Origin of the sequence: Erwinia sp. AnSW2-5 (assembly GCF_045107195.1) — a bacterium.
Classification (GTDB): domain Bacteria; phylum Pseudomonadota; class Gammaproteobacteria; order Enterobacterales; family Enterobacteriaceae; genus Erwinia.
The window spans coordinates 57,672-104,118 of sequence record NZ_JBJGXA010000039.1 but is presented as its reverse complement, the minus strand read 5'-3'; the positions used below and the strand labels follow the sequence as shown (position 1 = coordinate 104,118).

Sequence of the window (46,447 nt, the reverse complement as noted above, 5' to 3'; positions counted from 1 at the left end):
TCCGATCGCCCCGTAAAACAGGGGCAGCACCCTGCTCAACATCACGGGCGGACCGAAAAAGAAGGTCCGCCCCTACGCGTCCTGAGTTGTTTTCGGTTTGGGTGTTGACCTGGATTTTGACGTTGAGGCGGCATTCAGCAGCGCTTGCGAAGGTATCCACACAGTGGACGCAGCGCCTGCCGCAAAGCCCGGGTCCCCAGGGTGGGGGCGACTGCCCACCCTGGGTCGCTCAGCCCGCGCAGCGGGAAAGCGAAACGCCCTTGACGTTGACCTGGACAATCGTGTAGACCAGCGTCACTGGTCGACCGCTCGTCATGCAAGTCTTACTTTATGGGGATACCTCAGGGGTCGCCCCCAACGGATTTTACTCGACCTGACGAACCTCGACGCGAAGCTCTTTTGGGACTTCAAACACAATGTTCTCTTCGCGACCAATCAGCTCGATGGCATCGACGCCGCCCAGTGAGTTCAGCCGTTCGATCACCTGTTGCACCAGAATATCCGGTGCCGAAGCCCCTGCGGTAACGCCGACACATCCCACACCTCTGACCCACTCTTCCTGAATATCATCAGCGGAGTCGATCAGACGTGCCAGTTTGCCGGCTCGCTGTGCCAGCTCTGCCAGACGGTTTGAGTTCGAGGAGTTTTTCGAACCGACCACCAGCACCACATCAGCATCACGCGCCAGCGTTCGCACCGCTTCCTGACGGTTCGTGGTGGCGTAACAAATGTCGTCTTTACGCGGGCCGACAATTTTGGGGAATCGGGCACGCAGCGCATCGATCACTTCATAGGTGTCATCGACGGACAGCGTGGTTTGCGTCATAAAGCACAGGTTGTCTTCATCTTTAACCTGAAGCGTCCAGACATCCGCAGGCGCTTCCACCAGGTACATGCCCCCTTTCGGGTTGTTGTACTGGCCCATTGTCCCTTCTACTTCCGGGTGGCCCGCATGACCGATCAGGATCGCTTCCGTTCCTTTACGGCTGGCACGCGCCACTTCCATATGTACCTTGGTGACCAGCGGACAGGTAGCATCAAACAGCATGGTCAGGTCACGCGCTTTTGCTTCAGCACGAACGGCCTGAGACACGCCATGTGCAGAGAAGATCAGGATAGAACCATCCGGCACTTCACTGATCTCTTCAATAAAGATCGCACCGCGCTCGCGCAGGCTGTTAACCACATAACGGTTATGCACCACTTCATGCCGCACGTAGATAGGTGCGCCATACATCTCCAGCGCACGCTCCACAATGCTGATAGCGCGATCAACACCCGCGCAGAAACCGCGCGGGTTAGCCAACAGGATCTGCATTGCTCGTCTCCCGTACCGGATCAATCTCCAGCACTTCTACGTCAAAGTGAATGGTCTGCCCGGCCAGAGGGTGATTGAAATCAACGGTGATTGAGTCACCGGAGATTTCACGGATCACACCCGGCATCTCGTTACCATCCATGCCGCTGAACAGCATGATGGCACCAATTTCCGGTTCCCCGGCCTGCACAAAGTCACGGCGCGAAAAATACTGGATCAGGTCCGGGCTGATGCCGCCGAACGCATCATCTGCGTCCAGCGAAAAAGCACACGTCTCGCCCGCTTTCAGCCCGAGAAGATGGCTTTCCAGCCGTTCAGACAGGCTGCCATCGCCAAGGCAAAACAGTGCCGGTTTACCGTGGCTGCGCGTGGATTCCGCCGTGGAACCATCAGCCAGTTTCAAAGTGAAATGCACCAGCACTGCACTGTCACGCTGTACAGAATCGGTCATGCCTTACCCTTTATTCTTGGCCTGTTTGCCGTTCGGGCTAAGGAACCCTTCCAGCACGATCAGCGCGGCACCGATACAGATACCGCAGTCGGCAATATTAAACGTGGCGAAGTGCCAGTCACCGACATAGAAGTCGATGAAGTCCACCACAAAGCCATGATATGACCGGTCAAACAGGTTGCCCACTGCGCCACCGACAATCAGCGCATAGGCGATGTTATTCAGTTTATTGCTGGCGCTGGTGCGATACATCATTACCAGCAGCACCACGACGATGGCAATGGCAATACCGGCAAAGAACCAGCGCTGCCAGCCACCTTTATCAGCGAGGAAGCTGAACGCCGCGCCGTAGTTGTGCGCATAAAAGAAGTTAAAGTACGGCATCACTGGCATCGATTCGTGCAGCATCAGATTATTCATAATCCACTGCTTACTGGCGAAATCAATGACAATCACCACCAGCACCAGCCACAGCCAGCGCAATCCGGTTGAGAGAACAGGTTTGCTCATCATGCAAACTTACGCTGTTCGCCGCTGCCCGCGACGTTAGTGACACAACGGCCACACACATCAGCGTGTTCGGCGTTCTGGCCGATATCGCTAGTGTAATGCCAGCAGCGTGGACATTTCTCACCTTCTGCTTTCTGCAGGGCAATTTTCAGACCTTTTACCCCTTCGCTCTGCTGCGCATCGTCGGTCGCCTGTGCATAGTCAGCCACCTGAGCCCCTGAGGTCAGCAGCACAAAGCGCAGCTCTTCACCCAGGCTGGTCAGCTTCGCGGCCAGCTCGGCATCGGCATACAGCGTGACGCTGGCTTCCAGAGAACCACCGATACGCTTATCAGCACGCGCCTGCTCGATAACCTTGTTGACTTCACCACGGACTTTCAGCAGTTCAGCCCAGTAGCTGTCGTTCATTGGCTGGTTGTCTTCCAGGCTGAACAGCCCGTCGAACCACTCTTCGGTAAACACATACTGGCTGCGTTTGCCCGGCAGATAGCCCCAGATTTCATCAGCGGTGAAGGACATGATTGGCGCCATCCAACGTACCAGCGCTTCCACGATATACCACAGCGCGGTCTGGCAGCTACGACGCGCCAGGCCATCTGATTTCGCGGTGTACTGGCGGTCTTTGATGATATCCAGATAGAAGGAACCCATCTCAACCGAGCAGAACTGCATCAGACGCTGCACCACTTCATGGAAATCGTAGGCGTCATAAGACGCGACGATATCGTTCTGTGCAGCCAGCGCGCGGCCCACTGCCCAGCGGTCAACGATGACCATCTCTTCCGGTTTCACCAGATCGGTTTCTGGATTAAAACCAGCGAGGTTCGCCAGCAGGAAGCGTGCGGTGTTACGGATACGGCGATAGCTGTCGGCGGAACGCTTGAGGATTTCGTCAGAAACGGCAATTTCACCGGAGTAATCGGTCGATGCCACCCACAGACGCAGGATATCGGCGCCCAGCTTGTTCATCACGTCCTGCGGGCTGACGGTGTTGCCCAATGATTTGGACATCTTACGACCCTGACCATCAACGGTGAAGCCGTGCGTCAGTACCTGGCGGTACGGCGCTTTGCCTTTCATCGCGGTGGAGATCATCAGCGAGGACATAAACCAGCCACGGTGCTGATCCGAACCTTCCAGATACAAATCGGGTTCGTTGCCACCAAACTCAGGGCGTGCGTCGACGACTGAATAGCTGGTAGAGCCAGAATCGAACCACACATCGAGGGTATCCGGCACTTTAACGTAGTTGTCAGCATCAGCACCCATCAGGTCGCGGGCGTCGAGATCCCACCATGCCTGAATGCCGTCCTGCTCAACCAGCTTCGCTACCTTCTCCATCAGTTCCAGAGAATCCGGGTGCAGCTGCTCAGTGTCTTTGTGCACGAACAGCGCCATCGGTACGCCCCAGGTACGCTGACGGGAGATACACCAGTCAGGGCGGTTGGCCACCATCGACTCAATACGCGCCTGGCCCCAGTCAGGGATCCACTGCACGCCTTTAATCTCTTTCAGCGACTGCGCACGCAGGCCTTTCTGATCCATGCTGATAAACCACTGCGGAGTCGCACGGAAGATGATCGGCGTTTTGTGGCGCCAGCAGTGTGGGTAGCTGTGATGCAGTTTTTCAACATGCAGCAGAGCGCCCTTCTCGCGCAGCAGCTCAACGATCATATCGTTGGCTTTAAAGACGTTAACGCCATCCAGCGTCGGGTAAGTACCTGGCAGGAAGCTGCCGTCCGGGCCGACCGGGTTAGCCACTTCAATGCCGTACTTCTGACCGATCACAAAGTCGTCCGGGCCGTGGCCAGGCGCAGTATGAACCGCACCCGTACCGGCTTCCAGAGTCACGTGCTCACCCAGAACTACCGGGGAGGTGTGGCCGAGGAACGGATGCTGGAAGCCCATCAATTCAAGGTCAGCGCCTTTCGCTTCGCCCAGCACGGTCCATGCAGCCACGCCAACGCGCTTCATCACGCTCTCGACCATCTCTTTAGCGAGGATCAGGGCACGGCCCTCGATCTGCAGCAGCTGGTAGTCGAATTCAGGATGCAGGGAGATGGCACGGTTAGCCGGCATCGTCCACGGCGTAGTCGTCCAGATCACCAGAGCAATTGGGCCATCAACCTGGCTTGCGCCAAATTTCGCCTGCACGGCGTCTTTATCGACGGCATTGAACATCACATCGATAGACGGGGAGGTTTTGTCGTAATACTCAACTTCCGCTTCAGCCAGCGCAGAGCGGCAGTCCAGACACCAGTGCACCGGCTTTGCGCCCTTGTGCAGGTGACCGTTGCCGATGATCTTGCCCAGGGCACGGATGATGTTGGCTTCGGTTTTGAAGTTCATCGTCAGATACGGACGATCCCAGTCACCCAGCACACCCAGGCGGATAAAGTCGGCTTTCTGCCCTTCCACCTGCTCGGCGGCATATTTGCGGCAGGCAGCACGGAATTCAGATGCGCTGACTTTCTCGCCCGGCTTACCGATCATCTGCTCAACTTTATGCTCGATAGGCAGACCGTGGCAGTCCCAGCCTGGAACATACGGCGAATCATAGCCCGCCATGCCTTTCGACTTAACGATAATGTCTTTCAGAATCTTGTTAACTGAGTGACCAATATGAATGCTGCCGTTCGCGTAGGGAGGGCCATCATGCAGAATAAAGGTTTTTTTCCCTTTCTTGGCTTCGCGAATGATGCCGTACAGCTTGTCATCATACCAACGTTGCAGCATGCCCGGTTCGCGTTTGGCCAGATCGCCACGCATCGGGAACCCCGTTTCTGGCAAATTCAGGGTAGATTTATAGTCACTCATCAGATTCTCGGTTCCGTATGTCGGTTCTATGTAAACTTAAACCGATGTTTTCAGCCCAAAAAAAGTTCGGGCAGTCACCACATCGTTTGCAATTTGTTCTTTCAGTGCGTCGAGCGAGGCAAAACGCTGCTCGTTGCGTATTTTATCACGCAGCACCACTTCAATATGGCGCCCGTAAAGGTCGATGGAGACATCCAGCAAATGTACTTCCAGCTGCTGACGCAGCCCTGCAACGGTAGGTCGGGTGCCGATATTTGCCACCCCGGGTAACGGATGTGAATCCAGCCCTAAAACCTCCACGGCATACACCCCTTTGACTGGGGAGACCGTACGACGCAGCGGCAGGTTAGCCGTAGGGAAGCCAATGGTGCGGCCCAGCGCATCGCCATGCACTACACGGCCAGAAATGCTGAAAGGACGCCCCAGCAGGGCATTTGCCACCGACAGGTTATCTTCTGCCAGTGCCTGCCGAATCGCCGTGCTGCTGATGCGTTTTCCGTCATCACAGAATGTCTGGGTACTGATGACATCAAAGCCATATTCGACGCCCGCATTCTGTAATAACAGGAAATCACCCTGGCGACCAGCGCCAAAGCGGAAATCATCCCCCACCGCGAGGAACTCTACGCCCAGCTTATCGACCAGAAGATCGGCGACAAAACTCTGCGCTGTCTGGGCCGCGAAACGGCGATCGAAACGCACGCACAGCACGGCATCGACGCCGGCCTGTTCGAGGTAGCGCACTTTCTCCCGCAGGCGTGTCAGCCGTGCAGGGGCTTTTTCCGCCGCAAACAGTTCCAGCGGCTGAGGCTCAAACAGCATGACCATCACCGGCAAATTGCGCTGACGCCCTTCTTTGCACAGTTGCGCCAGCAGCGCCTGATGGCCTCGATGTACGCCATCGAAATTACCGATAGTCAGTACGCAGCCGCGATGCTGCTCTCTAAGGTTATGTATGCCGCGGATAAACTTCATGGCTGGCTCAAATTTGTGGAAATCGGGGGATTATACCTTGTACAGGCGTGAAGGTTAACCCACGAATACGGGCTTTCATGCTTTCTTCTCGCCATTTCGCTCTGTAGGGTACTGATCCGGCGCGGTATGATATTTTTCTTGTGAATAAGCTGTATTCGACTGAATGAAGCTGGTAGAATCTTGCGCCATCGAAACGTAATCAAGTGCCACTGTTTGACCGGCGCTTATTTGCACAAATCCATTGACAACCGAAGGCGAAAAGGGCATATTCCTCGGCCTTTGAATTGTCCTCATAGAACTATTTGGGAGTTGGACCTTGGCTAATATCAAATCAGCTAAGAAACGCGCCGTAACATCTGAGAACCGTCGCAAGCACAATGCTAGCCGTCGCTCAATGTTACGTACTTTCATCAAGAAAGTTTACGCGGCTATCGCTACTGGCGATAAAGCAGCTGCGCAGAATGCATTTAATGACATGCAACCAATTGTGGACCGTCAGGCAGCTAAAGGCCTGATCCACAAGAATAAAGCTGCACGTCATAAAGCAAATCTGGCTGCACAGATCAGCAAACTGGCTTAATGTCAGCTTGTTAATCAAGCTTTGATAAAGAAACCGCTCCGGCGGTTTTTTTATGCCTTTTTTTTGAGGGTACGCACAGAGAGCGGGTGCGACCTAAAAAAGGCCGCCCCTACCATTCCCTCGGTCACCGCGTCATTAATGCGATGATTGCGGGCGCAGTTTAACCCGCAGCAGAATATATCCCACCACAGCAGACAGTACAGACCCGGTGAGGATCCCCAGCTTGGCCAGCGTCACCATCTCTTCATGTGCAGCATCAAATGCCAGTGAAGCGATAAAAATAGACATGGTAAAGCCGATGCCACACAACAGACCGACAGCGGCAATATCCACCATTTTGGTGCCTTCCGGTAACGCAGCAATCTTCAGCTTCACCGACAGCCAGCAAATCAGCGTGATCCCCAACGGTTTACCCACCAACAGACCCAAAATAATCCCCAGAGGCACCATTGAGAAAAGCCCTTCTGGCGATACGCCCGTCAGCGAAACACCGGCATTAGCAAAGGCAAATAACGGCAGGATCAGCCAGCTCACCCACGGATGCAGACCGTGTGCCAGATCGATCGACGGCGAGTGTCCATCCTGTTTTTTCAGGGGAATAAACAGCCCCACAATCACCCCTGCCAGCGTGGCATGTACACCCGATTTCAGCACCGCCACCCACAGCACCATGCCCACCAGCAGGTAGACTGAGGTTTTACGCACGCCACACAGATTCAGCACCGCCAGTACCGTAATGGAGGCCGCAGCGACACCGAGCGAGGCCATCGACAAGTTGCTGGTGTAGAAGAAAGCGATAATAAGAATCGCACCAAGATCGTCGATAACAGCCAGTGCCATCAGGAACATTTTCAATGCAGGAGGCACCCGGCTACCCAGCAACGCCAGAATACCCAGTGCAAAAGCGATATCCGTCGCAGTCGGAATAGCCCATCCGTGGATGGCCAGCGCATCATTATGATTAAGACCCGCATAGATCAGTCCCGGGGCCAACATACCGCCTAAGGCCGCAATCAGCGGGAACATTGCGCGCTCCCGCCCCTTCAGCGACCCCATCATCAGTTCGCGTTTCACTTCAAGGCCGATCATCAGGAAAAACAGTGCCATCAATGCATCATTGATCCATAACAGCAGGTCTTTGTTGATATCCAGAGCGCCGAAGCGGAACTGCACCGGCATGGCCAGAATGGCCTGATAAGCCTGCTGAGTGCTGGTATTGTTGGCGAGGAACATGGCGACAGCAGCAGCGATAATCAGCACTACGCCGCCCGTAGCATCGTTCTTTAAAAGTTTTTTGAGAAAGAGGTTCATGACAGACTCCGCTGTTAATCTCAGTGAATAAGTTTCAGATGACCGACAGCATACGTGTTTAAGCCATTCGAAAAAAACAGTTTATTCCCGCATAAAACAGCGCTATTCACGATTCATTGAATTTATATCTCAAAGGGCTGCACATCCGTGCGAGATCCCTCGAACTCAGGGCGTAAAAAAAGCCGCCTGGGGCGGCTTTATCATCACATTGATACCCACACACAGGAACAGTGGATGGATTGGCAGAACCGGCTCCCTGACGCTCAGAGAGCCGATGCCTTTAGCGAGTCAGATCGTCAAAAAATTTCTTCACACCATCAAAGAAGCTTTTAGAACGCGGGCTGTTCTTCTCACCTGATGGACCGCCGAAGCTCTCTTCCAGTTCGCGTAACAGCGATTTCTGCTTATCACTCAGGCTGACAGGGGTTTCCACCACCACGCGGCATAACAGGTCACCCTGTGCACCACCGCGTACTGATTTCACACCTTTGCCGCGCATACGGAACAACTTGCCCGTCTGCGTTTCCGCAGGCACTTTCAACTTCACGCGGCCGTCCAGCGTTGGTACTTCAATCTCTCCGCCCAGCGCAGCCATCACAAAGTTGATCGGCACTTCGCAGTACAGATTGTTCTCTTCACGCTCAAAGATATTGTGCTTGCGCACCTGAACCTGAACATACAAATCGCCTGATGGCGCGCCGTGCTCACCCGCTTCCCCTTCGCCGGTCAGACGAATACGGTCACCGGTATCAACACCCGCTGGAATTTTCACCGACAGGGTTTTCGAACGCTCAACCCGGCCGTGACCGTGGCAAGCATTACACGGTTCTTTAATCACCGAGCCACGACCATGACAGGTCGGACAAGCCTGTTGCACGGTGAAGAAGCCCTGACGCATCTGCACCTGGCCAGCACCGTGACAGGTTGAACAGGTTTGCGGTTTGGTACCGACTTTCGCACCACTACCGTGGCAGACACCACACTCTTCCAATGTTGGAATGCGGATCTCTTTGGTCACGCCGCGTACCGCTTCTTCAAGCGACAGCTCCATGTTGTAGCGTAAATCAGCGCCGCGTGCAGCACGCTGCTGACGGCGGCCTCCGCCAAAGATATCGCCGAACACGTCGCCAAAGATATCACTGAAGTCAGCACCGCCACCGCCGCCGAAGCCGCCATGACCGCCACCGCCCATCCCACCCTGTTCAAAGGCTGCATGACCGTACTGATCATAAGCCGCACGTTTCTGCGCATCGGTCAGAATTTCGTAGGCTTCTTTAACCTCTTTAAACTGGTCTTCGGCACCTTCACCCTGGTTACGATCGGGGTGAAACTTCATTGCCAGGCGTTTATAAGCCTTTTTGATTTCACGCTCTTCCGCCGATTTGGAAACGCCTAAAACCTCGTAATAGTCTCTCTTCGCCATTGTTATTGATCCTACCCTTAACATGCATGCACGGGCGTAGGATTTCTCCGACGCCCGTGCTGGTAATCAATGGCGCATGACGCGCCACCCTGCCCGCTCAAGGGCGATTATTTTTTGTTGTCTTTCACTTCTTCAAATTCAGCGTCGACAACATCATCGTCTTTCTTCGCACCGTCAGTCGCATCTGCTGCGCCGCCAGCGGCCTGCTGCTGTTGAGCGAACTCCATCAGCTTGCTGGACACTTCCATCAGAGCCTGGATCTTGGCTTCAATTTCCGCTTTATCTTCGCCTTTCAGCGCCGTGTTCAGTTCGGTCAACGCGGCTTCGATAGGTGCTTTGTCATCCGCTGGCAGTTTATCGCCAGCTTCGTCCAACTGCTTACGCGTGCTGTGTGACAGCTGATCGCCCTGGTTGCGTACCTGAACCAGTTCTTCGAACTTACGGTCAGACTCAGCGTTAGCTTCCGCATCACGCACCATTTTTTCGATCTCTTCGTCGTTCAGACCGGAAGAGGCCTTGATGGTGATTTTCTGCTCTTTACCGCTGTTCTTGTCTTTCGCTGACACATGCAGAATACCATCGGCATCGATGTCGAAAGTGACTTCGATCTGAGGCATACCACGTGCTGCGCTCTGGATACCGTCGAGGTTGAACTGACCCAGAGATTTGTTATCCGCAGCGCGTTTACGCTCACCCTGCACAACATGGATGGTCACGGCAGACTGGTTGTCTTCGGCCGTAGAGAACACCTGGCTGTGTTTGGTTGGGATAGTGGTGTTCTTGGTAATCAGCGAAGTCATCACGCCGCCCATGGTTTCGATACCCAGCGACAGCGGGGTAACGTCCAGCAGCAGAACGTCTTTCACTTCACCCGCCAACACGCCACCCTGAACCGCTGCACCAACAGCAACAGCTTCATCCGGGTTCACGTCTTTACGTGGCTCTTTACCGAAGAACTCGGTCACTTTCGCCTGCACCATTGGCATACGTGTCTGGCCACCAACGAGGATGACATCGTTGATCTCAGAGACGGACAGACCGGCATCCTGCAGAGCCACTTTCAACGGCTCAATAGAACGAGCAACCAGATCTTCTACCAGTGATTCCAGCTTCGCACGGGTCACTTTGATGTTCAGGTGTTTAGGACCTGTTGCATCAGCAGTGATGTACGGCAGGTTCACGTCAGTCTGCTGTGCAGAAGACAGCTCGATCTTCGCTTTTTCTGCTGCTTCTTTCAGACGCTGCATAGCCAGTGGATCGTTGTGCAGATCGATGCCCTGATCTTTCTTAAACTCAGCCACCAGGTAGTTGATCATACGGCTGTCGAAGTCTTCACCACCCAGGTGGGTATCACCGTTGGTCGCCAGAACTTCAAAGGTTTTTTCGCCATCAACTTCATCGATTTCAATGATAGAGATATCGAAAGTACCACCACCCAGGTCATATACCGCGATAGTACGGTTACCCTGACCTTTATCCAGACCGTAGGCCAGAGCCGCTGCGGTTGGTTCGTTGATGATACGTTTTACTTCCAGACCAGCGATACGACCGGCATCTTTAGTTGCCTGACGCTGTGCATCGTTGAAGTATGCCGGTACAGTGATAACCGCTTCAGTCACTGGTTCACCCAGATAATCTTCAGCCGTTTTCTTCATTTTTTTCAGCACTTCTGCTGAGATCTGTGGCGGAGCCACGCGCTGACCTTTCACGTCCAGCCATGCGTCACCGTTGTCAGCGCCAACGATTTTAAATGGCATGATTTTCAGGTCACGCTGTACTTCTTCATCCTGGAAGCGGCGGCCAATCAGGCGCTTGATTGCAAACAGGGTATTCTGCGGGTTAGTCACGGCCTGACGTTTAGCAGGCTGACCTACCAGCGTTTCACCATCCTGGGTGTAAGCAATAATCGAAGGTGTTGTACGATCGCCTTCTGCATTCTCCAGTACACGCGCTTTGCCGCCATCCATGATAGCGACACAAGAGTTCGTTGTGCCCAGGTCAATACCAATAATCTTACCCATTTAAACATCTCCCACTTAAATTCAATTCAAATCAGCTTATGAACCATTAATGCGGGCATTTTTTACAGTTTCAACTGCTCGCCCTACGCTTTTTTTTCCAGGTCCGTAGCTTCGGATGCCAACTAAGATGGGGCCGGGCGACGCGGCATCAAGGGGGAGAGAGAAAAAAATTTTCACTTTGCCCTAATAAAGACAACGGGCCAGCCTAAGCTGACCCGTAAAACGCCATGTTTGCGCGTTATTGTGCGCTAATCTGCTTTAATAGTGCCTGCTGCCCGGCTTCACGACGCAGCCAGCAACCGACCAGAACACCCAACCCCGCGAGTGCCAGCACATAGTAAGCTGGCGCCATCGGCGACAACTTCAACATCAGCGTCAGCGCAATCGGCGTCAGACCGCCGAAAATGGCGTAGGCGATATTATAAGAGAAGGAGATACCGGTAAAACGCACCTCTGCCGGGAATGCGCTCACCATCACGAACGGCACCACGCCCACCACCCCCACGCACAGCCCGGCGACCGCATAGGCAATAAAGAGATATTCCGGCGACTGCGCAGCCACATGGAAAAATGCCCAACTGGAGACGGCCATTAACAGGCTTCCCACGATCAGAGTCGTCGCAGCACCAATGCGATCCACCAATGCCCCGGCAATAATACAGCCAAAAATCAGCATCACTGTTGCCAGGCTATTTGCCTGGAGCGTCAGCGCGGCAGGCAGGCCGTGTAATTTTTGCAGCAATGCCGGAGCCATCAGCAGCACCACGACAATACAGGCCGACAGCAGCCAGGTCAGCAGCATCGATACCACCACACCATGCGTATGACGCAGCACCACTGTTTTCAACGGCAGTTCAGCTGACAGTGTCTTACGCTGCTTCATCTGAATAAAAACCGGTGTTTCATGCAACCAGCGGCGCAGATACATCGCCAGCAGACCAAAGCCACCGCCCAGCAGGAAGGGAATACGCCAGCCGGTGTCAGCGATGGTTTGCGCACTCATCGTGGTGGTAATCAAGGTTGCCACCAGCGATCCCAGCAGAATCCCGAAGGTCAGCCCGGCGGTCAGCGTACCGCAGGCAAAACCAACGCGTTTTTCCGGTACATGCTCCGCCACAAAGACCCAGGCTCCCGGGACTTCGCCGCCAATCGCCGCACCCTGAAGCACACGCAGAATGAGCAGCATGACAGGAGCCGCAATACCAATGGAAGCATAAGTGGGCAGCAGCCCCATCGCTAACGTAGGCAGCGCCATCAGCAGGATGCTGAGGCTGAACATTTTCTTGCGCCCCTGGCTGTCGCCGAAGTGCGCCATAATCAGGCCACCCAGCGGACGGGCAAGATAACCGGCAGCAAAAATCGCAAAAGTCTGGAGCTGACGCAGCCAGTCAGGAATATCAGCGGGGAAGAACAGTTCGCCGATCACGCTGGCGAAAAAGACGAAGATAATAAAGTCGTAGAACTCCAGCGCGCCACCCAGCGCAGCCAGAGTTAACGTCTTGTAGTCCTGCCGGTTGAGGTGACGCGCATGATCATGGGACATAATTATTCACGAAAATCCAGAGTCAGAAGAAAACAGCATGGTTAGAAGTGTAAAGACGGCATTACTATACCGTCAATTTTCTGCCACAGCAGTGATGTCTGGATCTTATGCGTGAAAAAATCAATTTTTAGCTGTTTGTTTCGCGACGAGCGCTTTTAGGGCGAAATGCTGCTACGACCGTCGGGTCCGTCTCAATATAAGGCCCGTCCAGCAGTTGAATGCAGTAAGGCACGCTGGCGAAGATACCCTGCACCCTGGCATTGCCCTCATCATCCTTCAGACCTTCCAGGGTCTCCTTAATCGACTTGGGCTGCCCTGGCAGGTTAATCACCAGTGACTGTTTGCGGATCACCGCCATCTGACGTGACAGGATCGCTGTAGGCACGAAGTTAAGGCTAATCTGCCGCATCTGTTCACCAAAGCCCGGCATCTCACGGTCGGCAATCGCCAGCGTGGCATCCGGTGTGACATCACGCCGGGCCGGGCCGGTTCCCCCAGTGGTGAGCACCAGATGACAGAACAGCTCATCGACCAGCTCGCAAATCGCCTGCTCAATCATCGGCTGCTCATCAGGCACCAGACGTTTTTCAATTTCAAATGGCGTGGTTAACGCCTCAGACAGCCACGCCTCAAGGGCGGGTAATCCCTGATCCTGATAGATGCCATTCGCGGCGCGATCCGAAACGGAAATCAATCCAACGCGTAGTGTATTCATAGGGTTTTCGCTGTATGCAAAAGGGGAATAGAGGAAGGATAAACCATAGTAAAGCAGGATGTATAGCTCGAACAGGTGATTACTTTTTGCACACAAAAATATAAATATACATCCGCTACTTATTGATGAGTAAGCACGAATATATGAAGAGATATAGATAAAAAATATTAAAAAGAACAAAAAAAAGAAACAAAATAAAAACGTAAATTTAGCTTTTTCTGCAAATATCACAAACAAGATAAAAACCATAATAAAGGGGATGATACGACAATCACAAGGATACACATTGAATACATAAAAAAGCCATCATTACCTTAATAGCAAACAAAGCACAGGAATACGCCATAATAGAAATATTAGTGGGCGGGGTTTTATGCATTATTTTATCAGGAATTAAAAAAGATGGGAAAAGCAATCATCATCAGCAGCGTTATCAGTTTCGCTTGCGCCAGTTCATTAAGTTATGCCAGCACCAATATATCTGGCGGGACAATAAACTTTTCAGGTGCAGTAACGGACTCAACCTGTACGATCAATGGTAATAATTCAGAAAGTCTGTCTGTGGTACTTAACCCTATAACCACTCAGCAGGCAGGAACAACGGAAGGTCTTATTGATGCAGGGAAAAAATATTTTTCACTGGATTTTTCCAACTGTACTTCTGCACAGGCGGTGGCAGCAAATGACTCAGGAAACGCGCCCGCTTCAACGCTTAAAATGCAATTCTCTTCACCTAATACTATATCTAACGATGGTAAGTATCTTATCAACCAGGAAAACAACCTTCAGGGTAATCCGCGCAACGTCGGTATTGCTATCGTTCTCGAGGATAAAGAAACACAACCCATTCCTCTTCACCAGGAGCTGGATACACAGCTAGCGGGAAATACCGCAACACCCGAAGCGCTCAACTTTTATGCCAAATACTATAAAGTTGGCACATCGGCGGCTGAAGCAGGCACGGTCAAAACGATGGTGACCTATAGCATCTCTTATCTTTAGTTTTTCATAGCGAATGACGTTGAGCGATTGATTCATGAAAAGAATTTTACTTTTAGCAGTATTATTTCCTTGCCTCTGTAGTGCTAATGTAATTATTAGTGCAACCCGTTCTATCTATCCTTCTGACAAAAAAGAGATCTCGGTTCAATTGCTCAACGATGGCGACTCACCCTCACTGGTTCAGGCATGGATTGATGATGGTGAACCTGACTCAACACCGGAGACAGCAAAAGTTCCCTTTCTGCTAATGCCTCCGGTGGTCAAGGTGCCTGCGCACAGTGGGCAGCAATTGAGAGTCAAGTATATTGGCGGGAAACTGCCTTCCGATCGTGAGTCAGTTTTCTATCTGAATGTGCTGGACATTCCCCCGGTGCCAGAAAACCTCGAGGGGAAGAGCATCATGCAGTTGGCAATAAGATCACGTATAAAGCTTTTTTTCCGACCTGTTGGATTAAAAATATCACCGAAAGATATGATCGATAAGCTGACGCTAACCCGGGAAGGGAAAGGAATTACAGTCCATAATGCCAGCCCATATTACCTGACGCTATCATCCATCAGAATAAATAAAACAGACAACATTCTTAAGCAAGGTTTAATGATAGATCCTTTCTCCCAGAAGACAATAGAAAACACAAAATCATCATCAAGTGAAAACTCGGTCTCATTTATCTATATTAATGACTACGGTGCAAGTATCGAATCGCGAAAAAAAATCCAATAACAGCCAATGTACAATCTTAAAAAATATCATATATCGCCAAAAATACTTTTGGCATGCTCAGTATTTTTCCAGCAAAAGATTGCTTATGCTGTTACGTTCAACACTAATTTCCTGGCGGGTAAATCCGGCCATTCTGACTTATCACGATTCTATCAAAATAGTGATTTACCCTCTGGAAATTACGAAATTGATGTTTATGTTAATAGTGACTGGAAAGGTAAGTACAATGCAAAAGTCATCAGTAGCTTAAATGACATCAGAATTAAATCAAGGGAATTCACCCGAATGGGGTTATTAAAGACAGCGACAAAAGCTGAGGATAATAACGCCGAATTCATCAATGTTTATGCTTTATCGAATGGAATAAAAAGTACTTTTGACCCAGGTAAGATGAAACTGGACTTGAGCGTGCCACAGCAAGAGATGGATGCCAAATGGCGGGGTTATGTCGATCCTAAATTCTGGAGCGAAGGTGTGCCCGGTCTGACACTGTCCTACCAGGCAAACTATTATCACTCCACCTCACGTCATCAGCAGGATGAAGATAACGCTTATATTTCATTGAATTCTGGTCTTAATCTGTGGAACTGGCAGTTACGCGACAACAGCTCTTATAACTACTCGCACAACGGTAAATCAAGCTGGCAAAATAACACCCGCTATTTGCAGCGTAGTTTCAGTTCCATTGAGTCACAGATGCGCATGGGTGACAGCTACACACCTGCAGATCTCTTCGACTCCTATCGTTTTCGTGGCCTCAGTATAGGCACAGATATCCGTATGTTGCCTGACTCCATGCAGGGATTTGCCCCTGTTGTCCACGGTGTGGCGGAAACCAATGCGTTAGTTAAGATCTTCCAGAATGGTGTCCCGATCTATCAGCAAAACGTGGCGCCAGGTCCGTTTGCGATTAATGATATTTTACCGACAGGTTCCGGGGGGGATCTCAACGTTGAAGTCGACGAAGCTGGCGGCCGCGTTCAGCGTTTCACCGTGCCCTATTCGTCAGTTCCTGGCATGTTAAAACCGGGTGTGAACGTCTACAACATGACAATGGGCCAGGTGCGCATTCCCGATAACAGCTATCATCCCGATTTTATTCAGGCCACCTGGCGCCGGGGGATGTCAAATCTGCTGACAACCTACGCGGGGGGCATCTGGAGCAATCATTATCTTTCTGCCCTTGTGGGTACGGGTCTGAATTTACCCTTTGGGGCCGTGTCATTTGATATCACTCAGTCACACCAGTCGTCATACCGACATGTCGATAGCAGCAGTGGCCAGAGCTATCGGCTTGCTTACAGTAAGTACTTCGCCGACACAGGAACCAACTTCACGCTGGCAGCCTATCACTACTCAACCAGCGGATTTCTGACTATGGAAGATTCTGTCGAAATGGGAAGCCACGGAGGAAGCAATTCCCCTCTATACAACAACACCCTCAACCAGAAGAACACCTTCAACTTTAACGTGAATCAGAACCTGGGCGGCTCGGCAGGTTCTTTTTTTCTGTCTGGTGCGATAAGAAACTACTGGAGGGGAACACGTAACAGTAAGGAGTATCAAGTAGGCTATTCAAACACACTCGCTAACGTAACATTCAATCTGACGGCCAGCCGTACCCGGGATGATAACAACCGCGAAGAGATACGTTACTACCTGGGCTTCTCTATGCCCTTTACGCTCTTTAGCTCGCCAATGTACCTGTCAACCAACTCATCCTTTACTCAAAGTCATTACAACAACAGTGATATAGGATTGAGCGGCACCGCAGGTAATGCCAATCAGTGGAACTATAACGTTGATCTGGCTAACAGCCAGGGGGGAAATACCACCACCAATGCTAACGTCGGCTATCGTGCACCTGAGACAGCACTCAATGCTTCCTGGAGCCAGTCGTCCAACTTCAGTCAGGAAGGCCTGGGGTTAACAGGCAGTATGGTTGCCTGGCAGGGGGGCCTGCTGTTTGCTAATCAGGCTGGCAGCACATTTGCCATTATTGATGCACCTGGCGTGGCGAATGCTGTCGTCAATAGCGATGGAACTATCCGCACCAACCGTCAGGGCAAAGCATTAGTGCCGTATATGTCGCCTTACCGTAAAAACGCGATGACGATAGATACCACCAATCTTGGCGATGGCATACAACTGCTGGGTAACCGTAAGGATGTTGTCCCCTACTCCGATACCATCAACTATATAAAATTTGATACCGACCAGCGGAAAAGCTTCATTTTCTATGCGGTTGATCGTGCAGATGCTCCTCTCCCCTTCGGCACGCTGGTGACGGACAGTAAAAATAAAGAGATCGGTTATGTCGGGCAAGGCAGCGTCATATTTATACATAACAATACGTTAGCCGATAAGGTCATCGTCCACTTTTCCAATGAGAGTAATGGCACCTGTACCATTACCGACCCGAAAACCAACCTGGCCAATGATGTGAACCATTGTCTGTAAACAAGGAGGATGAAGATGCGTCTTCAAACCAGACACGGCGGAGGAATATGCCCTCTCATCGCTCTAAGCTTGCTGGCACTGTTTTTGCCATTCAGGATTTGGGCTAACTGCATACAAAAAACGCCTGTCACGGCAACGACGATGTTTTATGATGCCACCAGTTCATTAAACCTCACCGGGTATGCATCCGTATCCGGGCGTACAAACTACCCGGGGATGTTCAAATGTAGCGTACCCGCATGGGGAATTATTGGCGGTAAAAATACCGTCGATAGCTCCACGCCCTACAGTAATAATACGCTCTACCTGAAATTTCCGGGTAATGCTTACGTTAGTCTGAATGTCAGCAATCTCAATCCACAATCCACCCATCCTGCCGTCGGCACAAACGGCGGTGCGACAATCGATGCCAGTTTTACCGTTAATCTGGCACTGATGAAAACTACGCCGACGCAAAATGTGATGGTAGTCAACGGCGATACGGCGACCATCAATCCTATCGTGCTGGCTCAGGACAGCACTGGCCTCACCGTTCTGCAAAATATTACCAGGCTGATCGCTGACTTTGCCTATTTTATTTTTAACTGGCGCTGGCCCGCGCATGATTATGATATTTACTACAAGCCCTTACAGATAAAATTCGTCAAATACGTCACCACCTGCAGCTTTGATGATAAAAATAAAACCGTGATGCTGAATGACATCAGCATCAGCGCACTGGCCAGCGGAGCCACCAGCGGTAAAAAAGCATTCACGTTAAATTTCACCTGCTCAGACCTGTTAAATGGCGTGACCACGCGTAATCTGCTGGCATTCATGAGCAGCAGCAATTTGCTGGGATCGGACAATTCGACGCTGATTTCCTCAGCCGCAGGCAGCGCTGGAGGGGTAGGCATTCGGGTCGCGAAATCCAGTGACGATATCCCAATGAAATTTAGTCCTTCAGCCACCGCTCAGGGTGCCGCTACCCCGCTGTTTTCTTACATCTCCAATCAACCATTAGAGCAGAAACTGTCGATTCCGATGAATGCGTGGTACTACGTCTATGACCAAAAAGCACTTTCCAGTGGACCCGTCAGGACCACCGCGGTGGTGAATTTTGTTTATGACTAGCTGGCAACATTACGAATAGTTTCTTTACTGCTTACAGGGCCTGATTATGCTGCTGCAGGAACTCAGAATGGATAAAAGGTGATTGCTTTTCGCGCATAAAACAGATGAATATCCATGTATTGTTTATGGATAAACAAGCGAGGATGCATGTTCTGTTTATTTCAGGCGCAGGATGCCGGAAGGCGACTTTCTCCACGGGATTTTCAATTCGTTCAGACGCCCCGCGTGGCATTCGACCATGCCCGGATTCATTATGAAATGGATTATCGTCGCTATGCGAGGCAAGACGTTTCAGGCGATCTCCCGCAGCGGAAATCTGCCAATAACGATCGCTTCAACCCATCCAACAAGTATTCAGGCCATAGTGGCTACTATACCCAAAATAATTCGAGTTGCAGGAAGGCGGCAAGGGAAGGAATCCCGATGAGCTTACTCGAGTAAGTGATTCGGGTGACTGAGTGTAGCCAACGCACCTGCAACTTGAAGTATGACGGGTATATCCCATTTATGATGCCACCGAGCGTGACCTCGAAAGGGGTCGGATTATCGGCATTGATACTTCAGAACGCTGGGATCCTTTTTACCATCCATTCTATTTCGATGCAGAGAGCAATCTGGTTTATGGCGGTTCCAGGGATCTCCGCGACTCACCGTTCGAGCAGGCAGTCAGGAGAGCTTATGAACAGTGTCTGAAACGTTATCACGGCAAAAAACCCGCTCCCACTCTTAAAAAGCATTATATCGGTGACTCCGGCCAGCAAGCCCCGCCGGGGAAAATGCTCAACAGCAAAGCAGCCGGGCGACTGCTGGCCGCCGGTGGCATATATAATGGGAATGTCGCTGGATTCAGGAAGACCGCAGAGCAGCTGGGGGGCGATGCGGTTAAGGGATATGACCAGGTACTGAACGAAAAAACGTCAGGTTCAATGATCGCAGCTGCGTCTGTCCTTTTAGCTAAAACGGCCCGTAACCCTCTAACACGAGAGGAATTAAACAGCCACCCAATTAATAATAAAGATATTTCTAGAAACATTCCTTCTAAAATATTTTTAAGCGAATCAGCAGCGTCTCCTAATAGGAACGGGCTGACTGATGCAGGGAGAGCTTTACAAAAGCATGGTGGGAGGGAAGGTTCTGCATATTCATACTCTAGTCAAAAATCCGCTATCTTAAACCAAGAGGGGCAAGCTATAGTGAATGAAATACTAAGCAATACAAATAGTAAAATTGAATACAGAGTTATTTATGAGAATAAGAAAAAAATTACTGTGGTAGAAGTTACCGCCCCTGACGGTCGGGCACTCAGATATAATGCTGATGGAACTAAATTGATTGGCTTACGAGAGCCTCCGACGAAATAATGAGGGATAGATAATGTTAGAGTACAGTGTAGGTAGTTCTATGGATAGGGATGATCTGTATGCTGAATTATCATTTAATAGCATTCAGTGGGGAGAAATCTCATTGTCTGAGGACAAGAAATCCGTAAATATTATTATTTACCCCAATAATAATGATGTTCTTGAGTTCAACTATGATGAGTTTTTACATCTTGTTGAGAAAGCAAAAAACCATCTTCTCAAGCTGGAACCATTAGCTGAATAAATAACCCTGTAGAGCAAAAAGAAAAACAGTGGCCGGTTTTCCGGCCACGCGATCAATTACAGCAGGTCAGCAATCATCTTATCGAGTTTGCCCTGGTCGATGGCAAAGTTACGGATGCCTTCAGCCAGTTTCTGTACTGCCATTGGATCCTGGTTGTGCTGCCACAGGAACTCAGATTCGGTCATTTTAGCTGGACGCGCTTTCACTTCGCCGCTGTAGGCCAGCTTACGCTCAACGCTACCTTCAGTCTCAGCCAGCTCTTTCAGCAGGCCTGGAGAGATAGTCAGACGGTCACAACCGGCCAGCTCAATGATCTCGCCGACGTTACGGAAGCTCGCGCCCATCACCACGGTTTCGTAACCGTGCTGTTTGTAGTATTCGTAGATTTCGGTCACCGACACCACGCCTGGATCTTCGTTTGGCGCGTACTCTTTTTTGTCGGTATTGGCTTTGTACCAGTCAAGAATACGGCCAACAAACGGTGAAATCAGGAACACGCCCGCTTCCGCACAAGAACGCGCCTGCGCGAAGGAGAACAGCAGCGTCAGGTTACAGTTGATGCCTTCTTTTTCCAGCTGTTCAGCGGCACGGATACCCTGCCAGGTTGAAGCCAGTTTGATCAGGATGCGGTCGTTGCTGATGCCGGCATCGTTATACAGTTTGATCAGGCTACGTGCTTTCGCGATGCTGCCTTCGGTGTCATAAGACAGGCGCGCATCCACTTCGGTAGAGATACGGCCAGGGACCAGTTTCAGGATCTCCAGACCGATGTTCACAGCCAGCTTATCGGCAGCGTAAGACACCTGCTCTTCTTTGTTGCTGGTCTGCTCACGCGCCCATACCACAGCTTCGTCGATCAGCTTACGGTATTCAGGGATCTGGGCAGCGCTAAGGATCAGAGAAGGGTTGGTGGTTGCATCTTGCGGTTTGTAGAGTTTCATCGCCGCGATGTCGCCAGTATCAGCAACAACGGTAGTGACTTGACGCAGGGAAGATAATTTGTCCGTCATAGTTGTCATTCTCATCAAAGTTGATTTGTCAGGGTGTTGAAAATGTCTGCCCCGGATGATAGCACGCGTACCTCACCATGCAAGGGCCGTAAATCATCACGCCACAACCGGATAAATCTGCCGTCAAAAAGCCCTTTTTTCTCTGTGGATTGTCCGGTCATCATCGGTCACCAATGGCAGCGATTCGTCACCCGACCTCACTTTTTTGCTACAGTAGGCGCTGATTCTGTTTCTGATAATGAAATACAAGGACGCGAGCATGTTAATGGTAATTTCTCCGGCTAAAACGCTGGACTTTGAAAGCCCGCTGGCGACAAAACGTTACACCCAGCCCGCGCTTCTGGAAGAGTCGCAAAAGCTGATTGCCGTGGCGCGTCAGCTCTCTCCGGCAGATATCGGCTCACTGATGCATATCAGTGACAAACTGGCCGTACTGAACGCCGAGCGCTTCAATGACTGGCAGCCTGATTTCACACCGGACAATGCCCGCCAGGCGATTCTGGCGTTTAAAGGGGATGTGTATACCGGATTACAGGCTGAGACCTTTAGCGAGGCCGCGTTTGATTTTGCCCAGCAGCATCTGCGTATGCTCTCCGGTCTGTATGGCCTGCTGCGCCCGCTGGACCTGATGCAGGCTTATCGTCTGGAAATGGGGATTAAACTGGCCAACCCGGCAGGCAAAGATCTCTACAGCTTCTGGGGCGATAAGCTGACCCACGCGCTGAATGCCGCACTGGCAGAGCAAGGAGATTCAGTGCTGATTAACCTCGCTTCCGATGAATACTTCAAAGCCGTGAAGCCGAAGCTGCTGGATGGCGAGATCGTCAAACCGGTGTTCCTCGATGAAAAGAACGGCAAGTTTAAGGTGATCAGCTTCTATGCGAAAAAGGCACGCGGACTGATGAGTCGTTACATCATTGAAAATGAGCTGACAAAGCCTGAACAGCTGAAGAAGTTTGATGTGGACGGATATGCTTTTGACGCGGATGCGAGTCAAGGGAATGAGCTGGTGTTTAAGCGTCACGAGTAAGAGCCAGGCACGCCTGACCCAGGGCGAGGTACGTCGGATCCAGGGCGAGGCATGCCTCGCCCCTACGAGCCTTATTTCTTCAGCAAGAACTCACGCAGCTCAGCGAACTCGCCTTTCATATTGTGCGACAGCAGCGGCAGATCCGCGCGCTCGGCCAGTGCTTCCGGTAAAGGCAGCTTCTGATCAAGGATCGCTTCCACGCTCTCTTTAAATTTCGCCGGATGCGCCGTTCCGAGGAACAGACCAAACTCACCGTCCTGCAGCTGATCGCGCAGCAGACGATAAGCGATCGCCGCATGAGGCTCAGACAGGTAACCAAGATCCGCCAGTTCGCGCAGGGTAGCTTTGGTGGTTTCGTCATCAACCGCACCGTAGCCCAGATCCTGCAAGCGCCAGATTTTACGGCGGAAGATCTCTTCCACACGCGGCCAGTTATTCGGCTGGCTAACATCCATCGCATTCGACAAGGTGGCAACCGTCACGTTCGGCGTCCATTCACCATTGACGAGGAAACGGGGCACAGTGTCATTAGCATTGGTGGCAGCAATAAAACGCTTCACTGGCAGGCCAAGTGACTTCGCCAGCAGGCCAGCCGTCAGGTCGCCAAAGTTGCCGCTTGGCACAGAGATCACCAGCTGATTCCGTTTTTCCTGCGGCAGCTGCGCTACGGCTTCAAAGTAGTAGCAGATCTGCGCCAGCAGGCGGCTGATGTTAATGGAGTTTGCTGAGTTGAGGCCAATGGCCTTTTTCAGCTCTTCATCGTCAAATGCCTGTTTAACCAGTGACTGGCAGGCATCGAAATCCCCGTCAATCGCGATGGTCTGAATATTGCCGCCCAGGGTACAGAACAGCTTCTCCTGCAACGGGCTGATTTTGCCCTGAGGATACAGGATCACCACTCGCACGTTTTCCATGCCATAGAAGGCATGAGCCACGGCCGCGCCGGTATCGCCCGAGGTCGCCGTCAGGATGGTGATTTTCTCATCCGCGCCGCTGACATAAGAGAGCATCTGCGCCATAAAACGGCCGCCGAAGTCTTTGAACGCCAGCGTTGGGCCGTGGAACAGCTCCAGCACGGCGATATCATCAGTGACGTCTACAACCGGGGCCGGGAAGGTGAACGCCGTTTTCAGGCGCTCATGCAGCTGATGCGCATCGATCTCATCGCCGATAAACGCCGACAGAATTTTGCTGCTACGGGTCACGAAATCCATTTCCAACATCGCATCGATGTCGGTCAGTTCGAATTCAGGTAATTCCAGTGGAAAGAACAGGCCCTGCTGTTTACCCAACCCCTGCTTCACCGCCTGGGCGAAGCTGACCTGCTCGTTGTGATCCTTAAGATTATACAGTTTCATGCGTTATCCCAGTTTGCGTGCGCCTGCCGTGTCTAAACGGCAAATATGGACGAAGCCTTCATCATTTTGCAGATAGTGCTGGCGGAGCCAGTCTGCCATACGTTGTGCGGTATCCAGCTGATTGCACACGGCAAACAGCGTTGGGCCGGAGCCAGAAATACCGCAGGCCAGTGCGCCAATATCCGCAGCGGCCTGGCGGGCTTCACTGAAGCCCGGTAACAATTTGGTGCGGTACGGTTCCGCAATCACGTCCTGCATCAGTTTGGCGGCCAGCAAAGGCTGCTGCGTGTGGCAGGCGTGAATAAAGCCGCCGAGATAGCGACCGTGCCGGATAATATCCTCTTTACGATACTGCGCAGGCAGGATCGCACGGGCTTCGGCAGTGGAAACTTTAATCCCCGGGTACGCCATCACCCACAGCCAGTCATCAAAGCCTGGCACTTCCTGGCTGATAATACCGTTCTCTTCCAGCATCAACTGCATGCCGCCAAGGAAGCAAGGGGCCACATTGTCATAATGTACACTGCCGGAGATACGCCCTTCCAGCTCGCCCATCAGCGCCAGCAGTTGCGTGTCATTTAGCGGCTTACCGCAGTGTTCGTTCATCGCCATCAGACCGGCAACCACCGAGCACGCGCTGGAGCCGAGGCCGGAGCCAATCGGCATGTTCTTTTCCAGCGTCATCTTCACCGGCACGCGTTTGCCAACCGCTTCACAGAAACGGTCCCAGCACTGATAAACGATATTGTCTTGCGGGTTTGCCGGCAGCTTGCTGACAAAACTCCCTTCATTATGCAGACTGAATTCGTCAGCCGCTTCCACGGTCACGCAGTCGCCCAGCAGGGTGCCATCAACCGGCGACACCGCAGCCCCGAGAACGTCAAAACCAACGCTGACGTTGCCAATTGAGGCAGGGGCATGAATTTTAACCATGATTAAACTCCCAACTTCCACGACAGAGTACGTAACAGATCGGCAAACACGCCCGCCGCGGTCACATCATTACCGGCACCATAACCGCGCAGCACCAGCGGGATTGGCTGATAATAGCGGCTGTAGAACGCCAGCGCATTCTCACCATTTTTCACTTTATACAGCGGGTCGTTACCGTCGACAGCATCGATTTTCACTTTACACGCCCCGCCCTCTTCAATCGCACCCACGAAGCGTAATACTTTACCCGCCTCACGGGCGCTGGCAACGCGTGCGGCAAAATCCGCATCCAGTTCAGGCAGACGTGCCATAAACGTTTCCACATCCGCAATCGCCGTCAGCTCGGACGGTAATACGGCTTCAATGTCGATATCGCTCAGCTCCAGCTGATAACCCGCTTCACGCGCAAGGATCAGCAGCTTACGTGCCACGTCCAGCCCGGAAAGGTCTTCACGCGGATCAGGCTCAGTAAAGCCCATCTCACGCGCCATATTGGTCGCCTCGGACAGCGATACGCCTTCATCCAGCTTGCCGAAGATAAACGACAGTGAACCGGAAAGAATACCGGAGAAACTAATCAGCTCATCCCCGGCGTTTAGCAGGTTTTGCAGGTTCTCGATCACCGGTAAACCGGCCCCGACGTTGGTATCATAGAGGAACTTACGGCGTGATTTTGCCGCCACTGCACGCATCTGCTGGTAATAGTGATACGACGAGGTATTGGCCTTTTTGTTCGGCGTTACCACGTGGAAACCGTCAGCCAGGAAATCGGCATACTGGTCGGCAACCTTCTGGCTTGAGGTACAGTCAACGATCACCGGGTTCAGCAGATGATACTCTTTCACCAGACGATTCAGACGACCCAGATCAAACGGCTCTTTCGCCGCTTTCAGCTGATCCTGCCAGTTCTCCAGCGGGATGCCGTGTACGTTGGTCAGCAATGCGCGGGAGTTGGCGATGCCACACACGCGCAGGTCAATGTGCTTGTTCTTCAGCCAGGTCTGCTGGCGATGCAGCTGCTCGATCAATGCTGCACCCACGCCGCCAACGCCGATGACAAAAACTTCAATCACCTGGTCAGTGGCAAACAGCATCTGATGCACCACGCGTACGCCGGTGGTGGCTTCGTTGTTATCCACCACGACGGAGATCGAACGCTCTGATGATCCCTGGGCAATCGCCACAATATTGATGTTCGCGCGCGCCAGTGCAGAGAAGAACTTCGCGGAGATACCCCGCAATGTGCGCATGCCGTCACCCACGACGGAGATCACGGCCAGATGCTCCATCACGTCCAGCGGCTCCAGCAGGCCATCTTTCAGTTCCAGATGGAATTCATCTTCCAGCACGCGGCGCGCACGCGCCAGGTCGTTCTGTGACACACAGAAACTGATGCTGTATTCCGAAGAGGACTGGGTGATTAACACCACCGAGATGCCGCTGCGTGACATGGCGGCAAACACACGCGCTGCCATACCGACCATGCCTTTCATTCCCGGACCGGAAACGTTAAACATCGCCATATTGTTCAGGTTGGTGATGCCTTTCACCGGGTTATCTTCATCGCTACCATCGCCACCAATCAGGGTGCCGGGTGCCTGCGGGTTGGCGGTATTTTTAATCAGGCAGGGGATCTGGAACTGAGCAATCGGGGCAATGGTGCGCGGATGAAGGACTTTCGCACCGAAGTAGGAAAGCTCCATTGCTTCCTGATAGGACATCGACTTCAGCAGTCGCGCATCTGGCACCTGGCGCGGGTCGCAGGTATAGACACCATCAACATCGGTCCAGATTTCACAACAGTCGGCGCGCAGGCAGGCAGCCAGCACGGCTGCTGAATAGTCAGAACCGTTACGGCCCAATACCACCAGCTCACCGCGTTCATTTCCGGCAGTGAAGCCTGCCATCAGCACCATATTGTCTGCCGGGATCTGACTGGCAGCAATACGGCGGGTAGATTCAGGAATATCCACAGTGGATTCGAGATAATGACCAACAGCCAGCAGCTGTTCCACCGGGTTAATCACGCTAACGCCATAACCGCGCGCCTGTAACAGCGCTTCCATAATGGCGATAGAGAGCTTTTCACCCCGGCAGATAATGGCTGCATTGACGCTATCCGGGCACTGTCCCAGCAGTGCAATACCGTGCAATACCTGCTTGAGCTGAGCGAACTCCTGATCAACCACGCCTTTAAGCTTGTCAAAAGCAAAGCCCGGCTGAGACTCGGCCAGCCCCTGCAACAGCTCGGCGAAGATGCGCTCGGCGTCACTGATGTTAGGCAACGCATCCTGGCCACTGATGGTTTTTTCAATCATCGCCACCAGGTGATTGGTAATCTTCGCTGGCGCGGACAATACGGTAGCTACCTGTCCCTGCTTTGCATTACTTTCCAGAATGTCAGCCACACGCAGAAAACGTTCCGCATTGGCTACCGAGGTTCCACCGAATTTCAGCACTCGCATGTTCAAGCTCTCCTGAATTTTTGCCGAAAAAAAAGCCCGCACTGTTTAGGTGCGGGCTTTTTTTTAATTTTTCCTGTATGCGTCAGCCCGCACCGTTACCTGTGGTAATGGTGGTGGTAATAATGATTGTGTTAATCAGGCTGTTTTTACGCATTGAGATTTATCTTTTATCTGTCTGTTAAATCTGTCGGCTTTCAGAATTAAAGCAAAGTGCCAGCCAAGTCAATTTTTTTATCAAATGGCCTCCTTTTTCCTGCGATGTCGTCAGGCCCTTTTCGTCATCGTGGCCGATCTGTTCTGTTACGCCAGGAAAAAATGGCAGTAAATCGCACTAATTACTCCCCCTTATCCAGCGTTTTTATCTACAGCTTTTTTTCTATGTCATGCAGCAGCCGATGCAGCATGGCGGTATCGCGCTGCTGAAGCAGACCGATGCGTTGCTGCAACCAGTCTGCCAACTTTTCATCCCCGGCGACGTCGAGCCGCTGCAACAGGGAGTGAGCACGCTGGCGCAACGCCGCGAGTTGTTCAACATCCGCAGCAGCTTGTTTCTGCGCGCTCACCTGGCGTAATGCCGAAAGCTGGTAGCAATAGACCATCACCGCCTGCCCCAGATTGAGTGACGGATAATCACCCGCCATCGGAATACCCGTCAGCAGATCGACCTGCTCCAGCTCTTCATTCGTTAAACCACTGTCTTCACGCCCAAAGACCATTGCCACACTGCCTGTCCACTGCTGTTTCTCTTCCAGTACCTGCTGCACCTCCTGCGGCGTGGCGTAGTAACGGAATTTCGCGCGCGAACGTGCGGTGGTGGCGATACTGAAATCAATATCAGCTAACGCGGCCTCAAGTGACGTCCAGTGGCTGGCATTATCCAGAATTTCACCCGCCCCGTGCGCGACGCGTCTCGCTGCCGGGTCAAGATGCACCTGGCTGTCAACAATACGTAGCTCGCTAAATCCCATGGTTTTCATGGCACGGGCCGCCGCACCGACATTTTCAGCACGTGCAGGAGAGACAAGGATAAAAGGAAAACGCATAACCACCTTCAATTAAAGAGAGAAATTCACAATGTTGATGATGCCTTCCCGACAGTGGGAAAAAAAAATCAGCAATATTTAACATCGTATCAACATTATTAACGGACTGTTTTAAATCGCCGTAATCGAATGATAAACCTATTTTTTCTTGATAAACCATAGAAAAACGAGCTTCAATACAATAACATCTATGTTATCAACTAATTAACACTTATTAAGGTGTGGCGTAACCCGTCTGTTAACCTTTTGCAGTGAATAGCGTATTTTAGGTTGTATATGTAAGCTAACCTGCCAATCTGGGAAGGGTTTTTCACAAAAGTGTTAACGTGCTACAATTGGTTTGATATAAGTCAACTAAGCGTTGTTTTATTGCGTGATGGTTGTTGCCGGTGCTGTTATGTTGCTGTTAATACAGTTAGGATATACGCCGTTTTGACACTGCCGGGGCATGCAGGATACATCCTAATGGCTGCGCAAAACCCAAAAGCCATTAAGGGTTGGCCACGTTGTTGACGGTACATGGATTGTGTATCAAGAACATCATTCTGTACTGCTGTTGTTTTGCTTCTGGCTCTGAACTCCAGGTGTTGCCAGCGCCAACAGCCGTATGTCCTGTTTTCGATTTTGTTGGCAATTTTAGGTAGCGAACACATGCAGACCCCGCACATACTTATCGTTGAAGACGAATTAGTTACTCGTAATACGCTCAAAAGTATTTTTGAAGCCGAAGGCTACATGGTTTATGAAGCTACAGACGGCGCTGAAATGCACCAGATACTGACGGAAAATGACGTTAATCTGGTTATTATGGACATCAACCTGCCAGGCAAAAATGGCCTGTTGCTGGCACGTGAACTGCGTGAGCAGGCAAACGTGGCACTGATGTTCCTCACCGGCCGTGATAACGAGGTCGATAAGATCCTCGGTCTTGAAATTGGCGCCGATGACTACATAACCAAACCGTTTAATCCGCGTGAACTGACCATTCGCGCACGCAACCTGCTGTCCCGCACAATGAATCTGGCCGCGGTCAGCGAAGAGCGCAAACTGGTTGAATCCTACCGCTTTAACGGCTGGGAACTGGATATCAACAGTCGTTCACTGGTCAGCCCTCAGGGCGAACAGTATAAGCTGCCGCGCAGCGAATTCCGCGCCATGCTGCACTTCTGTGAAAACCCTGGCAAGATTCAGACCCGTGCCGATCTGCTGAAGAAAATGACCGGGCGCGAACTGAAGCCACACGATCGTACCGTCGACGTGACCATTCGCCGCATCCGTAAGCATTTTGAATCCACACCAGATACACCAGAAATCATCGCCACTATCCACGGCGAAGGTTACCGCTTCTGCGGCGATCTGCAGGATTAATGTTTGTAGGGTCGACTATTTTTTCCGGTCGACCCATGCATTCTGCTATTGATGACCCCAGGGGATAATCGGCACCGCACTCAGCGCATTTTTCGGCGAACCGTCGACGACCTTATCGGAATAACTCAAATAAATTAACGCATTACGATTTTTGTCGTAGAAACGTACGACCTGGAGTTTTTTGAACACCAGCGATGTCCGTTTACGGAAAACCACGTCACCTTCCGCTGTACCCTGCTTAATCTTCTCACTGAGCTCTACAGGCCCCACCTGCTGACAGGAGATGGCCGCATCCGATGTATCCTCTGCCAACCCTAAGCCACCTTTTATTCCTCCCATTTTCGCCCGGCTCAGATAACAGGTGACATTTTTCACATCAGGATCGTCAAAGGCTTCCACCACGATCTTGTGATCGGGGCCGAACATCTTAAATACCGTATCGACAGAACCGACCTGTTCTGCACAAAGTGTGCCGGAAAACAGCACCATTGAAGTGACTACTAACACTTTTTTAATTGTCATGACGTGACCATTTCAAAGAAAATAGATGACATTGTAAAGTACATGAGCAACAGTTCATGCCTTTACGATTTATCACGCGATGCGGTTTATATCAGCGCGGATATGAGTACATTTTTTTTAGTTAGAGCCTAAAAATTAGCTGTTAATGCTATTGTTCGTCGACTTTGCTTACCTTGCACCAATTCTGAGTAACATGAGGACGATTTATGGACCAAGCCGGTATCATTCGAGATTTGCTTGTCTGGCTGGAGAGCCACCTGGACCAACCTTTATCACTGGATAATGTCGCGGCGAAGGCAGGTTATTCAAAATGGCATCTGCAAAGAATGTTCAAAGACGTCACAAGTCACGCGATTGGCGCTTATATTCGTGCCCGTCGCTTGTCGAAAGCTGCCGTAGCATTACGTTTGACGAGTCGCCCGATTCTCGATATTGCTTTGCAATATCGCTTTGATTCTCAACAAACTTTCACCAGAGCCTTTAAGAAACAGTTTGCCCAGACGCCAGCCTGGTATCGACGGTCATCAGACTGGAATGCCTATGGACTGCGCCCGCCGATCCGTCTCGATGACGTCAGATTACCCGAACCGACCTGGGTAAGTCTGCCGGAAATCGTGCTGATTGGGCAAACCCAGTCTTATACCTGCACACTGGAGCAGATTTCGCGCTTCCGTGATGAGATGCGTATGCATTTCTGGCGCCAGTTCCTGACGGAGACGGATACCGTTCCACCAGTGCTGTATGGTCTTCACCAGTCGCGCCCCAGCATGGAAAAAGACGATGAGCAGGAGATTTTGTACACCACTGCCGTCACCGCTGATGCAATTCCAAGCCAGTTGCATTCGACTCAAACCGTCGTGCTGGAAGGGGGGGATTATGTACAGTTCACCTATGAAGGTCCGCGCACCGGACTTCAGAACTTTGTCTTACAGATTTACGGCACCTGTATGCCAACACTGAATCTGACACGTCGCCACGGTCAGGACATTGAGCGCTTCTATACCCACGGCGGTAAGAAACGTCCTGAGCCTCCTGTCGACATTCACTGTGAATATCTGATCCCGATACGACGTCAGTCGTAATCACCGGGTAAAACAGAAAGGGCCGATAATATCGGCCCTTTTTCATGGTTAGCGCTGGAGTTCGTCGAGGGAGGTATCCTCAAGATGTGCAATATCTCCGGCTGTCTCCACCACCCAGCCAGAAGCCAGCCAGGCGCTCTGTTGGTGATCCACGCGGGAAATGGAGCAATTCCGCAGGCGCAGGCGACGTTCCGCATTGGCCGGTAAACCGAGGATAGTACTGAGCAGTACTCCCAGCGCCATACCGTGGCTGACAATCAGTGGGCGGCTGCCTTCAGGCAATGCCAGACAAGCATCCAACGCCTGATGCATTCGCTGCGCCATTTCGCTCATCGACTCACCCTGCGGGATGCGACCGTTCTCCGTGCCATCCACCAGTGTCTTACGCCAGCCCTCCTCTTCTGCGCTCAGTGAATCCAGCAGGCGCTCTTCCAGCACCCCCATATTCAGTTCACGCAAACGCGGATCGAGCACCACTGCGCAGCCACATGCATCGGCAATGATCTCAGCGGTACGGCGGGTACGCCCCAGATCGCTGGCAATGACATGAGTAATACCCAGCTTTTTGACTCGCTCTCCTACCTGATGAGCCTGCTGCTCTCCTTTCTCAGTCAGCGCGCTGTCTGACTGCCCCTGAATGCGACGTGCCGCATTCCATAGCGTTTCTCCGTGGCGAACAAGATAGACCTGTAACATGCTATTTTCCGTTATACTGCGACAAATTTGCGTAGAGGGTTCAAACAATTATGTACCATGTTGTCGCTGCTACCATCAATCCAGCCAAAATTAAGGCAATTTCTCAAGCGTTCAGCGATATCTTCGGGGAAGGATCCTGCCATATTGAGGGTGTCGAGGTCGACAGCGGCGTTGCTGCGCAACCGATCACAAACACAGAAACGCGAACTGGCGCACGTCAGCGCGTGATGAATGCCCGCCAGGTAAGACCGGAAGCCAATTTTTGGGTGGCTATTGAAGCCGGTATTGAAGACAACACCGCCTTCGCCTGGATGGTAGTGGAAAATCACAAACTACGCGGCGAATCCCGTTCCGCCAGCTTCACACTGCCTGCCATCGTGATGAAAGGCATCCATGAAGGGCGTGAACTGGGCGAAGAGATGGCACGCCTGACCGGTGTTAACGATATCAAATATAAAGGCGGAGCGATTGGCGCCTTTACAGCCGGCCGACTGACGCGTACCAGCGTTTATCACCAGGCGCTCATCCTCGCACTGTGCCCGTTCCATAACGACATCTATCAGCGCAAAGACGACGAACAAAACTCAGACCTTGTCTGATCCGCTGAGGAGCTGTGTCTCCAGCCATGTTTTCAGTGCTGGAGGCGCACTTTTCAGACTGTTTGAGCCGCGCGTAATCGTCGCAATCCCGGCCCCCAACTCATTTTTCAGCTCACGCTGGCTCATTGTCCCGCGCATCAGCTCTTCCACAATACGCAGTCGGGTGCCCAGCGCCTCACGTTCGTCCGGCGTCAGCATCAGTTGTAATAGCGGAAGGTGCAGCTCGCCCTGATAGGCACGTTGCAGCAGCGTAACAAAACGCAGCCAGTCTTCGCTCGCCGGGTCAGTCGTGATGGGAACAGGAGTTGGGTTGGTCATGATATTCCGCCATACTATTTAACTAGTACAGTAGCATAGCATCATCGCCGTCATACTTGAAGCTACAGCGGTGTTGGCTGCGCACATTCGCCCGGGTCACTGACTACAGTAAGCTCGCCGGGACTCATGTACTTGCCGCCTTGCTGTAACTTCAAGTATTCATGCGATGGGAAAGTTTAGTAACGCTGCTGCCACTCGTTGTCGGCAAACAGTTTATCGGACTGGTTAAGGAAGTAGCGGTAGTAGGCATCATAAGCCAGCACGTTCTTCACATAACCGCGGGTTTCCGAGAAGGGAATGGTTTCGATAAATGCCACCGCATCCAGTTTCCCTGCGCTGTTACCCTGCCAGGTGCGCACCCGCGACGGCCCGGCGTTATACGCGGCCGAGGCAAAAATGCGGTTCTGACCGAACTGCTGGTAAACCGACTCCAGATACTGCGTACCAATCTGGATATTGGTTTCTGCATCCAGCAGCTGGCTGCTGTTGCTGTAGCCCGGAATGCTGAATTTGGTCACCGTGTGCTGCGCCGTAGCAGGCATCACCTGCATCAGACCGGACGCGCCGACCGGGGAGCGCGCTTTCGGGTTCCACGCACTCTCCTGGCGGGCAATCGCCATCGCATAGCTGATCGGGATGCTCTTACCGCTGATATTGCGTTCAAACTGCGGCTGCCACGCCAGCGGGAAACGCTCCTGCAGGCTGTTCCACAGTTTCCCGGTAATCGTTGCCTGCACGCTGAGATCCCACCAGTTTTGCTGACGTGCATAGCTGGCCAGCATCTGCTGCTGCGAGGTGGTGCGGCTGGAGACCAGATAGCTCCACTCGCTGCGCGCCAGATTATCCATTCCCCAGTACATCAGTTCACGCACACGGGCAATTTCCGGGCCGCTGGTCAGGCGGCTATCCACCGCCGGGGCTTTATCCACCTGCAAGGGATACTCCACTCCCAGCTTCTGAGCAGCCACCATCGGATAGAAACCGCGTTCGCTCATCAGCTTACGCAGAATGCCTTCCGCCTCTTCTTTACGCCCCTGCTCAATCAGCAAGTCAGCCTGCCAGTACTGCCATTCATCTTTTGCCTTGTCTTCGACCGGCAGACGCGCAATCCAGGTATTCATACCACGACGATCGTTGTTACCCAGCGCCATACGTACCCGCCGCTCAATCAGCGAGGTCGAATCACTGCGCATCACCACATCGTCGCGCCAGCGGGCCTGCTCACTGGTCGCCTCATTGCCCATCAGACGCCACGCGACCGCATCCTTCAGTTCCTGCGTCTGCTGCTCGTCCATTTTTTGCAGCTGCACCAGCCCAGGTATCAGCTGGCGCGCACGCTCCACATCCGTGCGCGCCAGGCTGGCAAACGCAATTGCCGTGGCCTGGCGGGTAAAGTCAGTGGCCCCGACGTTACGTGCAAAGTTCTCTACCGTGCCGGGATTGTTCTGCAAATCCATCACTGCATTGGCAATGGTCTGGTAATCCTGAGGGAGCTGCTTCGCCAGGAAATTGACCAGATTGGTGTTACCTGCTTTCATTGCCAGGCGAATGCGTTCCAGCGTGGTAATCGGATTCTGCTGCCCGGCCATTTGCCAGGCGCTAAACAACTTATCGCAGGTGCCCGGCAGGGAGCTGCCCGTCAGCCAGATAGATTTCGCCCCTTCCCATGCCACCTGCTCTTGCCCGGTGGCCCATTTGGCGTAGTACCAGTTACAGCGAGCTGCCACCGGCTTAGGCGCATCAGGGCTGAAAACCAGCAGCCCGCGCCAGTCTTCACGCCGGGCCAGCTCATTCACAAAGCGCGATGAGAGCGACCGCACGGGCGGCAGCGTTGGATAACGCTGAATAAAGTCTTTCACCGTCAGCCCGGTTTCCTGATCCAGGCTCTGCGCCAGCTGGCGATACTCCAGATAGGGATAGAGCGGATAGTCACGCAGCGTGGGCATCAACTGACCCACGACATCCATCTGTTTATTATCCCACGCCTGCTTGATTTGCAGATAACGGGTACGCTGTTCATCCAATGAGTCTGCTCGGGCACTGCCAGTTACTGCGGTTAAACAGGCTGCCACTACCCACCACTGCCACTTGTCCACCATGACTTTCCCCACGTTATTGCCTCGTCTTATCCTGAACCGTGAAATATTCCCCCTTCATGCTAACCAGGAGCAGCCCGTCATGCCATGTACTCAACAAATATTTACGGAATACCCGGCTCACAGAGGAGCTGTAGGGGTCGATCATCTTTTCCGATCGACCCGTTTTTTCCGATCGCCTCTGCCCCACCATTGTACAAACCCTGCTCGCTGACTGTGCACCCGCTGCGCCCCACTCCACATAAAACCTTTAAAATCAACACAATAAAATCTGGCACGCGGTTTGCTCTGTTGAACTCCATCTTGTATACCAGATGGAATTCAACTTATGGCTTTTACCAAAGGGTTTACGTTACAGGACTGGCAGCACCACTATCAGCAGCATCCACAGGACGTTCTGTCCACGCTGGATGCCCTGCTGGCGGATCTCTCCACCGACGATAACGCCTGGCTGTACCTCGCCACGCCGGCCCAACTGCGTGCTCAGGTCGAACCGTTGCTGGCAGCCTGGCAGCAGGACCCGGCATCGCTGCCGCTGTTTGGCGTCCCCTTTGCGGTAAAAGACAATATTGATATTGCGGGCTGGCCAACCAGCGCGGCCTGCCCGGCCTTTACCTATACGGCTGAAAGCGATGCCGTTGCTGCCGCCAACCTGAAAGGCAAAGGCGCGATTGTTATTGGCAAAACCAACCTTGACCAGTATGCCACCGGGCTGGTCGGCACCCGTTCGCCGTTCGGCGCGGTCTGCAACACCTTTAATCCTGAGTATGTCAGCGGCGGCTCCAGCTCCGGCTCGGCCTCCGTCACCTCGCGCGGTCTGGTCTGCTTCGCCCTCGGCACCGATACCGCGGGTTCCGGGCGCGTTCCGGCCGGGTTTAACAATATCGTCGGTCTGAAGCCAACCAAAGGCTGGCTCTCTGCCACCGGCGTGGTCCCCGCCTGCCGCCTGAACGATACCATCTCCGTCTTTGCGCTGACGGTGGAAGATGCCTTCCTCGCAGCCAGCTGTGCCGCAGGCTACGACAGCCTGGATGCTTATTCCCGCGCCAATCCTGGCCTCGCCCCGGCGGCGCTGCCTGCCGCACCACGGTTTGCCATCCCTGCCAGCCCGGAGTTCTTTGGCGATACGCAGGCACAGGCGGCCTGGGAAACGGCCTGCACCGACCTGATTGCGGCAGGAGCCAGCTTACAGCCCATCGACTTTACCCCGTTCTCACAGCTGGCTGAGCAGCTCTATTACGGTCCCTGGGTCGCGGAGCGCACCGTTGCGGTGGGTGACATGCTGGACCGCCCGGAAGAGATGGACCCGGTGGTGTACGGCATTGTCGCCAGTGGCAACAACTACAGCGCCGTGGACGCCTACAAAGCAGAATATCTGCGGGCCGAACTGACGCGCCAGATCCAGCAAACCCTCAGCCAGTTCGATGCGCTGGTGGTGCCCACTTCGCCGACCATTCACACGCTGGCAGAGATGAAGCAGGAGCCGGTGCGCTTCAACTCGCAGTTTGGCACCTACACCAACTTCACTAACCTCGCCGACCTGGCCGCCCTGGCGCTTCCGGCACCGTTCCGTGCCGATGGCCTGCCTGCCGGGATCACCCTGATCGCCCCGGCCTGGTATGACCGCGCGCTGGCGACTTTTGGCACCCGCTGGCAACAGCAGCAGGCCCTGAGCCTGGGCGCCACCGGCAAACCTCAGCCCGCTCCTGCCTCCCTGCCCGCGTCACCGCTGCACGTGCGCGTGGCCGTGGTCGGTGCGCACCTGACCGGGATGCCGCTCAACCACCAGCTCACCCGCCGCGATGCGGTGCTGGTGGAAGAGACGCACACCGCCGCCAGCTACCGCCTGTACGCGCTGGCGAACACCGTCCCCGCCAAACCGGGGCTGGTGAAAGACGCGACGGGGGCCGCCATCATCGTCGAACTGTGGGATATCCCACTGGCACGCTTTGGCGAATTCGTGGCGGAGATCCCCGCTCCGCTGGGGATTGGCACGCTGGAGCTGGCCGACGGCCGCAGTGTGAAAGGGTTTATCTGTGAGCCTGCCGCCCTGGCGCAGGCTACCGACATCACCGAATTTGGCGGCTGGCGCCGCTGGCTGACCCGCGAGGCACCTTCACATGTTTAATACCGTTCTGATCGCTAACCGCGGCGAAATCGCCTGTCGCGCCATCCGTACTCTGAAACGACTGGGCATCACCAGCGTGGCGGTTTACTCCGACGCCGACAAAAACGCGCAGCATGTCAAAGATGCCGATATCGCTCTCGCCCTCGGCGGCGATAAAGCCAGCGACAGCTACCTGGTCATCGATAAAATCCTCAGCGCCGCGCGCGAGAGCGGCGCGCAGGCCATCTGGCCTGGCTACGGATTCCTGTCAGAAAGCCTGCCGTTTGCCGCTGCCTGCGAAGCCGCCGGCGTCGTCTTTATCGGCCCGACGGCCCACCAAATCGGTGAATTTGGCCTCAAACACCGCGCCCGTGAACTGGCCGCAGCGGCAGGCGTGCCGATGACACCGGGTACCCCCTTACTCGATTCACTGGAAGAGGCATTAAGTGCCGCAGGCCGGATCGGCTACCCGGTGATGCTGAAAAGCACCGCAGGCGGCGGCGGGATTGGCCTGACGCGCTGTGCCGACGAAGCCACGCTGGTTTCCGCCTGGGAGAGCGTACGCCGCCTCGGCGAGCAGTTCTTCAGCGATGCCGGGGTGTTCCTGGAGCGCTGTATCGACCAGGCGCGCCATGTGGAAGTGCAAATCTTCGGTGATGGTCAGGGCAAGGTGGTGGCGCTGGGCGAGCGCGACTGTTCGCTGCAACGCCGCAACCAGAAAGTGGTGGAAGAGACCCCGGCACCTAACCTGCCTGCCGCCACCCGCGCCGCCCTGCTCGACTCCGCGGTGAAACTCGGTGAACTGGTCAACTACCGCAGCGCGGGCACCGTGGAATATATCTACGACGCCGCACGCGATGAGTTCTTCTTCCTCGAAGTGAATACCCGTTTACAGGTAGAACATCCGGTCACCGAGTGCGTCACCGGGCTGGATCTGGTGGAGTGCATGTTACTGGTCGCCGCCGGAGAGCAGCCGGACTGGGCGCGTATGGCGCAGGTTCCACAGGGTGCCTCCATCGAAGTGCGTATTTACGCCGAAGATCCGCTGAAAAACTTCCAGCCCAGCCCAGGCGTGCTGACCGAAGTCTGCTTCCCGGAAGAGGTACGCGTCGATAGCGGGATCAGCACCGGCACAGAAGTCTCCGCATTCTACGATCCGATGATCGCCAAGCTGATCGTTCATGGGAAAAACCGTGCGGATGCGCTGGAAAAAATGCAGACGGCGCTGAATGAAACCCGTCTGCACGGCATCGCCACCAACCTTGATTACCTGCGCCAGATTGTCGCCACCGACGCGTTCCGCAGCGGCCAGGTGTGGACGCGCCTGCTCGACAGCTTCACCCCGCATTCTCCCGTGGTGGAAGTGCTGCAGCCCGGCACCTGGAGCAGCATTCAGGACTATCCGGGCCGCCTTGGTTACTGGGATATCGGCGTGCCGCCGTCCGGTCCGATGGATGATTATGCCTTCCGCCTCGCCAACCGCATTGTGGGTAATGCGGAAGAAGCCGCCGGGCTGGAATTTACCCTGCAAGGGCCGACCCTGCGTTTTCACAGCGATGCGCTGATTGCGCTGACCGGGGCCGCCTGTCCGGCCACGCTGGATGGCGAAGCGGTGGCGTACTGGCAGCCGCTGGCAGTGAAAGCCGGACAGACTCTGACGCTGGGCCGCGCTCAACAGGGCTGCCGCACCTACCTTGCAGTGCGCAACGGCTTTGACGTACCGGAATATCTCGGCAGCCGTTCCACCTTTGCCCTGGGGCAGTTTGGCGGTCACGCCGGGCGCACCCTGCGCGTGGCCGATATGCTGGCGATCTCACAGCCCGCGCTCGCCGCCTGCACCACGCCAGCGCCAGTCAGCGAACCCGCCGCCTTGCCTGTCGCCGCGCAGCCGGTATACGGTGATGAATGGCGCATCGGCGTTCTGTACGGCCCGCACGGTGCCCCGGATTTCTTTACCCAGCAGTCCATCGATGAATTTTTTGCCAGCGAGTGGCAGGTACATTACAACTCCAACCGCCTCGGCGTACGTCTGGTAGGGCCGAAACCAGGCTGGACCCGCGCCAACGGCGGTGAAGCCGGACTGCACCCCTCCAACGTTCATGACTGTGAATATGCCATTGGTGCCGTTAACTTTACCGGCGATTTCCCGGTGATCCTCACCCGTGACGGGCCGAGCCTCGGCGGGTTTGTCTGCCCGGTGACCATCGCTAAAGCGGAACTGTGGAAAGTCGGCCAGGTGAAGCCCGGCGACCGCATTCGTTTTCATCCGATCGGCTTCGAGGAAGCCCACGCGCTGGAAGTGGCGCAGACGCACAGCGTGACGCGTCTCAACGCCCTGCATGCCCCGGAATTTGCCGTGCCTTCGTTGGCCGAAACCGTTCACGGCCCGGCAACGGTACTGGCCGCCATCAAAGCCACCCGCACCACGCCGACTGCCATTTATCGTCAGGCCGGGGATAACTACATCCTGCTGGAGTACGGCGACAACGTGCTGGATCTGGCGCTGCGTCTGCGCGTCCATCTGCTGATGACCGCCCTGCATGAGAGCGGCCAGCCGGGCGTGGAGGAGCTGTCGCCGGGCGTGCGCTCGCTGCAAATCCGCTATGACAGTCAGATCCTCAGCCAGAAACAGCTGATGACCCTGCTGCTGCAGCTGGAGAAAAATCTTGGCGATGTCACGCGCATGACCGTGCCGTCACGCATCGTCCACCTGCCAATGGCCTTTGAAGACAGCGCCACCCTCGGTGCCGTAGAGCGCTATGCCGAAACCGTGCGCGCCAGCGCCCCCTGGCTACCGAATAACGTCGATTTTATCCAGCGCATTAACGGACTCAGCAGCCGCGAAGAGGTCAGCCAGACGCTGTTTGATGCCAGCTACCTGATCCTCGGTCTGGGCGATGTCTATCTCGGCGCGCCTTGTGCGGTGCCGATCGACCCGCGCCACCGCCTGCTCAGTTCGAAATACAACCCGGCACGTACCTTCACCGCGGAAGGCACCGTCGGCATTGGCGGCATGTACATGTGCATTTACGGCATGGACTCCCCCGGCGGTTACCAGCTGGTGGGCCGCACGCTGCCTATCTGGAACAAATTCCTGAAAAACGACCAGTTCGCGGCGAACGAACCCTGGCTGCTGCACTTCTTTGACCAGGTGCGTTTCTACCCGGTGAGCGAAGCTGAACTCGACGTGCTGCGCGATGACTTCCGTGAAGGCCGCGCCACCGTTCGCATTGAGCAGTCGGTGTTTGATTTTGCCGAACATACGCAGTTCCTCAGCGATCACGCTGCCTCTATCGCTGACTTCCGCCAGAAGCAGGCCAGCGCCTTTGATGCCGAAGTGGCGCTGTGGGCGCAGGAAGACGAAGGCGCGCCGCTGACCAGCGAAGAGACGCTGCTGCCGCCGGAAGAAGATGACGGCGCGTTGCAGGTCAGCGCCGATATGAACGGCAATATCTGGAAAGTGCTGGTGCAGCCCGGTGATGAGGTGGAAGCCGGTCAGCCGCTGATCATCGTTGAGGCGATGAAAATGGAGCTGGCGATCAACGCCCCGCAGGCCGGGCGCGTTAAACGTATCGGCTGCCAGCCAGGCCGTCCGGTCAGCCCCGGCGATGCCCTGCTGTGGCTGGAATAAACATGGAGAGCAAACGCAGTAAAGATCGGCCGGAAGCGCTGGCCGATCGCGTCTATCACCAGCTGAAAAACGACATCTTTGATTTTCGTCTGATGCCGGGTGACCGCTTCAGTGAAAGCGAAGTTGCAGAACGCATGGAAGTCAGCCGCACCCCGGTACGCCAGGCGCTGTTTCGGCTTGAGCGCGAGGGCTACGTCGAAGTGTGGTTCCGGAGTGGCTGGCAGGTGCGTCAGTTCGACTTCGAATATTTTGAAGAGCTGTACGACCTGCGCACCGTGCTGGAGTGCGAGGCGGTAAAACGCCTGTGCCGACTGCCTGCGGATGACTGTGCGACGCTGCTGACGCGTCTGACCTGTTTCTGGATCGATGAACCGCGGCTGGAGGATGGCATTGCCGTTTCGCTGCACGATGAAGCCTTCCATATCGCGCTGGTTGCGGCGGCAGGCAACAGCGAAATTGCCCGTATCCACAGTGAATTAACCGAGAAAATCCGCATTATCCGCCGTCTCGATTTCACCCGCGAAGACCGGATCAGCGCGACCTATAACGAACACGCACGCATCCTGCGCGCGGTATTGCATCAGCACAGTGAGGAGGCCCAGCGCATTCTGACCGACCATATTGCCGTCAGTCGCGCCGAAGTCAGGAAAATCACCATTCATATGCTCCAGCAGGCAAGGTTACACACCGTTTCATCCAACTAATCTTTCAATACATTTAGGGGTTTACTGATGAAGAGACGTTCACTGCTTAAGGCCTTCGCGCTTTCTGCCACCGTAGTCAGCATGGGATTGTCCTGGAGCGCTCAGGCCGCCGATACCATCAAAGTGGGCATCATGTCCTCGCTGTCCGGTACGATGGCGATTTCTGAAACACCGCTGAAAGACGTGGCGCTGATGACCATTGAAGAGATCAATGCCAAAGGCGGCGTGCTGGGTAAAAAGCTGGAACCGGTGGTGGTTGACCCGGCCTCCAACTGGCCGCTGTTTGCGGAAAAAGCCCGCCAGCTGCTGACGCAGGACAAAGCCGCCGTGGTGTTTGGCTGCTGGACTTCGGTTTCACGCAAATCCGTGCTGCCGGTGTTTGAGGAACTGAACGGGCTGCTGTTCTACCCGGTACAGTATGAAGGCGAAGAGATGTCACCGAATGTCTTCTACACCGGCGCAGCACCGAATCAGCAGGCTATTCCGGCGGTGGAATACCTGATGAGCGAAGACGGTGGCAGCGCTAAACGCTTCTTCCTGCTCGGCACCGACTATGTGTATCCGCGTACCACCAATAAAATCCTGCGCGCCTTCCTGCACACGAAAGGCGTGAAAGACAGCGACATCGAAGAGGTCTACACGCCGTTTGGCTACAGCGATTACCAGACCATTGTCACCAATATCAAAAAGTTCTCAGCCGGTGGCAAAACGGCGGTGGTCTCCACCATCAACGGCGACTCCAACGTGCCCTTCTATAAAGAGCTGGCGAACCAGGGCCTGAAAGCCACCGATGTTCCGGTGGTGGCCTTCTCTGTCGGTGAAGAAGAGCTGCGCGGCATCGACACCAAACCTCTGGTCGGTAACCTGGCAGCGTGGAACTACTTCGAATCCGTTGATAACCCAACCAATGCCAAGTTCGTGGCGGCTTACCGTGCTTATGCCAAAGCGCACAAACTGCCGAACGCCGATACCGTTGTCACCAACGACCCGATGGAAGCCACCTATGTCGGCATCCATATGTGGGCGCAGGCGGTAGAGAAAGCCGGCACCACCGATGTGGATAAAGTGCGTGCGGCGATGGCCGGACAGACCTTTGCCGCGCCGGATGGCTTTACCCTGACGATGGACCAGACCAACCACCACCTGCACAAGCCGGTGATGATTGGCGAAATCGAAGATAACGGTCAGTTCAACGTCGTCTGGCAGACCGATAAACCGGTGCGCGCCCAGCCGTGGAGCCCGTATATCGCCGGTAACGACAAGAAACCGGATCACCCGGTGAAAACCAGCAATTAATCCCGCTGTAGGGGTCGGGCATGCCCGATCCCTACGCCGAATAATATTGTAGGGGTCGGGCATGCCCGACCCGTTATTTCTCCGGAGCCATCATGATGCGATTCCTGCTGTTACTGCTGTTCAGCCTGCCGCTTCTGGCCCAGGCCGGGCCGGCCGCCGATTTCGCCGCCGCCAGCCGCAGCGATCAACTGACACTCTTACAGCAGTGGGCCGCCGCACCGAATGCCAACCGCCTGCCGCTGTTGCAGGCCCTGCACAGCGAAAACGTGGTGCTGGATGAGCACAAACAGCCCTTTAGCCGAATCAAAGACCAGCTGGTGCCGCTGGAAGGCAATGCGGCACCGGTGGGTGAAACCAAAAAACTGTTTATGAACAACCGACTGCGCGTGATGATTGCCTCTGCGCTGGCCGCACACCAGCTGGTCAGCCCGATTATCCCCATCCGTCTGCACGCCGCACGCGCACTGCAAAATGAAGCCAATATCGACCAGCTGCCGCTGCTGAAACAGCGCCTGGCCGCCGAAGAAGATTCGGCCGTTCATGGGGTGCTGGCCCAGGCCGTTGCCGGATTGCAGCTGGCGGATCCTAACCCGCTGGTGCGCCTGGAAGCGGTAAAACTGCTGGGCGAAACCAGCGATCCACAAACGCAGGCCAGCCTGGAACACCTGCTGCAACCGCAGAATGAGGCCGATGCCCGCGTGCGTGCGGCAGCAGCCGACAGCCTGAAGCAGATCCGTTATCGCCTGCTGCCCGGCGATATTCTGGGCCAGGCCTTTACCGGTTTGTCGCTGGGTTCGGTGCTGCTGCTGGCGGCCCTCGGGCTGGCGATCACCTACGGTCTGCTGGGCGTGATTAATATGGCCCACGGCGAAATGCTGATGATCGGCGCGTATGCCACCTGGATCGTGCAGAACCTGTTCCAGCGCTTTGCGCCGGAGTGGCTGGCCTTTTATCCGCTGCTGGCGCTGCCGGTCGCCTTCTTTATCACTGCCGCTATTGGCATGGCGCTGGAGCGCACCATCATCCGTCATCTGTACGGCCGCCCGCTGGAAACCCTGCTCGCCACCTGGGGCATCAGCCTGATGCTGATCCAGCTGGTGCGCATCCTGTTTGGCGCGCAAAACCTCGAAGTGGCGAATCCGCCGTGGCTGTCCGGTGGCTTACAGGTGCTGCCTAACCTCGTGCTGCCGTACAACCGCCTGGCGGTGATCCTGTTTGTCATCGGCGTGCTGGTGCTGACCTGGCTGCTGCTGAATAAAACCCGCCTCGGTATGAACGTGCGTGCGGTGACGCAAAACCGGGCAATGGCCGACTGCTGCGGCGTGCCAACCGGGCGCGTCGATATGCTGGCCTTTGGTCTCGGTTCCGGCATTGCCGGGCTGGGCGGCGTAGCGTTGTCGCAACTGGGCAATGTCGGCCCGGAGCTGGGCCAGGGTTACATCATCGACTCCTTCCTGGTGGTGGTAACCGGCGGCGTTGGCCAGCTGGCGGGCACGGTGGTGGCCGCACTTGGCCTCGGCATCCTGAACAAAGTGCTGGAGCCGCAGATCGGCGCGGTGCTCGGTAAGATCCTGATCCTGGTGTTGATCGTGCTGTTTATTCAGAAACGACCGCAGGGACTGTTCGCCTTTAAAGGGAGGGTGATTGACTGATGACACAACCCATGACGCTGACCCTGGCCCGCAAAGCCCCACGCCTGACGGCCGTGCTGGGCGCAGCAGCGCTGCTGCTCTTGCTGCTGCTGCCGTTTCTCGCGCTGCTGCCCGCCGACAACCCGCTGTTTATCTCGACTTACACCCTGACGCTGGTGGGGAAAATCCTCTGCTACGCCATTGTGGCGGTGGCGCTGGACCTGGTGTGGGGTTACGCCGGGCTGTTATCCCTCGGCCACGGACTGTTCTTCGCCCTCGGCGGCTACGCGATGGGCATGTACCTGATGCGCCAGGCTTCCGGCGAGGGGCTGCCTGCGTTTATGTCGTTCCTCTCCTGGACCGAGATGCCGTGGTTCTGGGCGGGTACACAGCATTTCGCCTGGGCGCTGTGCCTGATTGTACTGGTGCCGGGCCTGCTGGCGCTGGTGTTTGGCTGGTTCGCCTTCCGTTCAAAAATCAAAGGCGTCTACTTCTCGATCATGACCCAGGCGCTGACCTATGCCGGGATGCTGCTGTTCTTCCGTAATGAAACCGGCTTTGGCGGTAACAACGGTTTTACCGGCTTCACCACCCTGCTCGGCTTCCCGGTGACGGCAACCGGCACGCGCATCGGGCTTTTTGTGGCCACGGTGCTGCTGCTGGCGGCCAGTCTGGCGGTAGGCCTGCTGCTGGCCCGCAGCAAGTTTGGCCGGGTGCTGACGGCAGTGCGCGATGCAGAAAACCGCCTGATGTTCTGCGGCTACGATCCCCGGGGCTTTAAGCTGTTTGTCTGGACGCTGTCTGCGGTGCTGTGCGGGCTGGCCGGGGCGCTGTATGTGCCGCAGGTGGGCATTATCAACCCCGGAGAAATGTCGCCCACCAACTCGATTGAGGCGGCTATCTGGGTCGCGCTCGGCGGGCGCGGCACGCTGATTGGTCCGCTGCTTGGTGCAGGGATCGTCAACGGCGCAAAAAGCTGGTTCACCGTTGCGTTCCCCGAATACTGGCTGTTTTTCTTAGGCCTGATGTTTATCCTCGTCACGCTGTTCCTGCCGCGTGGCGTGATTGGCCTGCTGCGCAGGAGGAAACATGACTGAGCACCTGTTTACCCAGCCCCACCGCGCCGATCGTCACCGCGAACAGACCGATCCGGTCTTACAGCTGGAGAACATCAACGTCTCGTTTGACGGCTTTAAAGCGCTGACCGATCTCTCCTTACAGATTGGCGTGGGCGAACTGCGCTGCGTGATCGGCCCGAACGGCGCGGGGAAAACCACGCTGATGGATGTGATCACCGGCAAAACCCGTCCCGATAATGGCCGGGTGATCTACGACCAGAGCATCGACCTGACCACCCTTTCCCCGGTGGAGATCGCCCGCATCGGTATTGGCCGGAAATTCCAGAAACCGACGGTGTTTGAAGCGCTGACGGTGTTTGAAAACCTGGAAATTGCGTTAAAAACCGATAAATCGGTCTGGGCCAGCCTGCGCGCCAGACTCAACGGTGAACAACAGGATCGCATCACTGAGGTACTGAAACTGCTGCGCCTCGGCAGTGAACGCCAGCGCCTGGCGGGCCTGCTGTCGCACGGGCAAAAACAGTTTCTCGAAATTGGCATGCTGCTGGTGCAGGACCCGCATCTGCTGCTGCTGGATGAACCGGCTGCCGGGATGACCGATGCGGAAACCGACTATACCGCCGAACTGTTCCGTACCCTGGCTGGCAAGCATTCGCTGATGGTGGTGGAACACGATATGGGCTTTGTCGAAACCATTGCGGACCATGTCACGGTCCTGCATCAGGGCCAGGTGCTGGCAGAAGGATCGCTGCGCGACGTGCAGGCAAACGATCAGGTCATTGAAGTCTATCTGGGGCGATAAATATGTTACAGGTCTCTGAACTCCATCAATATTACGGCGGCAGTCATATTCTGCGCGGGCTGTCATTTGAAACAAAACCCGGCGAGATCACCTGCCTGCTGGGGCGTAAC

39 protein-coding genes and 1 other annotated feature (1 of these 40 running past the window's edge) are annotated in these 46,447 nt (G+C 54.3%); of the genes, 19 read left to right on the top strand and 20 right to left on the bottom strand.

Translation table 11 applies throughout. The features are described 5' to 3' along the window. Positions 1 to 364 precede the first annotated feature (364 nt). The 5 genes from ispH to ribF are packed head-to-tail and all read right to left on the bottom strand — an operon-like array spanning position 365 to position 6,070. Entirely contained in the window at positions 365 to 1,318 is a 954-nt protein-coding gene (ispH, locus tag ACFL9S_RS21875) for a 4-hydroxy-3-methylbut-2-enyl diphosphate reductase (protein WP_405263970.1), read from the bottom strand. After that, on the bottom strand, positions 1,299 to 1,769 hold the full coding sequence (gene fkpB / locus ACFL9S_RS21870; RefSeq protein ID WP_405263969.1) for an FKBP-type peptidyl-prolyl cis-trans isomerase: 471 nt from the start codon (positions 1,767 to 1,769) through the stop codon (positions 1,299 to 1,301). The genes ispH and fkpB overlap by 20 nt, the downstream gene beginning before the upstream one ends. A 3-nt stretch (positions 1,770 to 1,772) precedes the next feature. Beyond that, the gene (lspA, locus tag ACFL9S_RS21865; RefSeq protein ID WP_200641902.1) at positions 1,773 to 2,279 is read right to left on the bottom strand and encodes a signal peptidase II; all 507 of its coding nucleotides are present in this window, start codon (positions 2,277 to 2,279) and stop codon (positions 1,773 to 1,775) included. Then, the gene (gene ileS / locus ACFL9S_RS21860) at positions 2,279 to 5,095 is read right to left on the bottom strand and encodes an isoleucine--tRNA ligase (RefSeq protein ID WP_405263968.1); all 2,817 of its coding nucleotides are present in this window, start codon (positions 5,093 to 5,095) and stop codon (positions 2,279 to 2,281) included. Before ileS ends, lspA begins: the two co-directional genes overlap by 1 nt. 36 nt (positions 5,096 to 5,131) lie before the next feature. Next, positions 5,132 to 6,070, bottom strand: coding sequence for a bifunctional riboflavin kinase/FAD synthetase (gene ribF / locus ACFL9S_RS21855; protein WP_405263967.1), 939 nt, complete (start codon positions 6,068 to 6,070; stop codon positions 5,132 to 5,134). 316 nt (positions 6,071 to 6,386) lie between these two features. Between ribF and rpsT the strand changes: the two genes are divergently transcribed. Further along, the gene (rpsT, locus tag ACFL9S_RS21850) at positions 6,387 to 6,650 is read left to right on the top strand and encodes a 30S ribosomal protein S20 (protein ID WP_133842352.1); all 264 of its coding nucleotides are present in this window, start codon (positions 6,387 to 6,389) and stop codon (positions 6,648 to 6,650) included. A 135-nt stretch (positions 6,651 to 6,785) separates the two neighbouring features. Here the strand turns inward: rpsT and nhaA are convergent, their stop codons facing one another. The 5 genes from nhaA to mog form a co-directional block, all read right to left on the bottom strand. Next, positions 6,786 to 7,961: a Na+/H+ antiporter NhaA gene (gene nhaA, locus ACFL9S_RS21845; protein ID WP_405263966.1), complete on the bottom strand. Its 1,176-nt coding sequence runs from the start codon at positions 7,959 to 7,961 to the stop codon at positions 6,786 to 6,788. A gap of 280 nt (positions 7,962 to 8,241) precedes the next feature. Continuing rightward, positions 8,242 to 9,384 carry a molecular chaperone DnaJ gene (gene dnaJ, locus ACFL9S_RS21840; protein WP_405263965.1) on the bottom strand — a complete coding sequence of 381 codons (1,143 nt, stop codon included), beginning with the start codon at positions 9,382 to 9,384 and terminating at the stop codon, positions 8,242 to 8,244. Between the two features lie 107 nt (positions 9,385 to 9,491). Next, positions 9,492 to 11,405: a molecular chaperone DnaK gene (dnaK, locus tag ACFL9S_RS21835; RefSeq protein ID WP_405263964.1), complete on the bottom strand. Its 1,914-nt coding sequence runs from the start codon at positions 11,403 to 11,405 to the stop codon at positions 9,492 to 9,494. Positions 11,406 to 11,643: 238 nt separating this feature from the next. After that, positions 11,644 to 12,948 (bottom strand): MFS transporter, encoded by a 1,305-nt coding sequence (locus tag ACFL9S_RS21830; protein WP_405263963.1) that lies wholly within the window; start codon positions 12,946 to 12,948, stop codon positions 11,644 to 11,646. Between the two features lie 127 nt (positions 12,949 to 13,075). Beyond that, the gene (mog, locus tag ACFL9S_RS21825) at positions 13,076 to 13,663 is read right to left on the bottom strand and encodes a molybdopterin adenylyltransferase (protein ID WP_405263962.1); all 588 of its coding nucleotides are present in this window, start codon (positions 13,661 to 13,663) and stop codon (positions 13,076 to 13,078) included. Between the two features lie 402 nt (positions 13,664 to 14,065). Between mog and ACFL9S_RS21820 the strand changes: the two genes are divergently transcribed. The 6 genes from ACFL9S_RS21820 to ACFL9S_RS21795 all read left to right on the top strand — a co-directional run bounded on the left by ACFL9S_RS21820 (position 14,066) and on the right by ACFL9S_RS21795 (position 20,567). Further along, positions 14,066 to 14,665, top strand: coding sequence for a fimbrial protein (locus tag ACFL9S_RS21820; protein ID WP_405263960.1), 600 nt, complete (start codon positions 14,066 to 14,068; stop codon positions 14,663 to 14,665). Between the two features lie 34 nt (positions 14,666 to 14,699). Continuing rightward, positions 14,700 to 15,389 (top strand): molecular chaperone, encoded by a 690-nt coding sequence (locus tag ACFL9S_RS21815; RefSeq protein WP_405263959.1) that lies wholly within the window; start codon positions 14,700 to 14,702, stop codon positions 15,387 to 15,389. 6 nt (positions 15,390 to 15,395) lie between these two features. After that, complete coding sequence (locus ACFL9S_RS21810) at positions 15,396 to 17,849, top strand: fimbria/pilus outer membrane usher protein (RefSeq protein ID WP_405263958.1); 2,454 nt, start codon at positions 15,396 to 15,398, stop codon at positions 17,847 to 17,849. A 141-nt stretch (positions 17,850 to 17,990) separates the two neighbouring features. After that, a complete protein-coding gene (locus tag ACFL9S_RS21805; RefSeq protein WP_405263957.1) occupies positions 17,991 to 18,962 on the top strand; it encodes a fimbrial protein in 972 nt (323 codons plus the stop codon). Positions 18,963 to 19,738: 776 nt separating this feature from the next. Next, positions 19,739 to 20,323, top strand: a complete 585-nt coding sequence (locus tag ACFL9S_RS21800) for a hypothetical protein (protein WP_405263956.1) — start codon at positions 19,739 to 19,741, stop codon at positions 20,321 to 20,323. Positions 20,324 to 20,336: 13 nt separating this feature from the next. Next, positions 20,337 to 20,567 carry a hypothetical protein gene (locus tag ACFL9S_RS21795; protein WP_405263955.1) on the top strand — a complete coding sequence of 77 codons (231 nt, stop codon included), beginning with the start codon at positions 20,337 to 20,339 and terminating at the stop codon, positions 20,565 to 20,567. A gap of 56 nt (positions 20,568 to 20,623) precedes the next feature. Here ACFL9S_RS21795 and tal read toward each other — a convergent pair whose 3' ends face one another. Beyond that, positions 20,624 to 21,577, bottom strand: coding sequence for a transaldolase (gene tal, locus ACFL9S_RS21790; protein ID WP_133842368.1), 954 nt, complete (start codon positions 21,575 to 21,577; stop codon positions 20,624 to 20,626). A gap of 259 nt (positions 21,578 to 21,836) precedes the next feature. Here tal and yaaA point away from each other — a divergent pair, with 259 nt between their 5' ends. Continuing rightward, positions 21,837 to 22,607: a peroxide stress protein YaaA gene (gene yaaA, locus ACFL9S_RS21785; protein ID WP_405263954.1), complete on the top strand. Its 771-nt coding sequence runs from the start codon at positions 21,837 to 21,839 to the stop codon at positions 22,605 to 22,607. A 71-nt stretch (positions 22,608 to 22,678) separates the two neighbouring features. Here the strand turns inward: yaaA and thrC are convergent, their stop codons facing one another. The 5 genes from thrC to ACFL9S_RS21760 form a co-directional block, all read right to left on the bottom strand. Next, positions 22,679 to 23,965, bottom strand: a complete 1,287-nt coding sequence (gene thrC / locus ACFL9S_RS21780) for a threonine synthase (protein WP_405263953.1) — start codon at positions 23,963 to 23,965, stop codon at positions 22,679 to 22,681. A gap of 3 nt (positions 23,966 to 23,968) precedes the next feature. After that, positions 23,969 to 24,898: a homoserine kinase gene (thrB, locus tag ACFL9S_RS21775; protein WP_405263952.1), complete on the bottom strand. Its 930-nt coding sequence runs from the start codon at positions 24,896 to 24,898 to the stop codon at positions 23,969 to 23,971. A gap of 2 nt (positions 24,899 to 24,900) precedes the next feature. Beyond that, positions 24,901 to 27,363: a bifunctional aspartate kinase/homoserine dehydrogenase I gene (thrA, locus tag ACFL9S_RS21770; RefSeq protein ID WP_405263951.1), complete on the bottom strand. Its 2,463-nt coding sequence runs from the start codon at positions 27,361 to 27,363 to the stop codon at positions 24,901 to 24,903. Positions 27,364 to 27,388: 25 nt separating this feature from the next. Further along, positions 27,389 to 27,510 (bottom strand) — a sequence feature (Thr leader region). After that, complete coding sequence (thrL, locus tag ACFL9S_RS21765) at positions 27,446 to 27,517, bottom strand: thr operon leader peptide (RefSeq protein ID WP_405263974.1); 72 nt, start codon at positions 27,515 to 27,517, stop codon at positions 27,446 to 27,448. Its footprint overlaps the feature before it by 65 nt. Positions 27,518 to 27,725: 208 nt before the next feature. Beyond that, positions 27,726 to 28,406, bottom strand: a complete 681-nt coding sequence (locus tag ACFL9S_RS21760; RefSeq protein WP_405263950.1) for a tRNA/rRNA methyltransferase — start codon at positions 28,404 to 28,406, stop codon at positions 27,726 to 27,728. Positions 28,407 to 29,057: 651 nt separating this feature from the next. On the opposite strand from ACFL9S_RS21760, the gene arcA reads away from it, so the two are divergent. Next, positions 29,058 to 29,774 carry a two-component system response regulator ArcA gene (gene arcA, locus ACFL9S_RS21755; protein WP_133842373.1) on the top strand — a complete coding sequence of 239 codons (717 nt, stop codon included), beginning with the start codon at positions 29,058 to 29,060 and terminating at the stop codon, positions 29,772 to 29,774. 45 nt (positions 29,775 to 29,819) lie between these two features. Here arcA and creA read toward each other — a convergent pair whose 3' ends face one another. Continuing rightward, complete coding sequence (gene creA / locus ACFL9S_RS21750; RefSeq protein ID WP_405263949.1) at positions 29,820 to 30,296, bottom strand: protein CreA; 477 nt, start codon at positions 30,294 to 30,296, stop codon at positions 29,820 to 29,822. A 206-nt stretch (positions 30,297 to 30,502) separates the two neighbouring features. Between creA and robA the strand changes: the two genes are divergently transcribed. Continuing rightward, a complete protein-coding gene (robA, locus tag ACFL9S_RS21745) occupies positions 30,503 to 31,378 on the top strand; it encodes an MDR efflux pump AcrAB transcriptional activator RobA (RefSeq protein WP_405263948.1) in 876 nt (291 codons plus the stop codon). A gap of 48 nt (positions 31,379 to 31,426) precedes the next feature. On the opposite strand, the gene gpmB is transcribed toward robA, so the two are convergent. Continuing rightward, positions 31,427 to 32,074 (bottom strand): 2,3-diphosphoglycerate-dependent phosphoglycerate mutase GpmB, encoded by a 648-nt coding sequence (gene gpmB, locus ACFL9S_RS21740; protein ID WP_405263947.1) that lies wholly within the window; start codon positions 32,072 to 32,074, stop codon positions 31,427 to 31,429. Between the two features lie 50 nt (positions 32,075 to 32,124). Here gpmB and yjjX point away from each other — a divergent pair, with 50 nt between their 5' ends. Beyond that, positions 32,125 to 32,673, top strand: coding sequence for an inosine/xanthosine triphosphatase (yjjX, locus tag ACFL9S_RS21735; protein ID WP_405263945.1), 549 nt, complete (start codon positions 32,125 to 32,127; stop codon positions 32,671 to 32,673). Here yjjX and trpR read toward each other — a convergent pair. Both trpR and sltY read right to left on the bottom strand, forming a co-directional pair. Further along, entirely contained in the window at positions 32,659 to 32,991 is a 333-nt protein-coding gene (gene trpR / locus ACFL9S_RS21730) for a trp operon repressor (RefSeq protein WP_133842378.1), read from the bottom strand. The two genes, yjjX and trpR, sit on opposite strands and share 15 nt — an antisense overlap. A gap of 176 nt (positions 32,992 to 33,167) precedes the next feature. Further along, positions 33,168 to 35,090 carry a murein transglycosylase gene (gene sltY, locus ACFL9S_RS21725; RefSeq protein WP_405263943.1) on the bottom strand — a complete coding sequence of 641 codons (1,923 nt, stop codon included), beginning with the start codon at positions 35,088 to 35,090 and terminating at the stop codon, positions 33,168 to 33,170. A gap of 325 nt (positions 35,091 to 35,415) precedes the next feature. On the opposite strand from sltY, the gene atzF reads away from it, so the two are divergent. From atzF to urtE, 8 genes are all read left to right on the top strand, one after another. After that, positions 35,416 to 37,215, top strand: coding sequence for an allophanate hydrolase (atzF, locus tag ACFL9S_RS21720; protein WP_405263942.1), 1,800 nt, complete (start codon positions 35,416 to 35,418; stop codon positions 37,213 to 37,215). Further along, the gene (gene uca, locus ACFL9S_RS21715) at positions 37,208 to 40,825 is read left to right on the top strand and encodes an urea carboxylase (protein WP_405263941.1); all 3,618 of its coding nucleotides are present in this window, start codon (positions 37,208 to 37,210) and stop codon (positions 40,823 to 40,825) included. Before atzF ends, uca begins: the two co-directional genes overlap by 8 nt. Positions 40,826 to 40,827: 2 nt before the next feature. Next, on the top strand, positions 40,828 to 41,529 hold the full coding sequence (locus ACFL9S_RS21710; protein ID WP_405263940.1) for a GntR family transcriptional regulator: 702 nt from the start codon (positions 40,828 to 40,830) through the stop codon (positions 41,527 to 41,529). Between the two features lie 27 nt (positions 41,530 to 41,556). Further along, positions 41,557 to 42,825: an urea ABC transporter substrate-binding protein gene (gene urtA, locus ACFL9S_RS21705; protein ID WP_405263939.1), complete on the top strand. Its 1,269-nt coding sequence runs from the start codon at positions 41,557 to 41,559 to the stop codon at positions 42,823 to 42,825. A 92-nt stretch (positions 42,826 to 42,917) separates the two neighbouring features. Continuing rightward, positions 42,918 to 44,477, top strand: a complete 1,560-nt coding sequence (urtB, locus tag ACFL9S_RS21700) for an urea ABC transporter permease subunit UrtB (RefSeq protein ID WP_405263938.1) — start codon at positions 42,918 to 42,920, stop codon at positions 44,475 to 44,477. Beyond that, on the top strand, positions 44,477 to 45,553 hold the full coding sequence (urtC, locus tag ACFL9S_RS21695; RefSeq protein WP_405263937.1) for an urea ABC transporter permease subunit UrtC: 1,077 nt from the start codon (positions 44,477 to 44,479) through the stop codon (positions 45,551 to 45,553). Before urtB ends, urtC begins: the two co-directional genes overlap by 1 nt. Next, entirely contained in the window at positions 45,546 to 46,337 is a 792-nt protein-coding gene (urtD, locus tag ACFL9S_RS21690) for an urea ABC transporter ATP-binding protein UrtD (RefSeq protein ID WP_405263936.1), read from the top strand. The genes urtC and urtD overlap by 8 nt, the downstream gene beginning before the upstream one ends. Positions 46,338 to 46,339: 2 nt before the next feature. Next, positions 46,340 to 46,447, top strand: partial view of an urea ABC transporter ATP-binding subunit UrtE gene (urtE, locus tag ACFL9S_RS21685; protein ID WP_405263935.1) — the 5' portion only. It continues 591 nt past the right edge of the window; only the first 108 of its 699 coding nucleotides appear in the window; it begins with the start codon at positions 46,340 to 46,342; the stop codon falls past the right edge of the window.

Bases quoted from the DNA above. Each gene is read 5' to 3' on its own strand.
- ACFL9S_RS21815 (WP_405263959.1), top strand. From the start codon at position 14,700: ATGAAAAGAATTTTACTTTTAGCAGTATTATTTCCTTGCCTCTGTAGT.
- urtD (WP_405263936.1), top strand. From the start codon at position 45,546: ATGACTGAGCACCTGTTTACCCAGCCCCACCGCGCCGATCGTCACCGC.
- urtA (WP_405263939.1), top strand. From the start codon at position 41,557: ATGAAGAGACGTTCACTGCTTAAGGCCTTCGCGCTTTCTGCCACCGTA.
- thrA (WP_405263951.1), bottom strand. From the start codon at position 27,363: ATGCGAGTGCTGAAATTCGGTGGAACCTCGGTAGCCAATGCGGAACGT.
- uca (WP_405263941.1), top strand. From the start codon at position 37,208: ATGTTTAATACCGTTCTGATCGCTAACCGCGGCGAAATCGCCTGTCGC.
- dnaJ (WP_405263965.1), bottom strand. From the start codon at position 9,384: ATGGCGAAGAGAGACTATTACGAGGTTTTAGGCGTTTCCAAATCGGCG.
- tal (WP_133842368.1), bottom strand. From the start codon at position 21,577: ATGACGGACAAATTATCTTCCCTGCGTCAAGTCACTACCGTTGTTGCT.
- lspA (WP_200641902.1), bottom strand. From the start codon at position 2,279: ATGAGCAAACCTGTTCTCTCAACCGGATTGCGCTGGCTGTGGCTGGTG.
- thrC (WP_405263953.1), bottom strand. From the start codon at position 23,965: ATGAAACTGTATAATCTTAAGGATCACAACGAGCAGGTCAGCTTCGCC.
- nhaA (WP_405263966.1), bottom strand. From the start codon at position 7,961: ATGAACCTCTTTCTCAAAAAACTTTTAAAGAACGATGCTACGGGCGGC.
- ACFL9S_RS21795 (WP_405263955.1), top strand. From the start codon at position 20,337: ATGTTAGAGTACAGTGTAGGTAGTTCTATGGATAGGGATGATCTGTAT.
- trpR (WP_133842378.1), bottom strand. From the start codon at position 32,991: ATGACCAACCCAACTCCTGTTCCCATCACGACTGACCCGGCGAGCGAA.
- arcA (WP_133842373.1), top strand. From the start codon at position 29,058: ATGCAGACCCCGCACATACTTATCGTTGAAGACGAATTAGTTACTCGT.
- ACFL9S_RS21805 (WP_405263957.1), top strand. From the start codon at position 17,991: ATGTTTTATGATGCCACCAGTTCATTAAACCTCACCGGGTATGCATCC.
- ACFL9S_RS21800 (WP_405263956.1), top strand. From the start codon at position 19,739: ATGCTCAACAGCAAAGCAGCCGGGCGACTGCTGGCCGCCGGTGGCATA.
- ACFL9S_RS21810 (WP_405263958.1), top strand. From the start codon at position 15,396: ATGTACAATCTTAAAAAATATCATATATCGCCAAAAATACTTTTGGCA.
- ispH (WP_405263970.1), bottom strand. From the start codon at position 1,318: ATGCAGATCCTGTTGGCTAACCCGCGCGGTTTCTGCGCGGGTGTTGAT.
- fkpB (WP_405263969.1), bottom strand. From the start codon at position 1,769: ATGACCGATTCTGTACAGCGTGACAGTGCAGTGCTGGTGCATTTCACT.
- ileS (WP_405263968.1), bottom strand. From the start codon at position 5,095: ATGAGTGACTATAAATCTACCCTGAATTTGCCAGAAACGGGGTTCCCG.
- dnaK (WP_405263964.1), bottom strand. From the start codon at position 11,405: ATGGGTAAGATTATTGGTATTGACCTGGGCACAACGAACTCTTGTGTC.
- sltY (WP_405263943.1), bottom strand. From the start codon at position 35,090: ATGGTGGACAAGTGGCAGTGGTGGGTAGTGGCAGCCTGTTTAACCGCA.
- yjjX (WP_405263945.1), top strand. From the start codon at position 32,125: ATGTACCATGTTGTCGCTGCTACCATCAATCCAGCCAAAATTAAGGCA.
- yaaA (WP_405263954.1), top strand. From the start codon at position 21,837: ATGTTAATGGTAATTTCTCCGGCTAAAACGCTGGACTTTGAAAGCCCG.
- robA (WP_405263948.1), top strand. From the start codon at position 30,503: ATGGACCAAGCCGGTATCATTCGAGATTTGCTTGTCTGGCTGGAGAGC.
- ACFL9S_RS21760 (WP_405263950.1), bottom strand. From the start codon at position 28,406: ATGCGTTTTCCTTTTATCCTTGTCTCTCCTGCACGTGCTGAAAATGTC.
- ribF (WP_405263967.1), bottom strand. From the start codon at position 6,070: ATGAAGTTTATCCGCGGCATACATAACCTTAGAGAGCAGCATCGCGGC.
- ACFL9S_RS21820 (WP_405263960.1), top strand. From the start codon at position 14,066: ATGGGAAAAGCAATCATCATCAGCAGCGTTATCAGTTTCGCTTGCGCC.
- atzF (WP_405263942.1), top strand. From the start codon at position 35,416: ATGGCTTTTACCAAAGGGTTTACGTTACAGGACTGGCAGCACCACTAT.
- mog (WP_405263962.1), bottom strand. From the start codon at position 13,663: ATGAATACACTACGCGTTGGATTGATTTCCGTTTCGGATCGCGCCGCG.
- urtC (WP_405263937.1), top strand. From the start codon at position 44,477: ATGACACAACCCATGACGCTGACCCTGGCCCGCAAAGCCCCACGCCTG.
- ACFL9S_RS21710 (WP_405263940.1), top strand. From the start codon at position 40,828: ATGGAGAGCAAACGCAGTAAAGATCGGCCGGAAGCGCTGGCCGATCGC.
- gpmB (WP_405263947.1), bottom strand. From the start codon at position 32,074: ATGTTACAGGTCTATCTTGTTCGCCACGGAGAAACGCTATGGAATGCG.
- creA (WP_405263949.1), bottom strand. From the start codon at position 30,296: ATGACAATTAAAAAAGTGTTAGTAGTCACTTCAATGGTGCTGTTTTCC.
- urtB (WP_405263938.1), top strand. From the start codon at position 42,918: ATGATGCGATTCCTGCTGTTACTGCTGTTCAGCCTGCCGCTTCTGGCC.
- thrB (WP_405263952.1), bottom strand. From the start codon at position 24,898: ATGGTTAAAATTCATGCCCCTGCCTCAATTGGCAACGTCAGCGTTGGT.
- ACFL9S_RS21830 (WP_405263963.1), bottom strand. From the start codon at position 12,948: ATGTCCCATGATCATGCGCGTCACCTCAACCGGCAGGACTACAAGACG.